38 protein-coding genes, 1 tRNA gene and 1 pseudogene are annotated in these 56042 nt (G+C 68.3%); 28 read left to right on the plus strand and 12 right to left on the minus strand.

Annotation, left to right across the window (positions count from 1 at the left end):
• Nucleotides 1-195: 195 nt before the first annotated feature.
• Both ACZ7HQ_RS39935 and ACZ7HQ_RS39940 read left to right on the plus strand, forming a co-directional pair.
• Nucleotides 196-1007: pseudogene (locus ACZ7HQ_RS39935) on the plus strand (IS5 family transposase); the annotation flags it as partial.
• Nucleotides 1008-1797: 790 nt separating this feature from the next.
• Entirely contained in the window at nucleotides 1798-1995 is a 198-nt protein-coding gene (locus tag ACZ7HQ_RS39940; RefSeq protein ID WP_471001027.1) for a chaplin, read from the plus strand.
• A gap of 564 nt (nucleotides 1996-2559) precedes the next feature.
• Here ACZ7HQ_RS39940 and ACZ7HQ_RS39945 read toward each other — a convergent pair.
• The 3 genes from ACZ7HQ_RS39945 to ACZ7HQ_RS39955 all read right to left on the minus strand — a co-directional run bounded on the left by ACZ7HQ_RS39945 (nucleotide 2560) and on the right by ACZ7HQ_RS39955 (nucleotide 6458).
• Nucleotides 2560-3066 (minus strand): hypothetical protein, encoded by a 507-nt coding sequence (locus ACZ7HQ_RS39945; RefSeq protein ID WP_471000924.1) that lies wholly within the window; start codon nucleotides 3064-3066, stop codon nucleotides 2560-2562.
• Nucleotides 3067-3441: 375 nt separating this feature from the next.
• The gene (locus ACZ7HQ_RS39950) at nucleotides 3442-4857 is read right to left on the minus strand and encodes an alkaline phosphatase family protein (RefSeq protein ID WP_471001030.1); all 1416 of its coding nucleotides are present in this window, start codon (nucleotides 4855-4857) and stop codon (nucleotides 3442-3444) included.
• Nucleotides 4858-5003: 146 nt separating this feature from the next.
• Complete coding sequence (locus ACZ7HQ_RS39955; protein ID WP_471000927.1) at nucleotides 5004-6458, minus strand: DUF5722 domain-containing protein; 1455 nt, start codon at nucleotides 6456-6458, stop codon at nucleotides 5004-5006.
• A gap of 1227 nt (nucleotides 6459-7685) precedes the next feature.
• Here ACZ7HQ_RS39955 and ACZ7HQ_RS39960 point away from each other — a divergent pair.
• The 4 genes from ACZ7HQ_RS39960 (at nucleotide 7686) to tpg (ending at nucleotide 11379) form a co-directional block, all read left to right on the plus strand.
• A complete protein-coding gene (locus ACZ7HQ_RS39960) occupies nucleotides 7686-7925 on the plus strand; it encodes a chaplin (RefSeq protein WP_471001033.1) in 240 nt (79 codons plus the stop codon).
• Between the two features lie 253 nt (nucleotides 7926-8178).
• Nucleotides 8179-8523 carry a hypothetical protein gene (locus tag ACZ7HQ_RS39965; protein WP_471000930.1) on the plus strand — a complete coding sequence of 115 codons (345 nt, stop codon included), beginning with the start codon at nucleotides 8179-8181 and terminating at the stop codon, nucleotides 8521-8523.
• An 87-nt stretch (nucleotides 8524-8610) separates the two neighbouring features.
• Nucleotides 8611-10815: a telomere-associated protein Tap gene (gene tap, locus ACZ7HQ_RS39970; protein WP_471000932.1), complete on the plus strand. Its 2205-nt coding sequence runs from the start codon at nucleotides 8611-8613 to the stop codon at nucleotides 10813-10815.
• Nucleotides 10816-10821: 6 nt separating this feature from the next.
• Complete coding sequence (gene tpg, locus ACZ7HQ_RS39975) at nucleotides 10822-11379, plus strand: telomere-protecting terminal protein Tpg (protein WP_471000935.1); 558 nt, start codon at nucleotides 10822-10824, stop codon at nucleotides 11377-11379.
• 227 nt (nucleotides 11380-11606) lie between these two features.
• Here tpg and ACZ7HQ_RS39980 read toward each other — a convergent pair whose 3' ends face one another.
• A complete protein-coding gene (locus tag ACZ7HQ_RS39980; protein WP_471000938.1) occupies nucleotides 11607-12476 on the minus strand; it encodes a transglycosylase family protein in 870 nt (289 codons plus the stop codon).
• Between the two features lie 548 nt (nucleotides 12477-13024).
• The gene (locus ACZ7HQ_RS39985) at nucleotides 13025-13375 is read right to left on the minus strand and encodes a WhiB family transcriptional regulator (protein ID WP_471000941.1); all 351 of its coding nucleotides are present in this window, start codon (nucleotides 13373-13375) and stop codon (nucleotides 13025-13027) included.
• Between the two features lie 377 nt (nucleotides 13376-13752).
• On the opposite strand from ACZ7HQ_RS39985, the gene ACZ7HQ_RS39990 reads away from it, so the two are divergent.
• A tRNA-Lys gene (locus ACZ7HQ_RS39990) sits at nucleotides 13753-13828 on the plus strand.
• A 444-nt stretch (nucleotides 13829-14272) separates the two neighbouring features.
• Nucleotides 14273-15121 (plus strand): hypothetical protein, encoded by an 849-nt coding sequence (locus ACZ7HQ_RS39995; protein ID WP_471000944.1) that lies wholly within the window; start codon nucleotides 14273-14275, stop codon nucleotides 15119-15121.
• A 424-nt stretch (nucleotides 15122-15545) separates the two neighbouring features.
• Here the strand turns inward: ACZ7HQ_RS39995 and ACZ7HQ_RS40000 are convergent, their stop codons facing one another.
• Nucleotides 15546-16811, minus strand: coding sequence for an alpha/beta hydrolase family protein (locus ACZ7HQ_RS40000; RefSeq protein WP_471000947.1), 1266 nt, complete (start codon nucleotides 16809-16811; stop codon nucleotides 15546-15548).
• Between the two features lie 343 nt (nucleotides 16812-17154).
• Here ACZ7HQ_RS40000 and ACZ7HQ_RS40005 point away from each other — a divergent pair, with 343 nt between their 5' ends.
• The 10 genes from ACZ7HQ_RS40005 (at nucleotide 17155) to ACZ7HQ_RS40050 (ending at nucleotide 29839) form a co-directional block, all read left to right on the plus strand.
• Nucleotides 17155-18099, plus strand: coding sequence for a CHRD domain-containing protein (locus tag ACZ7HQ_RS40005; RefSeq protein ID WP_471000950.1), 945 nt, complete (start codon nucleotides 17155-17157; stop codon nucleotides 18097-18099).
• A gap of 321 nt (nucleotides 18100-18420) precedes the next feature.
• Nucleotides 18421-20703, plus strand: coding sequence for a HAMP domain-containing protein (locus tag ACZ7HQ_RS40010; RefSeq protein WP_471000953.1), 2283 nt, complete (start codon nucleotides 18421-18423; stop codon nucleotides 20701-20703).
• 15 nt (nucleotides 20704-20718) lie between these two features.
• Entirely contained in the window at nucleotides 20719-22053 is a 1335-nt protein-coding gene (gene pgsB, locus ACZ7HQ_RS40015) for a poly-gamma-glutamate synthase PgsB (protein WP_471000956.1), read from the plus strand.
• On the plus strand, nucleotides 22050-22532 hold the full coding sequence (locus tag ACZ7HQ_RS40020) for a poly-gamma-glutamate biosynthesis protein PgsC/CapC (RefSeq protein WP_471000959.1): 483 nt from the start codon (nucleotides 22050-22052) through the stop codon (nucleotides 22530-22532). Before pgsB ends, ACZ7HQ_RS40020 begins: the two co-directional genes overlap by 4 nt.
• A gap of 743 nt (nucleotides 22533-23275) precedes the next feature.
• Nucleotides 23276-23629 (plus strand): NlpC/P60 family protein, encoded by a 354-nt coding sequence (locus ACZ7HQ_RS40025; RefSeq protein ID WP_471000962.1) that lies wholly within the window; start codon nucleotides 23276-23278, stop codon nucleotides 23627-23629.
• A gap of 47 nt (nucleotides 23630-23676) precedes the next feature.
• Entirely contained in the window at nucleotides 23677-25590 is a 1914-nt protein-coding gene (locus ACZ7HQ_RS40030; protein WP_471000965.1) for an ArnT family glycosyltransferase, read from the plus strand.
• Between the two features lie 921 nt (nucleotides 25591-26511).
• On the plus strand, nucleotides 26512-27309 hold the full coding sequence (locus ACZ7HQ_RS40035) for an SGNH hydrolase domain-containing protein (protein ID WP_471000968.1): 798 nt from the start codon (nucleotides 26512-26514) through the stop codon (nucleotides 27307-27309).
• Between the two features lie 52 nt (nucleotides 27310-27361).
• The gene (locus ACZ7HQ_RS40040) at nucleotides 27362-27667 is read left to right on the plus strand and encodes a hypothetical protein (RefSeq protein ID WP_471000972.1); all 306 of its coding nucleotides are present in this window, start codon (nucleotides 27362-27364) and stop codon (nucleotides 27665-27667) included.
• A gap of 850 nt (nucleotides 27668-28517) precedes the next feature.
• On the plus strand, nucleotides 28518-29030 hold the full coding sequence (locus ACZ7HQ_RS40045; protein WP_471000974.1) for a DUF2231 domain-containing protein: 513 nt from the start codon (nucleotides 28518-28520) through the stop codon (nucleotides 29028-29030).
• Nucleotides 29031-29545: 515 nt separating this feature from the next.
• Entirely contained in the window at nucleotides 29546-29839 is a 294-nt protein-coding gene (locus ACZ7HQ_RS40050; RefSeq protein ID WP_471000977.1) for a hypothetical protein, read from the plus strand.
• 94 nt (nucleotides 29840-29933) lie between these two features.
• On the opposite strand, the gene ACZ7HQ_RS40055 is transcribed toward ACZ7HQ_RS40050, so the two are convergent.
• The 6 genes from ACZ7HQ_RS40055 to ACZ7HQ_RS40080 all read right to left on the minus strand — a co-directional run bounded on the left by ACZ7HQ_RS40055 (nucleotide 29934) and on the right by ACZ7HQ_RS40080 (nucleotide 38584).
• Entirely contained in the window at nucleotides 29934-31022 is a 1089-nt protein-coding gene (locus ACZ7HQ_RS40055) for an ABC transporter substrate-binding protein (RefSeq protein WP_471000981.1), read from the minus strand.
• A 222-nt stretch (nucleotides 31023-31244) separates the two neighbouring features.
• Entirely contained in the window at nucleotides 31245-33965 is a 2721-nt protein-coding gene (locus ACZ7HQ_RS40060) for a SpoIIE family protein phosphatase (RefSeq protein WP_471000984.1), read from the minus strand.
• 1008 nt (nucleotides 33966-34973) lie between these two features.
• Complete coding sequence (locus ACZ7HQ_RS40065) at nucleotides 34974-35273, minus strand: GntR family transcriptional regulator (RefSeq protein ID WP_471000987.1); 300 nt, start codon at nucleotides 35271-35273, stop codon at nucleotides 34974-34976.
• 1282 nt (nucleotides 35274-36555) lie between these two features.
• On the minus strand, nucleotides 36556-37383 hold the full coding sequence (locus ACZ7HQ_RS40070) for an SAM-dependent methyltransferase (RefSeq protein WP_471000990.1): 828 nt from the start codon (nucleotides 37381-37383) through the stop codon (nucleotides 36556-36558).
• An 80-nt stretch (nucleotides 37384-37463) separates the two neighbouring features.
• Nucleotides 37464-37715 carry a DUF397 domain-containing protein gene (locus ACZ7HQ_RS40075; protein WP_471000992.1) on the minus strand — a complete coding sequence of 84 codons (252 nt, stop codon included), beginning with the start codon at nucleotides 37713-37715 and terminating at the stop codon, nucleotides 37464-37466.
• Entirely contained in the window at nucleotides 37712-38584 is an 873-nt protein-coding gene (locus ACZ7HQ_RS40080) for a DUF5753 domain-containing protein (RefSeq protein ID WP_471000995.1), read from the minus strand. The genes ACZ7HQ_RS40075 and ACZ7HQ_RS40080 overlap by 4 nt, the downstream gene beginning before the upstream one ends.
• 315 nt (nucleotides 38585-38899) lie before the next feature.
• Here ACZ7HQ_RS40080 and ACZ7HQ_RS40085 point away from each other — a divergent pair, with 315 nt between their 5' ends.
• From ACZ7HQ_RS40085 to ACZ7HQ_RS40130, 10 genes are all read left to right on the plus strand, one after another.
• Complete coding sequence (locus ACZ7HQ_RS40085; protein ID WP_471000998.1) at nucleotides 38900-39337, plus strand: ATP-binding protein; 438 nt, start codon at nucleotides 38900-38902, stop codon at nucleotides 39335-39337.
• Nucleotides 39338-39871: 534 nt separating this feature from the next.
• Nucleotides 39872-40162 (plus strand): phosphopantetheine-binding protein, encoded by a 291-nt coding sequence (locus ACZ7HQ_RS40090; RefSeq protein ID WP_471001001.1) that lies wholly within the window; start codon nucleotides 39872-39874, stop codon nucleotides 40160-40162.
• Nucleotides 40159-43422 (plus strand): non-ribosomal peptide synthetase, encoded by a 3264-nt coding sequence (locus ACZ7HQ_RS40095; protein WP_471001004.1) that lies wholly within the window; start codon nucleotides 40159-40161, stop codon nucleotides 43420-43422. Before ACZ7HQ_RS40090 ends, ACZ7HQ_RS40095 begins: the two co-directional genes overlap by 4 nt.
• On the plus strand, nucleotides 43419-45860 hold the full coding sequence (locus tag ACZ7HQ_RS40100; protein ID WP_471001008.1) for a beta-ketoacyl synthase N-terminal-like domain-containing protein: 2442 nt from the start codon (nucleotides 43419-43421) through the stop codon (nucleotides 45858-45860). The genes ACZ7HQ_RS40095 and ACZ7HQ_RS40100 overlap by 4 nt, the downstream gene beginning before the upstream one ends.
• A complete protein-coding gene (locus tag ACZ7HQ_RS40105; RefSeq protein WP_471001011.1) occupies nucleotides 45857-49036 on the plus strand; it encodes a non-ribosomal peptide synthetase in 3180 nt (1059 codons plus the stop codon). Before ACZ7HQ_RS40100 ends, ACZ7HQ_RS40105 begins: the two co-directional genes overlap by 4 nt.
• The gene (locus ACZ7HQ_RS40110; RefSeq protein WP_471001014.1) at nucleotides 49033-49800 is read left to right on the plus strand and encodes a thioesterase II family protein; all 768 of its coding nucleotides are present in this window, start codon (nucleotides 49033-49035) and stop codon (nucleotides 49798-49800) included. Before ACZ7HQ_RS40105 ends, ACZ7HQ_RS40110 begins: the two co-directional genes overlap by 4 nt.
• A gap of 50 nt (nucleotides 49801-49850) precedes the next feature.
• The gene (locus ACZ7HQ_RS40115) at nucleotides 49851-50039 is read left to right on the plus strand and encodes an MbtH family protein (protein WP_471001017.1); all 189 of its coding nucleotides are present in this window, start codon (nucleotides 49851-49853) and stop codon (nucleotides 50037-50039) included.
• Nucleotides 50039-51664, plus strand: coding sequence for an amino acid adenylation domain-containing protein (locus ACZ7HQ_RS40120; protein WP_471001020.1), 1626 nt, complete (start codon nucleotides 50039-50041; stop codon nucleotides 51662-51664). The genes ACZ7HQ_RS40115 and ACZ7HQ_RS40120 overlap by 1 nt, the downstream gene beginning before the upstream one ends.
• Before the next feature lie 6 nt (nucleotides 51665-51670).
• Nucleotides 51671-54667 carry a condensation domain-containing protein gene (locus ACZ7HQ_RS40125; protein ID WP_471001023.1) on the plus strand — a complete coding sequence of 999 codons (2997 nt, stop codon included), beginning with the start codon at nucleotides 51671-51673 and terminating at the stop codon, nucleotides 54665-54667.
• The gene (locus ACZ7HQ_RS40130) at nucleotides 54664-55551 is read left to right on the plus strand and encodes a TIGR03621 family F420-dependent LLM class oxidoreductase (protein WP_471001025.1); all 888 of its coding nucleotides are present in this window, start codon (nucleotides 54664-54666) and stop codon (nucleotides 55549-55551) included. The genes ACZ7HQ_RS40125 and ACZ7HQ_RS40130 overlap by 4 nt, the downstream gene beginning before the upstream one ends.
• The last annotated feature ends 491 nt before the right edge of the window (nucleotides 55552-56042 follow it).

Here is a 56042-nt window from a genome sequence, read left to right on the forward strand (position 1 = left end):
ACTCCTGGACGCTCTCCTGCCTCGTCCCCGAGCCATCCACGACCCGGTCACCCACGCACTGACATGGTCGGCCTGGAGAAGACAACGCCAGGCCAACGCCCGCCGCTGCCACTACAGAAAACGCAGCTCAGGACACGAACCGCTGCTGGAGTATTAGACCATGTCCTATGTGGCGATGGCTCGTTGTGTCACTGCATGGGGCGGGGTACGTGGAGTTGGATTGTTCCGGACGGGCTGTGGGAGATCGCGAAGCCGCTGATCCCACCGTCGAAGGTGCGGCCGCAGGGTGGCGCAAGCAGGACACACCTGATGAGACGCTGTTCGCGGCGATCATCTACGTGCTGGTCAGCGGCTGCGCCTGGCGGGCTTTGCCGCCGTGCTTCGGCATCTCGAAGTCCACTGCTCACCGCCGGTTCCTCATCTGGTTCAGGCCGGCGTATGGGGTCGCCTGCACGAGGCCGTGCTGCACCGCCTGGACGACGCAGGCCTGATTGACGTCACCCGCGTCGTTCTCGATTCCGCCCACGTGAGGGCTGAAAAGGGGCGAACACACAGGTCCGAGCCCCGTGGACCGAGGTAGGCCGGGTTCCAGGATGCACGTCCTGTCGGAGGCGAACGGACTGCCCCTACTCGTCGGCGTCTCAGCCGCCAATGTCCACGACAGCGAAGCGCTGAAGCCGATGGTGGCCGGTCACCAATCGGGACACGACCCCCACCGCGGCCGCCACTTCAAGCCCCAACGCCTCCACGCGGACAAGGCCTATGACGCCCCTCACCTGCGTAGATGACTGTGGGGCAAGCGCATCGGCGTGCGCATCGCCCGCAAAGGCATCGAGTCCAGCGAACGACTCGGCCGCCGTAGATGGGTCATCGAACGCACCATCTCCTGGCTGACCGGCTACCGACGACTCAACCACCCCTACGAGCGCCACCGCCGCAACTACCTTGCCTTCCTCGGACTCGCCGCAGCCATCTGCTGCTACAAGCGACTTCTCCGCCTCACCACATGGGACACGGTTTTAGCAGGCCCTGTTCTGCTGCGGAGCCGATGCCGTACATCGGTCTGGATCGGTCTTCTGACGTTCGGACACGCAGGATGCCGCGCCTCGACCACGACGACATCCCGCACACCGTCGGGTACCAGCCCTTGGCGCCCGGCCTTCCCCTGCCTCGCGTCACTCCGGCCGCCCGTGACATCTCTTCCACTCAGTCGTACATCTGATGAAACCCTCCGGCTTCCGTCCCGGCTGCCCATGGTGGGGGCAGTCCTTCATCATGTCGGTACCCTGGTCAAACAATTGGCCGGATTCTCCGGCCGTAACGTTTTTTCCGCCAGGGTCGTTTTCCTCGCGAGATCCTGCACAGGCCGGTTTGTGCACACCTGGGCTAGGGTCTCGGCTGCTTGACTGCACAGTCGGGGAGCCTCTTTGGATTCACGTCCGCTGTCACAGACGGCCCGCACCTACTTTCCCGGCGGGTGCGGGTCGTCGCCATAGCCCGTCACGCCTGGCTGGTCTGCCCAGCACTACGACCTCATCCGTACTGGGTACGGAAAGTGTCTCGGCGTCCACGCGAAGGCAGCAGTCAACGACCGCCGGGAGGCCCTGCGGGACGGCTCTGGCGTCGAGCAAGGAGGCCGCGACGTCAGTCGATGGGCGCACCTCTAACTGAATGAGTGGCTCTGCCGGCTTCCGAACCTACTGACGTTCATCTGGAATGCCGGGAGAGCAAACGAATGATCGCCCCCCACCGAAGGAGAACACGATGCGTGGACGTCCAGCTCTCGCTACCGCGGCCATGGCTGCGACTGCAGTCCTGGGATGCGCAAGTGCCGCAGCCGCCGACGGCAGCGCCGATGGCACAGCCAACAAGTCGCCCGGAATCGCGAGCGGAAACCTGGTTCAGGCGCCCGTACACGTGCCCGTCAACGCGTGTGGCACGACCGTTTCGGTCGTTGGGGTCCTCAACCCCTCCGCGGACAACGTGTGCCTCTAGGCACTGAGGCCTGTTCCGGCGGTGCACGTTTCGAACGGGGAACGGGGACAGGTAAATCCGGCCGTGATGCCGTAACGATTCTTCTGCCCCCGTCGTTCACCTCCCGAGATCCCGCACAGGCCTCTTGCGCACCTGACCGGGAAATCTCCGGCTGGTGACTGCACAGTTCGGGCGTTCTGGCCGCAGTCGCCGTCACAGACGGCCCGTACCCTACTCTCTCGGGCGGGGTGCGGGCCGTCGGCGTATTCCGGCCCAAGGCTGATGGCAAGGTGGCGGAGGACTGCGCTCTGTCCTCTCAGATTGAACTCGACGCCGATGGGGCCATGCCGGCAGGCTGAGGATCACCCCGCATCGGCGGGCCCCTGATGGTGGGCGAGAGCCATCTCGGCATGCGCATGCACGGTCAGGCGGCCCCATGGGCCGGCCGTGCCCGGTCTTGTCGTTGAGGCGCCGCAGGGACGGCAGCCGCAGGCCGTCCGCGTCCATCACCACGCGGGCCCCCGATGGTTCCAAGAGTCAAGCGGAGGCGGCCTCCGTCGGTTCGAGGACCGGAGATGCGGTCGTCTAGGGGCGAATGCTCAGCCGGGTCACTCCCGTGGCGTGGCCGGTTCCTCCGCCGATCGCACAGTCCGTCGGCAGGCTGCCCGCAACGGTCTGGATCACCTTCTCTGCAGCCGCCCCCCTGCCGCGGCCCGCGACGACGATTCCCTTGAGCCGCAGGGTGTTGGCTCCTGCCACCCGGGACGACATGCCTGCCTGATAGGCGATGACGGTGGTCTCACCGTCCGCGTAGCGCAGCATCTCCCGGGACTGGTTCTCGGCGAGCAGCAGGCAATTGCCCCCGGTTGTGCCCTCGGCGTGATAGATGGCCGTGGCGACGCGGCCCGAGGAATCGGTGCAGTGGTACACCCCGTCGCTGATGACCGTGATGGGTTCGGAAGACCGACCGAACTTGGGCCCGTAGGTGAGGTTCTCCTTTCCGGTGCAGTCCATGACATCACGCGCCTGTGCCTGTGCCTGTGCCTGTGTCGCCGACCCGCCGCCTACGGCGAGCAGGACGAGCGAGGACAAGACCATTCCTGGCCAACGCCTACCAATCACGGTGAACCCTTCCCTAGTCCGAACCATGTTGTACACAAAGCCATTTAGTCGTTGTCCCCGACACGTCGGCTGTACCGCCTGCCTGGCCTGTCAGGAGCATCGTTGCGTTCCCATGTCCTTGCACGCGCTCCCGCGCCTTGGCGCACGTCTTGCCCGGGGCAACGGACCAAGGCAGTGCAGGTTACGGGCGTCCGGTGAGCGTGTACGTGGCGACGCCGGCGCCAGGAGCACGTGCTGTCGAGGACTCAAAGGTGATCACAGCGGAGGGGAAGCGCCCTGTCGAGACCGCCTCGACGTGTGTGTCACATGCCCGCCTTGATGCGTGGATCGGCGGGCGTGTGATGTTCAGTGGTGCGGCGGTCGGGGAGTGATCGGACGGCGTCCTGGGGCTTGGGCCGGAGGGGTCTGACGGGATGTAGGGGCGACGGGCGCCGGCAGGTGCGCAACCTCGTAGCGGGCCAGCGCCAGGTCCTTGGCGGTGTCGCGCAGCACCGGCGGGGCGGCAGGTCTGTGGTGGAAGCGGAAAGCGGAGGTGAGGTCCCCGAAGGTTCTGCGGCGCCAGGCGCTGATGTTCGAGGCTCTCACCCCGGTGACCTTTTCCAGGAAGCGCAGGTTCGAGGTGTGGTCGAAGGGCTCGCTGCAGACCCAGCCACCGGCGGTCCATGGCGAGATGATGAGGCAGGGCACCCGGAAGCCGGCGCCGATCGGAAGGCCGCCGCCGTCGACGCCGCCCGGAGAGGTCAGGTGCACGAACTCTTCAGGAGTGCCGGCGGGTGGTGTGGGTGGCGGGACATGATCGAACATGCCGTCGTTCTCGTCATAGACGATGATGACCACGGACTTGGCCCACACCTCGGGGTTCGAGGCGATGGCGTCGAGAGTACTGGCGATGAACTGCGCACCCGCCGCCGGCATGGACTGGTTCGGGTGCTCGTTCTGGCCGGGTCCGGGAAAGAGCCAGCTCACAGTGGGCAGGCGATCGTGCGAGGCGTCGTATTCGAATTGGCCAGGCGCGCTTGCCTGTGCGTTTTTATATAAGGGTGATTTCGCGGGGGCCTCTCGGAAAGATTTGAAATGCGAGGTCTGGCTTCTCATGCCTCCCTTCACCCAGTAGAATTTCCAGCTCACGCCCGCGTCGGTGAGATTCTGGGCGTAGGGCCGCCATCTATTCACGTTCATGGTGTCGGTGAGAATGGGGCCGCCGGCCTTTCCGTCAGGGTCGATGGAACCGGTCTCCCAGATGACTCGGTTCGGTGTCGTGGGGCCAAGTACGGAGCAGTGATAGTGATCGCAGATGGTGAAGGCATCGGCGAGAGCGCGGTGGAACGGGATGTCCTGCTCCTCGAAGTACCCCATCACCAGGGGGACCCGGCTCTTGTCTCTGTCGTATCGGTAGTGGGATGTCAGCCAGGAGTCCATTTTTCCGTGGTTCCAGGCCCCGTGCAGGACTTTCCAGCTGTGGCCCGTTGACCGAACCCCTTGCGCTGCCGTGGTGCGACTGTTCAGGTGGAAGGGGAGCAGATAGCCGGCAGGATTCTTGTCCGTGGGCTGGTGGAACACGTTGCGGCCAGTGGGTAACTTGATGGCATGTGGGTCCGAGAATCCGGCCACCCCGGACATGGTCCCGAAGTAATGGTCGAACGATCGGTTCTCCTGCATCAGCAGCACGACGTGCTTGATGTCCCGCAACGAAGGCTGCTTACTCGGTGGCGGCGCGCTCAGCGCCTTGAGCACATTGGGTGGCAGTGCCATCATGCCCATCGAGGCCCCGGCTGTGCCCAGCAGCCTACGACGAGTAAACGTCGCATGCGGCAGAATGTGACTCGCGGTGGCTGCTGATCGTGCTTTATCTCGATTCGGGTGAATACCCATGGATTATTTTGTCCTTCTTCCAGCCGGTCTCTGTTTCAGTCGGGGAGTGCGTAGCCGAGGAGCTGTTCTCTGATGGGGAAGCCGTCGCAGCTTGGGGTGGACGTGATGATGTGATCGCGGGCGTGGGGGTCGTAGCAGCGGTAGAGGGGGACAGAGCCTGCGATTTTTGTGGTGTAGGCATATCCGACCGGCCCCATGGGGAAGCGTCCGCCGCAGTTCGGGTCCTTGTTCAGGAGCGTGCTGTTACCGGCCTTGCATTCGAAGAGTTCCACGGTGTGGGCTCGCGATGCGCGTAGCAATCGCCAGGCTTTGTCCTGGATGACGCCAGGTGGCAGCAGGCGTGTGGAGGCGAAGTGGCCGCGCCCTGGAGTAAAGCCGCGGACGAGTCTGGTGTAAGGCAGGATCTGGAAACCGCAGGACAGGCGAGCAGGATGGAGGTCGTTACGATTGGCTTGTGCCCATACGGTCCAGGCAGGTTTGGCGCTGCCGTTGGCGCGGTGCAGACCGGGCCCCCATCCCTTCTCCACCGCAGCAGAAACGTCAACTCCACGATGGTAAATATAGGCGCTGATTCCGGGAGTTCCGAGGGCATTGTGGAATGCCTGACAGAGCTGGATTGCTTGGTCGGCCTCCGTGGAGTTCGGAGGCAGCGAGTTGATGCCGCTTTCGGTGAGCTCTACATCCCAGGCCGAGGGGGTGTGGGGGAAGCGCTGCCGTAGCCAGCCGAGCAAGATGCCGATGTTGCCGTAGGTGACCTTGGGGTAGTCGTCCGCGGAGAACGCAGGCTCCGGCAGGTTTGGCGGGTAGGGATGGTACGCGACTTGCCACTGACGTTTCCCCGCCCGGGCAGCGAGGCCTTCGAGTACGGTCATCCCGGACAGCAACGGAGAGCGGTCGGCTGGGCGGTCATAGGCCTTCCCGAAATGGTGGTCCAGAGAGGTCATGACTTTGGCCGTGGACTGCTGGGCTTTGATGGCGTCGTAGGCGGCGTTGTAGTTCTGTGCGATCGCATCGAGCCAGGCTCTCTGGTTGCAGGGGATGCCCTGACCGCAGCCGATGTCGAAATATCTGTTGCTGTTGACTTCGTTCATGATGACGAAGTCGGCGATCCGCCCGCGTCCGTGCCGCCCGTCATAGCGCTGGGCGAGCATGCCGGCGAAGCGGCCGTAGTCGGAGGGGCGGTCGGGTACGCAGAAGATCTCGAACCCGTCCTCTTCGGGCGAACAGGGGCGTCCCTTGTGGGCCCACTCGGGCGTGCCCAGGACGATCGCGACGACGCTGACCCCGAGATCGGTCCACGCTTTGACACGCGCGTCGAACGCGGCATCGATATGGAAGCAGTGGCCCTTGAACTCCTGTTCCTTTTTCCCGCAGGGAGCAGTCTTAACGGTGGGCTCCCATCGTGCCCAGGACACATTCTGGGTCACAAGCCCGGCATTACTCGCGGCCACTGTGCGCATGGGGAGCTCGTCCGGCGTGATGCCCTTCATTCGGTAATCGGAACGGACCGGATAGGGCAGCCCAGTGGCAGCCGCCGTAGCCGGACTGGTCGCGCGCCGACCGGTATTCGCAGGGGGTGCCAACAACGGCACGGTGGTGGTGAACGAACCGCCGGTGGGACTGAGACCCGAACACACCAAAGCTGCGCAGTACAGAGCGGCGAAGCCGGCCAATAAGCGCGATCGTTGACTCCACTTGGGGCGCAATGCACTCACCTCTCACCGCGGCATGTGTCTCGTTGGGGCAGTCGCCGCCACACAATGGGCGCCAAACCGTCCTCATAGGATGACTCGGGCGTAACGCTTTCTGTTACTGGACGCAGGGCGTGTCCCTCACGGTGTTCGATCACAGGCCGGCGGGTCGGCCGTGACGACTGAGCAACGGGGCGCCGTGGCGCAAACCTCACCGTCAGCCATCCGCATTTCACGCCCGGGCTCAACGGCCCCTGAACTACTGCTGCCATGGCTGCTTACAGGCCTTCTTGCGGCGATGTGCCCGTACCCGGCATTTCGCCGAGCAGTAGAGGGCGTCGCATCTGCCGGTCGTGAGCGGCTTGCCGCAACTCCTGCACGACCGGCTGCCTTCACTGTCGCCATCGCGGCGACTGGAGATACGCGTCAAGCATGTATGTGAACACGTCACCCAACGTAATAAGGTCTCGGCATTGCGTACGACGAGCCGACCGCACGACGCGCAAGGCGTCGGGGGGAGCTCCGCCCCGCGGCCTACGAGTTTGAACCACTGAAACCCATTCACCCGGTGTGCGTCTGGCGGTCGTGTGATGCCGCGTCGGTAGCAGGAACCGCAGATCAGTTCTCGCACCTTCCGGTGGTGACCATGCTTCATGTGGATTCCGGTGACAAGGTAGGCGGGGCCGGTGATCCGGCGACGGCACATGGGGCAGGGCGCGGCAGATCGTCTGTTTCGCATAGCCATTACGCTATTGCCGCGCATTCCCCTTGGTAAGAAAGGGCATCACGGGCGTGCCGTGCCCGCTTGGCACCAGCAAGGAATGCGGACCCCGCTGGATCCGGATCCGCCGGCCGTGCGAGCTCGTCTTGCCGGGCGTGAAGTGCGCGCAGCCCAGACCAGTGGGCCACCAGTGGGCCGCACCTCCAACTGAACGAGTGGTTTCGCCCGGTCTCTCTCTGGAGCGGCGTTTTTCTGCCGAACGACGGGACAGCACACGGGTGATCAACACCCACGTGAAGGAGAACATGATGCGTGTACGTCTTTCTCTGGCGACCGCTGTTCTGGCTGCTACCGCGGTCCTCGGCTGCGCAAGTGTCGCGAGCGCCGACGCGGGCGCGCTGGGCGCAGCTCACAGGTCTCCGGGAGTCTTGAGCGGCAACGTGATCCAAATCCCCGTGCACGTGCCGGTCAACGCCTGTGGCAACTCCATCAGCATCATTGGGCTTCTGAATCCCACGTTCGGCAACGTCTGCCAGAACCTCTAGGCGAGGGGCTCGGCCCGGAAGACGGGTTGGCTGCGTCCGGTGGCAAGCTCCGCCATGATGCCGACACCGGCGGCCGTAACGTACGGCTGGTGTCGTCGTTCCCTTTCCGGGATCCCGCCCAGGCCTCTGGACACCTGACCGTGAGATCTCCGGCCGTTGATGGGGCAGTTGGGGAATTTCGGCTGCCATAGTCATCGGCCATGGACGGCCCGCACCTGCTTTCTCGGGGCAGGTGCGGGCCGTCGGTCCCTCCGTGCCCGGCCTCACGATGAATTCCGGCGCCCCGGTCGTCAACGATCCCGGCGGCAAGCCTCCGCCGGACGGAAAAGGCTGGAACGGCGCGGACTTCGACCGACCGAAGCGAAACTCGTTCGTCAGCGACATCCACCGCGAACCGATGAGCGTTACGGCACCCGGGATCGACGGCCTGATGATGGATGAAGGCGATCTGCCGCACTTACATACTCCACGTCCACGTCCCGGGGACGGCCATCCTCTATCGCTGTCACAGCCCAGGCTGCTGCGGGTGGCCTTGATTCAGAAGGGCCCCGCGACGGCGCTGCACGTACCGGCTGCGGCCTCGGGGTTCGTGACCTGACCATCACTACCGGTACGAGCGTTTCAAGCGAAATCCGTGAGGGGTTTACGAGCGATCGGATAGGGTGATCGTGGAGGTGAGCCCCCTGTGCCCAACAATGAGGAGACGCTCTTCGGAGCGGTCGACGCCCTGCTTGATCAGGTCGCCCAGGACCCCCTGCCGCCTCCTACGGAGCGCAAGCGCCTGAGGGAAGCCGCAGGGCTCAGCCAGGAGCAGGTCGCCAGGGCGCTGCAGACCCGCCGCGAGTCGATCGGGAACTGGGAGTCCGGCCGCAGCGAACCGCGATCCCCCAAACGCGCAGCGTACGCGAGGTTGCTCGAAGGCCTCGCCCTACGGTTCCCCGCTCCGGACAGCGAGACCGCTCGGGACAGCGAGACCGCTCCGGAATCCACGGCGCGGGCCGTGCCGCCCGTCACGGGTGCCGCGCGCGAGGCGCCGACGCAGCATGGCTCGGTGACGGCACCCCGCCGCCCGGCGGGCAGCACCGCGAGGCCGTCGACGTCGCGACGGCCGACGGTGAAGAAGGCGGCACGGAAGACCGCCCCGGCACCGGGCGCCGACCCGCGCTTCGTCAACGGTCCGCTGGCCGTCGTGGACGTCGACGACGACGGACAGGTCCTCGCCTACTGCGTCGGTGGCCTGATCCTGGACGTGCCCGCCAAGTCCCTGCCGGCACTGATCGAGTGGACGCTGGCCGAGGCCAGGCTCGGACAGGCCCGCCTGCACCGCAACGGTCGCGACGCCGACCCGGTCCTCGTTCTCACGGCGGCCGCGCTGGAGCGCTACGGTCTGCCCGCCGCCCTGTCGGAGCAGGAGCGGCGTGCCGGACGGCTCCCGGAGAGCCACAAGGTGGTCAAACAGCTGGCCAAGGGCGACTGGCGGTTGACCCAGCGGGGCTTCGGACCGTGGGCGCGGATCTACCGGCCCGCCGAGGGGTCGCAGCGTCACTGCGTCCAGTTGTGCATCCCGTCGTGGAACGCACTGGATGCCCGCGAGTGGGACCGGCGGGACGACCCGCAGCTGCCGACGATGCACCCCGCGGACCTCGCCCGCTATCTGGGCACATACGCGGAGCGAGTGACGACGCCGCGCGGTACTACGGCGGTCACCGGCCTGGAGCTGATGACCGCGCTGCGCCCGCCGACCCGCGCGGAGCGGGACGATGCCACCGGAGAGTTCAAGCAGGCATTCAACCTCGACGCCCTCACTGCGGTGTACGACGTGGTGGAGTGCGAGGTTCCGGACGAACACCCGCTGCTGAAGGGCAAGTTCGCCCGACACCACCTGCGCACTCCGGCCGAGATGTTGATGGAGGAGCCCTACGACTGGTGCCGACCGCTGACCGACGAGGAGTGCATGAACCCGTACCTGGTCGCCATCGACGTCAACATGGCGTTCGCGGCGGCCGCCAACGGGCTCACCGTCGGCCTGAACGGCCCGACCCACCTCACCGGCAATCCGGCCTTCGACCCGGCGCTGCCGGGCTCATGGCTGGTCGACCTCAGCCACGTCGACCTGTCCCGTGTGGATGTCGGTGGTCGCACCGTCGACGGCGACCGGCTCCCGAGCCCGTTCACGCCGAGGGGTGACCGGCCGACTGGCCCGGCCTGGTACGCCACCCCCACCGTGGCGTACGCGGTGGAGCTCGGCTTCCGGGTCGCGCCGATCGAGGCGTACGTCCGTACGCGGACCGGCCGCTACCTGGACGGCTGGTACAAGCGGCTGCGCGACGCGTACGTGGCGACGATGGCCGACCTCGGCGTCACCACCGACCTGAGCGGGAGTGAGTTCCTGGACGCGATGGCCCGCTCCAAGCAGGTCGATCCCACGATGGCGCTGCTGGTGGGCGCGATCAAGGCGACGGCGAAGGGCGGCATCGGCAAGCTGCGCCAGCGCAACCGGGGCCAGGTGCCGTACTACGAGCCGTGGCCGGCGCTCGCGAGGGAGACGTGGCGCCCCGACATCCGGGCCGCCGTCCTGGCGAATGTCCGGGTCGGCATGCACCGCAAGCTGATGAAGACCGCCGCCGCGGCCGACCTGTACCCGGTCGCGATCGGCACCGACGCCATCGTCTTTCCCTCCCCCGGCCCGTCCCCGCTGGACGTCCTGCCGCACACCCCGGATGGCAAACCCGTGCCGGGCACATTCCGGCTCGGGGTCTCGCCGGGGATGGTCAAGCACCAGGGCACACAGACCGTTCTGTGGGCCGAGGAGCGGTTCGAGGAGCACGGTGGCGTCTTCAACATCGCCAACCTCATCAAGACCGACCCGACGGCCGGAGAAGGGGAGTAGCCGACGATGGCGGACTCGGTCGCGGACGGTCTGGACCGCGCGCTGGAGGGGGCCTTCACCCGTCCGATCCCCAAGAGCGCCCAGGCGCAGATGAAGTACTTGGTCAAGCAACTCAAGGGCACCAAGCCCGTCGCACAGTTGCTGGGAGTGTCGCAGCGCACCGTCGAGCGATACGTGAAGGGCCAGCTCAAGCGGCCCCGGCGCGACCTCGCCGCCCGTATGGAGCGTGAGGTCAAGAAGCGATGGCAACCGCAGATCAGGGCGAAGGCCAGGCAGAAGGCGGCATCCACGGACGGCCTGGTCGTCTCCACCCGGGCCCGCTTCGGGTTCACCGCCGCGCCGGGCACCACCGACGACGCCCGGATTCGTGACATCACCCAGGCCCTGCCGCCCCGCTGGGCGGACGCCCTGTTCGCCGCCCGTGAGCAGGGCGCCACCGAGCAGCAGCTCCAGCGCATCGCGGCTGAGGGGCTGGCGGAGATGTATTTCCGCGCCGACAACACCCGCGCGCACGGCCTGGGAGTGGAGTTCACCGACGTGGAACAGATCGACATCTCACTGTAAGGGGAGCGTTCCGTCGTCGGACGGCCGGTCCGCCGCTCGTGAAAGGTGGACCGGCGCACCCGTTCGCCAGGTCTCCGTCGGCTCCCGGCTGTCATGACCGTGGCTGCCGGTGGGATCATCGCTCGTACCAAGGAGCAACGCGCATACAGGAGCCGCCTCACCGGATGGGAGGGGCTTCACGGCATGTGGGACATCGATGCGGTCAGCGCACGAGGCCGGATGAGGCCTCAGGCGGTCGGCATGGCCTTCAGATAGGTCCAGCCCGCGCGGTCGATGGCCTCGGGGTGACCGGTCGACACATGAGGATGGTCCCGGTGGAAAGCCCGGACGGCCGCCTGGGTCTTCGGGCCGTAATGGTCGGAGTACGCCACGTCGGCGCTGAGGTAGCCGGTCCGCTTCAACTCGTGCTGAAGCTGCTTGGCCGATGGTGAGGAGCAGTTCGGCTTCGGGAGAGCGGCAGCGGGCAGCTTCAGCTTTATGCCGGTGCGTAGTGTTCCCGGGTCCGCCCCGATGATCGATCTGTTCAGGTCGTACAAGGCTCTCCATCCGCCATCGATGCCCAGCGTGGAAGCGATTTTCTCGAGGTAGTCACCTGCCCGCACGGTATAGGTGTCGGTTTGCAGTTCCCCGGGAGTGGGGCGAGGCTCGGCGGTCGGTGTCGGTGCAGGCGCTCGGTGGGGCCTGGGCGGCCGACCGCTCAAGGCGCCAGAGGCGATTCCGTGGCCGGGGCCGTTGCATGCCCAGGCGCGGGGTCCCTGAGCGGAAAGGATCCGTTCAGCGACCGCGATCTGCTGAGCCTTGGTCGCCTGGTAGGCGTGCCGGGCCACGCGCAGTCCTCCGAAGTCCGCCCAGGTGCGGTCCTGAATCTGGAGGCCGCCTGTGGAGTCGGCGTCGCCGTACGACAGGTGCCAATGTCCGGACCCGGGAGTGTTCATGTCCCCGCTCTCGCAAGCGGCGATGCGGTCCCAAGGTCCGGGGGAGGTGGCTGCGGCGTGGGCCATGCCGGTTGCCGCGAGGGATGCGCCGAGCCCCAGGGTCATCCCCACGGATGCCTTCTTGACGATCGTAACCTTCGGCTTGCTGTGTCGCCCCGCCATGTCACCTTCCTTCCAGCGTTGGGTTCGCATTCGACCCTGTTGATGTCGCCCCTCGGTCCGAGAGGCCGGTACACCCCTAGGACCCGCCCGCGGCTCATTCCGCACGCGGGTTCGCGGTACTTTCCGTGTGGTGTCTGACACTTGGATCGGGCTGGAAGGCCGACGGTGCCCTGCTCAGGAGGGCGCTGATTGCGGTCGGTGCCGCCGCGGCCACTGTCCGCGTCGGTGTGGTGAACGAGGCTGCCGCCAAAGGCCTCCCGCCGCGTCACGCATGCTGGCGGGCGGCAGTGAGCAGCCCGCCAGGCAGAGGAGGATTCTCAACTCACCTCTCGCGACCGGAACTTACGTGAACCTCGGCGCCGCCCGCGCATCGGCGCCCAGCACCTTCAACGGGCGCCAAGGAGGGCGGCACCGCCGGAAGCATGGGCATGTCATGCCTCAGGGCGACTGCAACAGTCTGGTCTGGCGCCAGGCCGCTGCTCCAGGGCCCGCTCGCAAAAGCGCCGGCCGGAGGGCACTGGACGGGGCGGGGTCGTATCCATGCCGGATCATCCGGTCTCGGCCCAGCGACTGCTGTGTCCGGGCGCACGGTTCGTTTGCTGTGTGTGCTCGGCGCGTGCCGTCTCCAGCAGTCGCCGCCAGGACGTCACTGTGGGGCGGCGTCGCAGGAGAGCCCGCCGTCCGCGTTCCGTCATGCCACCCCAGATGCCGTGCTCGATGCGGTTGTCCAGAGCGGATGCCAGGCACTCGGTCCGTACGGTGCACCCGGTGCACACTGCCTTGGCTTTGTTCTGGGCGGCACCCTGCACAAACAGCGCGTCGGGATCAGTCGTCCTGCAGGCCGCGCGCTCGGCCCATGCGTCATCGTCCTCAATCACCCGTCGCCGTCCTCTCCCCATGACCGGCTGTCTCCCGACCTCGTGTGCAGGTCAGGCACGTGACGGTACGGCACTTTGGCATATGCTGTCACTATTGGTTGACGCGGCGTAACACGTTCGAGTGACTTCGCTTGCGGTTGTGCTGATATAGAGATTGCGGATAAGGCCTCTCAGGCCATGTACGCGGTGCCAGTCGATCGGTTGCTCGCCGAGGTGCGCCCGTCCAGGGCAGGCACTCGTCAGGCCCTGGACAGAGCGTCCTCAGAACCCCGGCCCCCCATATGCCCCTGGGCCCGGCAGGCGCAGGGTTCAGTTCGCGGAGACCGCGGCGACATCAGCCAAGTCCTCCGCTACCAGCTCTGCACTGCTGATGCCCGATAGAGTGGCGTGTGCGTTACGCGCCCGTAGCTCAGTTGGCAGAGCAGGGGACTTTTAATCCTCGGGTCGTCGGTTCGAGCCCGACCGGGCGCACCAGTGTCCGTCCGGTTTTTGCGCAGTGGCGATCTGCCAGTCCGCTGACCGGTCCCGCTGTATACGCATGACGAACACGCTCTCGCGCGCAGCTTTCGGCTGCCCCAGCCCGACCGTCCTGTTGCCCGGTCCTGTGCTGCGCCGGACCGCGTGCGAGCGCCTGGCGAGATGACATCACCGCCAGGCCCACAACGCCGAAGCTGTGCCGGCAGCGGCTTTCGAAGTACGAAGAAGAGAACGGCCCTCAATAAGCGGCACGCCGGATGCTGCCGGAGGCCGAGGAGAAGCCTAATGTCACCCACTGAGTCGATCTGGTCATCATATTGAGCGGTGCGTGACAGACATTCATATACGTCTATCTTTCCGCGATGGGCAATTTTCTGCATGATTTGATGGGAAGGTAATATGAGGAATGGTGTCTCGCGTAGGCTTACGGCCGTCACGCTCATGATCGGCGCCACTGTGGGAGAGGTGCTCGGACTGCTGGGTGTCCCCCAGGTCGCGGTAGCCGAGCCGGGTCCCGGCGTGTCCATCGCCAAGGCCGCCCCTGCCCTCGGGGCCAGCATGCCCAAGGCTCAGGCTTTTGATGGAAACAAGCGGCTGCCGTCGGTCGAGGAGGTGACAAATCTCTGCAGCCAAGGAAGGCGATGCACGTTCACCCCCGAGGCGGAGTCGGAATACCGAAGTGGTGTTATTTCGGTGGGAAATTCTTTCCTGAACTGCTCCGACCACGATGTCACTATTTCACGAAATATCACCCTGCATCCGGCAATCACGGACAATATCGGAGGGCAAATCCAAGGTAACTCGACCACGACGGGAACCATCGGGGTCACTCCGCAGGTCACTCTCACCGGTCAGGCTGAAACGACGGGAACAGTCAAAGGGACAACCCAGACCTGGGATCCCAACAGTGGCGCCGCGACCGCATCGTCCACCAGTGAGAGTGATACAGAGGGCAAGCTCACCGGCTCCATTTCCGGCCAGATCCAGGGCAACCAATCGTCTCAGCTGGCATATGGCATGCAGGGCCAGCGTAACTACGGCAGGACATGGCAAACCACGATCGACAGCGGTTTCACAGCCAACGTAGTCGCCCCTGCAGGGGATGTGCTCACCTTGGGATACACGAATGTGGGAAAGCGCGTGCGCGGCACCTTGAATGTCCCCGGCACCAGCAAGTATGTCAAAGACGTTGTGATCGACGAGCCGTCGATCCTGGAATCAAGCTCCTTCGTGGTGCAAACGTACACTGCTCCCAAAGGAGCTTGCCTCAATAACCGTCCCACCGCATAGGTCAGGCATCCCGCCCTGTCTTCGCCTCGTCTCCGCACGGCGAAGACAGCGTGCGCGACGGGCAGATCCCGTCGCGCCGGCCATCCGTTCTGCATGTGCGGTGCCGACTCCCCGATCCCGGGGAAGCCGACCGAGCCGCGTCCTCCCGGGCAAGACCTGACAGCGGAGGGCGGGCCGGGACGGCGCGGTGGGTCCTGCGTGGGGCGGGACACCGGTCCCGGCGGCTGGGCCGAGGCGACGACCTACGGCATGCCGGGTGGATCCCATCGACCGACCAGGTCCCCCGCGGTCCTGGAGGCCACTGGCCGCCCACGGCCGGTGATCGAAGCGAACACTCCGATCAGGCGCGTGCCACACCGGCCGTCGACTTCTGGATGCCGCCGTGCGTGCGGATCAGGCGTGCTGCGCACGCACGGCCGGTTTCTCAGCGTACGAAGGACACCTCCGGGTAGTGCCGGGAGGGCCCGTTGAGCAGGGGTTCGTGGTGGTGGCGCAGTTCCTTGTCGAAAAATGCCGCGAGGTAGACGCGTTGGATCTGGAAAGCGCGATCGGGGGCGATCGTGCCGATCGATTGGGCCAGCTGGGCGGGCGACTGCCCGAAGGCGCCGGGTGCCTGAGAGAAGAAGGCCTCGTAGTCCAGGAATGTGAGGTGCTGGGCGCCACCCAGTTTGAGGTCGAACTTGTCGCCGTGCAGGTGTTTCCAGAGGGTTGCCCAGCTTGAGTCGGTGTTGCGGTTGTGGTTTTGCCGGCTGAACAGCAGGAAGGGGCGGTCGAGGTCCCGGTGGGTCTCGGGGCCGAAGAATTGTCCGTCCAGATCCGCACCAGCACGGATCCTGCGGTCCGCCTGCATGGCAGCCGGTACCACGGCTCCCCCGAGGGAGGGACCGAACATCCCGATCCGGGTCATGTCTATCGCATGGGACAGCCCGTGCGGCACATGTGCGTGCTCCACGTCCGGGTTGTGGCCGTGGGCGATGGCGTTCAGCTGGTCGATGACGAAGCGGGTGTCGGCGACCCGGGCGGCGATCACGCGGGATGCGGTGGTCGTCGGCGGCATGGTGTTCAGTTCCAGCCGACCGTCGGGGAACTGCACTTCGCTGTCGTCGTGGGTGTCGTCGAGGGTGACGACCAGGTAGCCGCGACTGGCCAGGTCTTCGGCCAGTGCGGTGCCCGTCGCACGGTCCGAACCCCGCCCCGTCGAGTAGAGCACTACGGGTAACTTGCCTGCCTTGCGGTCGACCGGGGCGCCGATGTGTCCGGCGGTGGTGGGCAGGGTCACGGTGTTCGGGGCGATCTGGTGGCTGGCCAGGAAGTGCGCGGCGGCGGCGGGCTGGAGCCAGGAGGCGGCGGGATGGTGGGTGGTGTGTGTGGCTGGATACCACAGGGTGACCATGAGCTCGCGCGGCCGGGGGGTCGGCAGCCAGGGGTCCGTGCGTTTCGCGTCGCGCAGGTGGAGGTCGACCGTTCCGACTCGATAGCGCCCGGTCGGGGCGGGGAGGGTCAGGTGGCCCGGGGCTCCCGCCGTAGCCTGCGGCGCGGTGTTCGGGGTGGGCGTACTGGAAGTGTTCGCGGCGGCCGAGGCGGGCACGGCCCCGGCACCGAGGACGACGGCCACCGCTCCTGTGGTGCCGGCGATCCGGGCGCGTAACGGGCTGTTCTTTCTCCGCGCGTGCTTTGGTGCGTGCTTCATGGGTCCCTCTCAGACAACGACCGTCACACGTTCGACGGCCGGGTGCCGCGCATCGTACCGATGTTCGCCCGGCTGCCTTCGCCCCCCGATGCATGGGGGACACCGGATGTGGGGTGCCTCCACCCTTTCGTGAACCAGCCCTTCGACTCGTGGAATTGCCGCAGGCCATGGCACGTGTCACACGGTGATGTGACGTTCCGTCACCACGCCTGGAAGATACTGCCGGACATAGGAATGTGACATGCATCACGGCGTTCGTCCGGATCAAGTCCGAGGTTCCTTCCGTACCCCTGTTCGCGGCCGGTGCAGGTAGCACGGCTGGGATACGCAGAAGGGCAGAACCATGGGCCTGAACGGAACACTCTCCTCGCGCCGCAAGAGCGCGATCGTCGCCACCGCCGCTGTGGCCGCCGCGGCCGGCGGGCTCGCCGCCACGGCGGTTCCTGCCGCAGCGACCGGACACCACACACCGAGGCCTGCGCGGGCGACCGTGCTCGTGGCCGGCCTCCGGGGGGTCAACGAGGTGCGCGTGAAGGGCGGTCCCACCGTCGGGGACAAGAACGGCGCAGCCCTGGAATTCATCAAGGTCGAGGGCAACACGGTGAGTGTCTCCGCAACCTGGCGCGGTGCCGGCCGGCCGACCATGCTCCACATCCACCAAGGTGCCAAGGGCACCAACGGCGACGTCAAGATCGACTTAACCAAGACCCTCGCCCACATCGAGGGGCACAGCGTCGTCGGTAGCGTCAAGGTCAACGACCCCGCGCTGCTGAAGCATCTCGCCCACAACCCCGGGGCGTTCTATGCCAACCTGCACACCCGCGCCTTCCCTGGCGGAGCCCTGCGCGGTCAGCTTCACAAGGTCACCACCTCGGTCGGGGAGAGGCTCGTCGGATGGCAGGTCTCTGTCGTCACGGGCAAGCAGATCTACCAGTGCAAGCGCACTTCCGCCGGCTATGCCTTCGTCCAGCGGGATGTCAGCGCCCTGCTCGGCGACGGGATCCGGCACTCGTTCGTGAGCCCGAACTCCGGCATCCCGCAGTGGGTCGCGCGCGACCACAGCGCTGTCACGGGGAAACTCCTTTCCCGGACCCCCAACGGGGCCGGCAACATCCCGGAACTCGACCTCAGGGCGACCCGCTCGGGCAGGGCCCACGGACTTCTCGCTCGCACCGAGGAAGTCCTGCGATTGAACACTGCCGGTGGCGTCGCCCCGGCCGGTTCCTGTGTCCCGGGCACAATCAACGCCGTGCCATATCACGCGGATTATGTGTTCATTCAACACTGACCCACACCCGCGCAGCCCTTTCCCGCAGAGCCATTCATCGAGGTATGCGCGCCTGCAGCCGGGCGCGGGGTGCAGGCGTACCGGCTGCGCTCCTGACGTCTGTGCGGGGCGCGAGCATCGCGGAACGCGCGAGCGCCTATCCGCACACCCAGGGGACGTGGCACAGTGTCCCCGCAATGCTCCTGCTATCTTCACATGAAATCACTTGACGGGCTTGACTGGTCGCTGTGTCGCCAGCGTCTGGCGCTGTACTGAGAGGATGCTCCACTGCCTACGGTCGCCACCGCGCCGCGACGACATCGCGCCCGTCGCCGGGCCGACATGCCTTTACTCGGGGGCGTCCGTCCGCCGATCGCCGCGCTTTTAAGTTTATTACTGGCAATTGCCGCCTTCACCGGGCTCGGAATCGGCACGATTCATGACGAGAGGGTGCCGTCAGCGGTACGTGAGGCGGAACGCCAGATCGCTGCGGACGCCGCCGCCTCGATCGGTACCTCCATCCGCGTCAGAGCCGCCGCCCTGCGCCACTTGACGGCAGGAGCCAAACCTGCGGCCGGCAGCACTCCGGAAACGGCGCTGAAAGCCCTGCTGCCGACAGGGCACTACGTGCGAGGTGCCGCACTGATCAACCCGAAAACCGGCGGCACGGTCGCAGCCATCGGTGAGCACGTGCCGCTGTTCGGAGTGGCCGTACAGGCCATGGCGGGCCCGGGCAGCGGCACTGCCATCGCTCCCCGGCTGGTGGTCGCGAGGAACATCGGCCCCCGGCTGCTCCTGTTCGCACGGGTGACCGTGCCTGCTGACGCCCTTCGGCAACACTCCGGTGACCGGCACGACCAACACTCCGGCGGCAGGCAGTTCGTGGTGGCCGTATCCGAAACCCTCGCCGCTCCCGCGACGCACGGCGGCGGGCGCACCACCCAGCTCGTGGACAGAGACGGTACGGTACTGGCTCGCACCGCCGGTGCCGGAACGTCCTCAGGCACCAGAACCGGGGACCGTGCTCTGCCCCTCGCCGCTGCGAACAAGGCCGACGCCACCCCGCACACTCCCGACGCCAGCGGCAGCCTGCTGGCCGACCACGGCAGTAGGCCGCTCACACTGGCCGGCTGGGCTTCCGTCGCCGGAGCGGACGGCACGGCGGACACAGCCGACCTCGGCCTGACTGTCCTCACATCCACGGAATTCGCGGCTTCGAAGAGTTCCGCCGACCACACCAGGTTCGCCACCGAAGCCGCCGGCGCACTCGTCGTCATCGCCTTCCTGACCACGGTACTTCTGCGGATGGGCATGCAGCGTCCGCTGTTACGCCTCCATCTGTCCGCCGCCCGGCTGGTCAGAGGTGTGTGCGACACCTCCGGAAGAAGCGAAGAACTCGATCGCCCGGTGCCCGCCTCCTTATGCGGCGAGGCGGCCCGGGCCGTGCGCGCGTTGGAGTCCATACGCCGTCAACTTCACGGCGATCCACCGCTGCAGACTTCTCCGCTCACATGGTGGCGTGCCTTCGGCACACGAACTCTGCTCTTGTGCTGTGCGCTGCTGATCGCCACCTGGTCGCTCCCCATGCTGTTCCTCGCCAACCGCGTGGACCCCGCGAAAGCCGTACCGGCTACCGTCATCGCCGACCAGCGGGCACGTACAGAAGCCGCCGCGGACCGGGTGGGACAGTTACTCGGTCAGAGCTACATCGATGTGGTCGCGACGGCTTCGGAGATCGCCGGCGAGCCGGCCGCCCGACAGACGGACATCCTCCGGCACACGCTCGCCGACCACCGTCAGTACCGATCGATGTACATGCTGCACCGCACCGGAACCATCGTGCTGAGGGAGGGCAAGCAGCCCCTGCGTACCCTCGTGCACACACCGACCGGGAGCGGAGTCACCCGGATCAACACCTCCGGCAAGGTGCCCGCGATCGCCGCCTACGCCCAGATCCCGGCCGCGAGGCACACCAAGACCTCCGACGCCGTCGTGCTCTTCGGCGAGATCGACGTGAACGCGCTGAACCGCCTGCTGTCCCGGCCGGGGCTCGGAACGGTCTGGCTCAGCGACGAGCGCCGCAGGGTGCTCGCGGCGACTGTCGGCTTCCGTGCCTTCCAGCCGCTGCCCGGCCGCGGTCTCGGCCGCCTTGCGGCCAAGGCCGAGAACACGCCGAAGGCCGGCGGCAGCGCGGCCGCAGCCCTCCTGGGAGCGGGCACCTCCTCCTCGGTCGCCGCCGCGGCGCCCTTGCCCCAGACGGGACCGTACGCCGGACTCGGGTGGCGAGTGATCTCCGACGTACCTGCCTCCACTCTCAAACTGACCGCGTATCAGGTCCAGAGCTACACCGTCCTGGCCGGGCTGCTCGCCCTGGTCGTGGGCGCGGCCTGCCTCGGCTGGCTGTACATCATGGTGGTTCAGCCTCTCCGCACGCTGGCCGGGTGCGCGGAGCGCGTAGCCGATGGTGACCAGCACACCGTGCTGTATCCGGTGCACCACGACGAGTGCGGCTCGGTGATCCGCAGCCTGGAACTGCTGCGCCAGGTGCTGGCGCAGCGCCACCGCGGATCGCACCGCGCGCCCGTCCCCGCTCAGTCGTCCTGGCGCAGCGCGCCGGAGTTGTAGAAAGACCGACCTGACGTGCTCTTCCTCTATCTCGTGCTGCTGGCGGGCTGCTCCGGGCTGCTGGTGGCCGGCGTGCTGGAGCAGCGGCGCCACTACGCCTCGCTGGAACAGATCCCCGTCCGGGTGCTGGTCAACGGCATCCGGGGAAAGAGTTCGATCACCCGGCTGTGCGCGGGCGCGATGCGGGGTGGCGGGTTGGCCACGGTCGCCAAGACCACCGGTACCGCTGCCCGGTTCATTCACCCCGATGCCACGGAGGAGCCCGTGCACCGGAAGTTCGGCATGGTCAACGTCGTAGAGCAGATAGGCATCGTCCGGCGCGCGGCGGCGTACTGGCCGGACGCCCTGGTGATCGAGTGCATGGCGGTGATGCCCGCGCTGCAGGAGATCAACCAGGACAAGCTGATCCGGTCCACCATCGGCGTACTGTGCAACGTCCGTGAGGACCACCTCGCCGAAATGGGCCCGACGCTGGACGACGTGGCCCGCTCGCTGTGCCGGTCGATGCCGGTCGGCGGGATCTGTGTCACTGCCGAGCGTGAGCGGTTGCACATCCTCGAGGAGGAGGCCGCCAAGCGCGACTGCACCTTGATCGTGGTCGACCCCGACTCGGTGACCGACGACGAGCTGCGCGGCTTCAGCTGGTTCACCTTCAAGGAGAACGTCGCCATCGCACTGGCGGTGGCCGAACTGCTCGGCATCGACCGGCACACCGCGATGCGCGGCATGTGGCAGGCGCCGCCGGACCCCGGTGTGCTCACCGTGGAGCGCTACCGCACACCCGACGGCAAGCGGCTGCGCTTCGCCAATGTCTTCGCGGCCAACGATCCGGAGTCGACGCTGATGAACGTCCGTCAGCTTGAACAGCTCGGCGCGATCCACCGCCCGCTGAACGTGGTCATCAACTGTCGCCCGGACCGGGTGGAACGCAACGGCCAGATGGGCGCGATCGTCCCCGACCTCGACCCGGACACGGTCTTCCTCATCGGACACCCAACCAAGAGCGCGTGGGACGGCATTCCCGCGCACTGGACCTCGGGACGCGTAGCGGACCTGGGCGGCGACCGGCGCGATCCGCAGGCTCTGACTAGCGCCATCCTGGACGAACTGCCCCCTGATTCCTCCCTCGTGGCCGTCGGTAACATCCATGGACAGGGCGAGCTGTTCCTCGACCGTCTGGCCCGACTGCCTGCCGACGACACCGAGCAGCCCCCGGTGAACGCGGACCTGCCCGAGACAGAGCCACACCGCCGGGCGCCGGCACCGCCCCTCCCCGAGCCCGCTCCGCCTGTGCCCCACCCCGCCTCAGCCGGACACGAAAGCCCGTTACACCCGAGGAAATCGCTGTGATTCCCGTGAACATCGCTTTACAGACAGCCGCGCTGGGAATCGCCGTCGGACTCGTCTTCTCACTGATCTGCTATCTGATCACCGACCTATCGCCCGGCGGCATGATCACCCCCAGCTGGCTGGCACTGTCCCTGGTCACCGACGCGGCCCAGCCCGCGTTGATGATCGGCATCGCAGCAGTCGTCTTCTTCGCGGTGAAGGTCCTCCAGCGCCACGTGATCCTGTACGGCAAGCGGCTGTTCGCCGCGGTGGTGCTGTGCGCAGTGCTGCTCCAGGCCACGGTGATGCTTGGCCTCCAGCAGGCGTTCCCGCTGCTCTACACCACCCAGACCCTCAGTTTCATCGTGCCCGGCCTGATCGCCTACCAGCTGATCCGCCAGCCCGTGGCGGCGACCGCCATCGCCACCACCGCGGTGACCCTGGCCACATATGTGGTCCTCACCGCCGGGCTTCTGCTGGGGGTGCTGCCCACCGGCTGACCGTGCCGCCCGTCCGTGCCCGCCGCCTACACCGACATGCCCAGGAGGCCACCATGCCCACAGCCCCCACGCCGGGCCGTGGTACCAGCCGCCGACGCATTCTGGGCACCGCCGCCGGGCTGGCCTGCGCCGCGGCAGCCGGAGGATACGCCCTGCGCCACTTCGGACACACCGGCCGCGACAACCGGTACGGCGACTTCGCCGTACCGACCGGCGGCTATCGCTTCGAGCGCCGCCGAACGCCCGACCGTACGGTGCTCCGCACGGCCGACGGCCGAGTGCTGGCCACCTTCACCGACGGCGCGCGCACCGCAGTGCTGACCGGTCCGACCCGTACCTGGCGAGAGCCTCGGACCACCAGCGCCATCGTGCGCGGCGACGCCTGGGCGCGGCTGATGCCGGGGGTTGGAGGCCGGGCCGGCAACAGACATGGTGGTTCCAGGAGTGGTTTCCCAAGGTCCTCGCCGACCGAAGCCCGGACGCCATCAGTCTGGCGTTCGAGTACGGCGACGGGGCACCCGACCGTCGCACGGCATCAGGCTTGCGCTACGCCGGCAATGCCCACTTCGGACCGCAGATTGCCGGCAGATCGCCGTTGTCATTCCATTACCGCGATGAGAAGTCGGACTTCTACGACTACCTCGGCATCCCCTGGACCTTCGCTGACGGCACCCGCAAGGAGCCTGAGAAGGCGCGCTACGGCGACGTGGACTGCTCCGGCTTCATGCGTCTGGGGATACCGCATGGGATACCCCATGCATGCCACCAACACCTCAGGGATCGGGCTGCCCCGCAGGGCCTACTCCATCGCCGGCCGGGCCCCGGGCGTGCTGTTGATCGCGAGCACCGGCCGGCGGCCCGCCGCCATCAGCATGCTGCAGCCCGGAGACCTGCTCTTCTTCTCGATCGACATCGGCAGGCCGCACGGCATCGACCACTGCGGCATGTACCTGGGACCGGACGACGACGGACATCCGCGTTTCTACTCCAGCCGCTCGCAGGCCGACGGACGCATCATGGGCGACCTGGCCGGCCGCGCGACGCTCGACGGCGACGGCTTCTACGCCATGGGGTTGCGCATGGCCCGCCGCCTGTGAACCCGCCGAACCTCATCGCCACCCGCCCGACACCCTGAGAGACCTCCATGGCCACCACCTCCGCCGCCCGGAACTCCGCGGGGCGCCTTCCCCTCACGATCCGTTTGCTGCGCGCCGCGCTTCGCCAACCGGGCTCCCCCTCCTGGGAGTTGCCAGCTCTGCTGATGACCCTTGCCATGGCCGCGGGACTCTACTCGTGGGGCATCGGGCACGCGGGAGTGCACCCCTACTACGGCGCGGCAGTGCGGTCGATGGCGGCGAACTGGCATGCCTTCGTCTTCGGCGGACTGGATCCGAGCGGCTCGATCACCGTGGACAAGGTTCCCGGCGCCCTGTGGCCGCAGGCCCTGTCGATGAGACTCTTCGGGCCCCACGATTGGGCGGCCGCGCTGCCTCAGGCGCTGGAGGGCACAGTGGCGGTCTGGGCGTTGCACAGGATTGTGCGTGCCTGGGCAGGCCCACTGGCCGGGCTGCTCGCCGCGCTGGCACTCACCCTCACCCCGATCACCGTCGCCTTGAACCGGCACACCATCCCGGACACCCTGCTTGTCCTCCTGCTGATCCTCGCGGCGGGATCGCTGCAGAAGGCGATCAGTACCGGGCGGCTGCTGCCCCTGCTCGCCTGCGCGTCATGGGTGGGGCTCGCCTTCCAGGCCAAGATGCTGCAGGCCTGGCTGGTCCTGCCGGTCTTCGCGGCCGTGTATCAACTGGCCGCGCCCGGTTCGCGGCTGGCCCGAACCTGCAGACTGCTGGTCGCCGGAGGCACCGCGCTGACGGTCTCCTGCTCATGGCTGCTGCTGGTCTGGGCGACTCCCTCCTCGAACCGTCCCTACGTCGACGGGACCACCAACAACAACCCCTTCACCCTCGTCTTCGGTTACAACGGGCTGAGCCGGTTCGGGCATGACGCACACGCGCTGGGCGCCGTCGCCGGCACCACGGCCAGCCGCACCCGGGGCAATACCGGCTGGACCATGCTGGTCAACCACAGCGTCGGGCCGCAGATCACCTGGCTCCTGCCGCTCTCCGTCCTGGCGGTGGTCCTCGGTCTGTCGTGGCGCGCGAGGCAGCCACGCACCGACCAGGCGCGTGCGGGGTTCCTCCTCTGGGGCGGCTGGCTGGCCGTGCACATCGTGGTGTTCAGCACCTCCAACGGCAATCATGGCTACTACACGGCCGCACTCGCCCCGGCCTCGGCCGCGCTGACCGGTGCCGGCATGGCCCTCTTCTGGGCCGAACAGCACGCCGGCGGCTCGCGGCGGGCAGCGCTGCCCGCCGCGGTCGGGCTGACCACGCTGTGGGCCGCGGTCATCGACGGTCCGCACAGCGGCTTCGCCCCGTGGCTGCTGCCCGTGGTGCTGATGCTCGGCCTGTGCGCGACCCTGGGGCTGTGGTCCTGTGGGCCGCGCAGCACGCGAAGGGCCATGCACGGCGCGCTGGCGGCCGGCCTGGCGTCGATGTTGCTGGCCCCGGCTGTCTGGGCCACTTCATGCCTGGACCCACGGTACGCCGGTGCCTCGACGTCACCGCTGGCGGGACCGGTCGGCCCCGGCTATCTCGACATGAGCCGTCACCGGCACACCACGCCTCAGCGCTACGCCTTGAACAACCCATCCGCGCGGGACACGGCGCTGCTGAACTACCTCATCGCGCACCGTTCCGGGCAGAAGTACCTGCTCGCCGCCCAAGCCGCCTATGGCGCCGAACCCCTGCTGCGTGCCACCCCCGAACCCGTCCTGGTGATGGGAGGCTTCACAGGCCTGACGCCCTTCCCTACCGCCCAGCAGCTGTCAACGCTGACCTCCACCCGCCGGCTCCGCTACGCCCTGCTCACCACACGGCGTCCGCCGACACCGGCCACGGTCTGGGTGAAGAGACACTGCGCTCGCATTCCGCCGAAAGCCTACGATCGCACCTCGGACGGAAGCTTCACCCTCTACGACTGCGCCCCGAAGCACTGAGAACCTTCCCACACACGGATGTGGCGCCCCGTCTCACAGGCACCGAGTTCGGATCCGGACATTCGCGTACCGGGATCCGGTTACAGAACCCTTGCACCACCGCGAGATCGCCCACTTCCAATTCCGGCAGGAACGTCGAGCTGCACCTCACCACGCGGGTGATCCGGCGGTTTGAAGAGCACCTCTCGCAAGCAACCGCCATCCAGTCGGTCCCGGGGTCGCCATGGCTGACTTTGCACATCGATGTCGCGACAGACGTCGACCTGCTGACCACTCTGGTCAGCCTCGCCCTACAGGCGCATCAGACATGGCCGGTTCCCCGTGATGGCCTTCCGTCCGCGTGCAATGGCCACACCATCCCGGACGCGGTACCTCAACCGCCTCGGCGCAGACGGAGACGCGCCCCATGCTGGTGGCACGGTGACTGACAGGTTCGGGCGCGGTCTTGGACGCGGAACGCCCGTGGCCGGGACGCGTCCGCGGCGGATCATTCCGTCACACGGTGGGCCCGCCGCTACGAGGCAAGCGACGGGCCCAACGAGGTTCCGACAGCGAGGGGGCATCCCGCCGCCAGAGGTCCAGGGGACCGGGACGGCGCAGCTTCCACCTGACCATTGCCGTTCGGTTCCTCTCAACCTGCATATAAGAGTGAAAGCATCGCTGATTATGACGGACCCAGTCTCACGCCGCGACACCCGCACCGATGGAAGGTCGGCCATCCGGGTGCCGTTCGCTTTCTCGGCGCGCACGCCATGACAGTCGCCCGATAGTCTTATGGTGTGATCATGAATTGCCTTCAGGCGTGCCGATTGAAACGGCCAACTGTCGTCCGTGGGACAGCGGCTCGTCGAAGGCCGATCGGGGGCCTTCGATCCATTGCCGTACAACCTTGATTCGGTTTGGTGCCACAGAGGTAACTCGATGAATCTGACGACGCTCAGGCGGGAAGTATCGCTGGCTTCCTTAGGGCTGGCACTTTGTCTAGCGCTCGCTCCGGCCGCATCGGCTTCACCCATAAAGGTGTTCACACCCGAAGCTCACTCGGAGCGCTCTCATGCCCGAGCTCTGCCGCCCTTCGGTAATGATTCCACAACCCCCTTTGCCGCGGGTAAGAGGGTGCTTTCAGTGGGCGACTCCTGGGCCGTCCACATGGAGGCCGGTATGCGGGCGGCATCCCCGGGGACGGTCGTGTACGGGGCGGGACACTATGGTTGCGGAATCCTTCTGCCCGTCGATCCTCCGACTCCACTCTGCAACCAATGGCCCACTTTGTGGCCGCAGTTGATGGACGAGTTCCACCCTGACGCAGTATTCATGATGGTCGCGCAGTGGGACACCATGCCGCAGCGAACAGATCCGAACGCTCCGCCTCGCGACCTGAGTGATCCCGCTCTCCAGCAACGGTTCGCACAAAATCTGGACCGTGCGCTGGACATTCTCACGGTACGGAACACGCCGGTCTACCTCATGAATTCGATGCGCGTGTACGAAGGCGGCTTCGGTCAGGAGATGAACAAACTTCTTGAGGACGCCGCCCTCCGCCACGCGAATGTACACATCCTCGATGTCCGCGATCAGCTGTGCGAAGCCGGCAACTGCCCGACATCGATCGACGGCACCACGGTGTACGACGTGACCTGGCACACCACACCTGCAGCAGAGAAGCGGATCGGTGCCTGGATTCTCAACGAGATGTTCCAGCCCGGCGCTCATCAGTGAGCATGATCCACGTGACCCCCTCCATTATGTTTCGTGATCGAGAGGTACCGACATGACACCCAAGTCTCTTGCCGTGGCCGCCATGGTTGGCTTGGCCGCCCTCTTGCCCACCGGTGCCCAGGCTGCCACCGGCGGTTTCTACTGGAGTCCGGACGGCAGCGGGATCCAGTCCGCTTCCTTGCACAATCCGCAATCCGGTCGTTGCTACGCCCTGCGGGGAAGCCAGTCCCCCTTCTACGCGATCAACAACACGAACCGCACGGTGCACTACTACCGTTCCGCCGACTGCTCCGGCCGCAGTGGTTCCATCACCCCGGGCATGTCCGGGAATGTCACCCGGTACGTGAAGTTCGGCTGACCCGCCAACCTGCGCCACGCTGGACGAAGGGTTTGAACGGAGGCGCGGCGGACGCTGCGCGGGGCCGTTGCCGGCCACAGCACTTCGATGGGCTCTCACACGGTGCTGGTTACGGCGCGGTCGCAGGCGCGTCCATGGACCATCCACGTCTCCTCTCGATGAGCGTGTCGCTGCCCTCGAAGGGTCTAGCCCCCGGTGGATCGCTGATCACCGGGGGCTGCCCGGTTCAGGGTGGGCTCTTGACCCGCAGCCCTGCGAGGCGGCAGGAAACGTCGAGGTCGAAGACCCCTTGGAGGGGGGCGGCCGCGGTAAGGGAGGTGCGAGGCCGGGGACGGCACGGGTCTTCAGATTCGGGTGAGGATCAGGGGCGCTTGCGGATAGTCCTCGCCAAGTACGCAAACCACCTGCGTCAGATGTTCATGGCAGGCATACCACGGTTCGCCCGGAAGTCCGTCAGGCGCGGGCCGGATACGCCAGAACGCCTCGGCGTCGCATGGTTCTCGGTCTGGCTGGGAGATGGAGGCTTCCCATGCGAAGCGCACTCCGTAGCAGCTAGGCATGGTGACCGCCTAAGCGGATCGGTGGATACGCCCACCAGAAGAAGCGCCAGCGGGGTGTGCAGGCCCTGGGCATGATCGTCACCTTTCGTCATGCTATTAGTTGGTTTGTTTATATTTAAGGGAATCCTGCGGATGATCAGGGGCAAGAGTCAACGTTGTCCTTGCGCCGTCGCCGCCCGGGAGGTTCTTCCGGCGGGATTTCACAGGCCCCTCGGCTGGACCGCCTGAGGAGCACCCATGCGATGCCGGTGCCACGTTGGCGCCCTTCCCTACCACTGAGGAGCGCTTCCATGAGCTTGATCAACGGTCTGCCCGTTCATGTCCTGCTGGTGCATGTGGTCGTCGTGTGGGTTCCTCTCACCGCGCTGGCCCTGGTCGCGGCAGCGCTGTGGCCGCGCGCCGCCCGGCGGCTGGGCCCACTGTTACCGCTGCTGGCCCTCGTCGCCCTGGTCAGCGTGCCGTTGACCACGCAGGCCGGCGAGTGGTTGGAGAAGCACGTTGACGACGACGCCCTGGTCCGTCGGCACACCGAACTGGGTGACGGCCTGCTGCCGTGGGTTGTGGGGCTGTTCGTACTGGCGGCGGTCGTGTGGTGGGCGCAGCGACGTGCCGGCGCACAGCCTGATCAAGACGCAGAACTGCGCTGGTCCGCTCTGCCCGTACGGGTCGTCATGGGAGTCCTGTCCCTGGCGGTTGCCGTGGGGGCGGTGGTGGACGTCTACCGGATCGGTGATTCCGGGGCGCAGGCCGCCTGGCACGACGCATTCTCGAAGACGGCGACGGGGACGAAGGACGACTCCTGATCCCGTGGATCGTCGATGGGCAGGAGGGCGGCCGGCTTCCCCGCGCTGGATCCGCACAGGCAAAAAGCTGATCGAAGTTGGGGGCGTAACGTTTTTGCCGCTCTGGTCGTTCTCCTCACGAGATCCTCTACAGACTGGCTTCCTCACCTGATGTAGGGGGCTCGGCTGCTTGACTGCACAGTCGAGGAGTCTGTCTGGATTCATGTCCGCTGTCACAGGCGGCCCGCACCCACCCTCCCTGGGCGCGGGCCGTCGGCAGGCGGACGGGACTCTCAACGTTGCCGCGGAGACTGCGGCTCCGGCGGAGATGGCCGTTTCGGCCCGCTGGTCCGAGCCGCTGATGCGCCGGCAGTGATCGGTAAATTCGTCGACGATGGTCCTCTCCCTTGGGCGGTGTCGAGCCAGGGGACGATATGAACGTGCGATAGCGCGCATAGATGGCTCATCCGGGTGATCCAGAAGCCGTCAACTTTCGAGGAGTCAAAACGAAATGAATCATCTCCTCAGGTAATGCCGTGAACGAAAGGCAGGCCATGCTCGTGCACGCTCTCAGGAAACGCGATCCGAAGAAGACGTCCCCGAGGTGGGCTGCCCCGAACAAGAGCGTTCTGAGGGCGATGGTCAAACCGGCCGTCGTGGCCGGTACAGCCTTGACGCTGGTCATGGCGTTGGCCGCCCTCATCAACAGGCTCTACGGCCGGATGACGGACCAGGCCGGCGTCGACGGCGACGTCAATGCCGAGAACCTGCAGGGCGGTGTGACCTACGTCGACAGCCAGAGCATCTACAAGAGCATCAAGTTCGAGTGACGCGCAAGGACTGGGACGTCGCGCTGTACGACTCGGCGGCCGGATGCCGCGGCTACTCACGGCGAGGCGGGAAAGCGCGGTTCTACGACGGGCCCTAGCGCGAGACAGTCATCGCCCATTCTCGGGCGATCGTTTCCTTTGCCTTCCGCAGCTGGGCGTCCGCCGGGAACTGCGGCGTTCCCTCCACCGTCGGCAGCCGTGAGGCAGCGGACTCGTCGAGGGTGCGGTCGTTCTTCATGGCGTCCATGAGCACTGGGCGGGCGTAGGCGCCCAGTCGCAGGTTCTGGCCCTCCGGGCTGAAGAGGTATTCCTGCCAAAGACGGGCAGCCGCCGGGTGCGGGGCGTTCTTGTTGATCGCCAACGCGTAGTACTGGGCGAAGCTCCCTGCGAAGGGGATCCCGACCTGCCAGTTCACCCCCCTGTCGCGCAGTTCATCGGCGTAGCCGAGGTTGACGTAGTCCCAGTTGATACTGATGGGCGTCCGGCCTGCCTCGATCGTTGCCGACGTGGCGGGGATCGGGCTGAAGTTTCCGGTCTTCTTGAGTTTGGTGAAGATATCGATACCGGGCTGGATGTCGTCGAACGATCCGCCGTTCGCCAGTGCCGCCGCATAGACGCTGGCGAAGGCGGTTCCCGACCGGGTCGGGTTTCCCTCAAGCGCGACCTTGCCCCTGTAGCCGGGCTTCAGCAGATCGGCGAAGGTCTTCGGGCAGGACTTGACCCGGTGGGCGTCGCAGCCGATGGAGATGTAGCCCCCATAGTTGTTGTACCAACGGGCCTTGGAGTCCTTCTGACTGCCAGGGATGGAGTCGTACGCCGCGACTCTGTACGGAGCGAGCAGGTCCTGTGCCACGGCTGCGCGCGCGAACGTATCGCCCACGTCGATCACGTCGGGGGCAGTTGACCCGTTCCCGTGCTTTCTCAGGGCGTCGATCTCGTCCTCGCTGTGGCCCTGCGGATCGTCGTCGACGACCTTGATGCCGTACTTCTTCTCGAAACTTCCCATCAGAGCACCGTAGTTGGCCCAGTCGAATGGCAGAGCGACCGCACTGAGCGTGCCTTCCTGTTTCGCTGCGGCGATCAGCGCGTCCATGCCGCCCGCGCTCTTGGCGGAGGTGGCCACCGACGGATCTTCAGGCCCGCCGTTCGGGGTGGTGTCGCAAGCGCTCAGGCTCAGTGCCACGAGCGCCAAGCAGCCTGAGACAGCCGCTGCTCGGAGGCGGGGAGTGATCACTTGCGTCTCCACATGAGGAAGAACGAGGGGGCAGAACAAGCCACCCCTTACGGGTCGTCAGGTCCGGGAGTGTACGGCCGGTGACGCCGGGCTGCGTCGCACCGAGACCGAGTCGCGATCCGCTGTTGCCGTAGAACGGATCACGGCCACCGTGCCGTGGGGCGTGACGCTTCAGAACGCCTCGTCGTCCCATTGGTCGAAAAGGAGTTCGCCGAGCCCTTCCATGGTGGGTGTGGCGCCACTGTGGAGGGACTGTTCGGCCCAGATGGCTTTGCCGGTGGTCGTGTAGCGGGTGCCCCAGTGTTCGGCGAACTGCGCGACCAGGAAGAGGCCACGGCCGCCCTCGTCGGTGACGTGCGCGCGGCGCAGCCGGGGGGAGGTGCTGCTGCCGTCGGAGACTTCCAGAATCAGTGTGCCCGCGGGGGAGTCGCTGATCGGCTCGGTCCGGAGCAGCCGGACGCCAATGGGATCGGTGCCGTAGCGGACGGCGTTGGTGATCAGCTCGCTGAGGATGAGTTCGGCGGTGAAGACGACCTGCTCCAGGCCCCACTCCGTCAGCTGGTGAGCGCAGGCGCTGCGCACCGGGGCCACAGCCGCCGGGTCGCGGGGCACGTCCCACTCGGCGACCTGCGCAGCGCCCAGCCGGCGGGTGCGGGCCACCAACAGCGCGACGTCATCCCTGGGCCGCTCTGGCAGCATGGCTGCCATCACCGCCTCGCAGGTGGCCTCCGGCGTGCGAGCAGGGGCCGTCAGCGCGTCGCGCAGTGCCTCCAGGCCGACGTCCAGGTCGCGGTCGCGGTCCTCGATCAGCCCGTCACTGAAGAGCACTATTCCGGACCCCTCCGGCACGGTCAGCTCGGCGCACTCGACGGGCAGGCCGGCACCCAGGCCCAATGGCGGGGAGACAGGCACCTCGGGGAAGTCCACTGCCCCGTCGGGCTGGACCACGGCCGGTCCCGGATGGCCCGCGGTGGCGAGGACCAGCCGCCCGGAGGTCGGGTCGTATACGGCGTACAGACAAGTGGCTCCGGTGACCATGGCATGCCCCTCCTCCTCTCCCGCGTCCGCCTCCTCGGCGTCGATCTGGGCCACCAGCTCGTCCAGCCGGCTCAACAGCTCCTCCGGGGACATGTCCAGGCTCGCCAAGTTGAGAACGGCGGTGCGCAGCCGGCCCATGGTCGCCGCCGCGTGCAGACCGTGGCCGACCACATCACCGACCACCATGGCCACGCGTGTGCCGGACAGCCGGATGACGTCGAACCAGTCCCCACCCACCCCGGCTTGGGCCGGCAGATAGCGGTAAGCAACGTCGAGGGCGGACTGCTCGGGCAGCTCCCGCGGCAGCAGGCTCTTCTGAAGCGTCACGGCCATGGCGTGTTCGCGGGTGTAGCGGCGGGCGTTGTCGATGCACACCGCGGCCCTGGCCGCCAGTTCCTCGGCGAAGGACACGTCCTCGCCCTGGAACGAGGCGGAGCTGTCGGATCGCCAGAACTCCACCATTCCCAACAGCACACCGCGAGCCCGCAGCGGGACCACGAGCAGGTGGCGGATGCCGTGGTCGAGGACCCGCTGGGCATGCTCGCGTTCTGCCCACCAGCCGTCGGAAGTGGACGTGCTCAGTTCCCGCACATGGGCCGACCTGCCACTCGTCATCGCCGCGGAGACGGGGTGGTCGGGGCCGAAGCGGATCAGTTCGCCGACGGGATGGAGGAGATGGGCGGCGTCCCGGCCGGCAACCGCGGTTCGGCGCATCTCGGCGATCCCGGCGGGCGTATGGGAGGACTCTTCGCCATGGAGGACCGGGTCCAGCAGTTCGACCGTGACGATGTCGGCGAAACGCGGCACGGCCACCTCCGCCAGCTCCTCGGCGGTGCGGGTCACATCGAGCGTGGTACCGATCCGCAGCCCGGCGTCGTACAGCAGATTGAGCCGCTCGCGGGCCGCCTCGGCCCGGCCGGAGAGAGCCTGCAGTTCGGTGGTGTCCCGCAGGGTCACCACGCTGCCGGCCGGTCCGTGAGGCGCGGTGAGCCGCTTGTTGACCGCGAGCAGCCGGTCGGCCGCCAGACACACCTCGTCGGTGGCGAGGCGGTCGGAGGCCAGTAGATCGGCGAGGTCTTCCTCCAGTCCCAGATCGGTGATGAAGCGCCGCTCCGCGTCGGCCGGTAGATCAAGCAGCCGCCGCGCCTCGTCATTGGCCAGCATCAGCTGGCCGTCATCGCCGAGGATCAGTACTCCTTCCCGTACGGCGTGCAGGACCGCGTCGTGGTGCTCGTACATCCGGGTCATCTCGGCCGGCCCCAAGCCATGGGTCTGGTGCCGTAACCAGCGGCTCACCAGGCCCGACCCGCTTGCGGCGATGATGAGTGCCGCGGCGGCACCGCCGAACAGGACCGGCAGCTGCCGGTTGACCATGTACTGCACCTTCTCGACCGTGACGGGGACGGAGACGATGGCGACGACCGAGCCGTCCGCCGCCCGGACGGGGACTGCCGAGATCACGGAGAGCCCCAGTGGGCCCTCGAAGGTTTTGGTGAACGGCTTGCCGGTCGCAGCCTCTGCGTAGGGCCCGATCACACGTTTCCCGATCTGATGCGGGTCGCTGTGGGTGAGCGTGATGCCGTCAAGCCGGTACACGATGACCGCGTCGACGCCCGCTGCCTTCCGGGCCGCTTCGGCGTGCGGCTGCAGCACCTCGGACGGATTCGGGCTGTTCAGTGCCGCCGCGGTCCCTGGGGAGTTCGCGAACGTCTGCGCGGTGATGAGTGTCCGGTTCCGGGCATTCGCCATACTGTCGCGTCGATCCTGTGCGACGAGAGCCACCAGCGTCGCGGCGACGAGCAGCAGCACCACCTCCAATTGCAGGAGGAGCACCTGGCCGGCGAGGCTACGCACACTCAGCAGCGAGTAGAGCCGCTGCCGCAGCTGCCGGGGCTCTTCCCTGCGACCAGGTGCGCTGGGCTGCTCTCGCCCAGGGTGCCCTTGTTCCGAGCGGGAGTCCAGGCCGGGCTCAGATGTCCTCCCGGGCACATCGGACGTGTTATGTCCGTGACGACCTAAAAATCCTCTCATATCACCTTTCTATCTTTTTAGGTCGATGTTCACGAAAGGATCAGGAGGATGGGCCCGGACTCGGCGCCAGGTGCCGCACGCTCCACGGCCGGAGAGCGAACCGGGATGCAGTCCGTTCCGGCGGAGCCAGGTGGAGACCGTGCGGGCGGGCTCGAGTCCTGGGATGTGTCGGGCGCGGCCGCCGCTGTACGTCGGTGGCGTCCGCGTCCGCTGGTGCTACCGGAGCCAGGGGCACCCGCACTCCCTCGTGGTCGGGGCGCGCCGAGTGCTGCAGGACGCGAGCTGTTCCCGTTGTGAAGCACGCTTACCGAAAGGAACGCCGGCCCGCCGCACCTCCGCCAAGAAGCCGTCGGGCCGGCGTCAACAAATAGCCCGCCAGTCGCTTTTGAAAGTAATTCAACTCTGGGCGCCTGTTCGGTTATTGGCCTGCAGGAGGAAAGGCGGGCGCCGTGCCAGGGGAGAGAAATACCCTGTCAGGTGACAAGGTACCCGAATGGCCGGGAATTCAGTAAGCTTGTTAGTCGATTCGTAACCTGGTCCGCGCCATTTCTCCATGAATACATGAGGGTGCGCGGTCTGCTTCGGCGGCTTCCGTGGAATCCGCGGACCAATATGCCCCGAGAGGAAGAGTGTCATGCCTCGCCATGCGCGAATGATCTCGCGACCGGTCTCGGGGGAGTGGTTTATGCTTCCGGTACCAGGGTGGCGGCTTAATGTTCAGCGGCAAGAAACCCCGGCCCGGTTTACCTTTGGACACCCCCAGAACCGTGACCTCGACACGGTGGTGAAGGCGCGGCCGGGTACGTTCCATGGAGAGGGGTAAGTCGGAACTCAGGAAAAGGTTCGCACATGATTCCAGAGCCCAGGTCCGTCGGCGGTCCGGGACTCGGGCGTCTGCGCCAGGATCGTAACAAAGCTGCCTAACCCCACCTCGGTACGGATTAACCCCTGTGCCTTCAGATGGGCGAGTACCTTCTGCGCGGTGCTCGCGGCCACTTCGAACTCGGTGCTGATCTCCACCACTGAAGGGACCCGGGTCCCGACCGGGTATGTGCCGTCTTCCATGCGGCTCACCACGATGGCGGCGATCTGCCTCCACAGGGGCCGGGTCCGGTCGAGATCCACGCTCACACAGCTGACCGTAGACACCCGCGGTACCCTGCGCGACCGCAGTACAGTGCAGTAGACCGCGGTAGACCGTTCAAGATGCCGCGGCCGGCAGCTGCGAAGGCGGCCGGCGATCACAGCGTCGGCGTGACCAACCCACGGAATTCAGCGGACGACGAACAGGCTGCCCCGACTCAGTTTCTCCGGGGGAGCGGCAGGCAGCCATGTTGTGGGCCTGTCCTGCGCGCACGCGGGCGGCGGCGCCGGTGGTTCCGTGCCTGTGCAGGGGACGGCGAGGATGTGCGGGTCGGCAGGCATACCACCGGAGCGGGATGACGGCCGTGCCGCGCCCCATCGATCGCATCTTCATTGCGGCGCAACTCTGAGGCCCCCGACGGAAGTTGGGGGTTCCATGCGAAAGAAGTCCAGCCCCGTCGAGGGCGCTGGGAAGATCCTGTACCGGGCCGTCTCCGATGTCGAGCGGCACCCCGACCTGGTCTGCGGTTCACCTGCGGTGACCTGAGGAAGATTCGCTTTCATACGTACAAGCTCGCGCACGGCCGGATCGCACTGCGCAATCGTGCGGCCCGCCGACATGCGGCCAGCGACTTTCCGGCACGCTGGGGGGCAACGACGTCACCTCGGCCGACGACCGCCGCAGGCTGCTCGCAAATCGAGCAGCCGTCAGTCCATGCCCCGCGCCGGATCACACTCTCGAAAAGATCGCCTGGAAGGGTGATGTCACCTGCCGTGTCCGGCGGTGCGAGCGGGACCGTGGGGGAGCTGATCCGCCGCGGCATGTCGTCAACGGGATGAGTGAGGTGAAGAGGTGGACGGTAGGGACTGCACCGTTGATCCGTGCGGCGTATGTTCGTCCTGAGAGTCGGACGTCGCGGCCCGGCAGGGTAAATCTGGTCATCCGACCGTCACAGCGGTCGGCGTGTCGCGTCTGATGAGTAGAGTTGAACTCGTCCGGGAGGAGCCTGGGCGAGCCGGGAGGCCACTGTCCTGCAGCCCATGGGCCGGACTACCCGAGGACAACCCGACCGGCACAGTCGCCGAACTCGCAGGCGTGATGCCGTGCGGTGCAAGAAGATCACCATGCGGACGGCAAAGGACCCGGCGAGGCCGAGAGCGTAGGTGGTGCGGGCAAGGGCGCTCTTGTCGTGGACGTGGTTCCCTTGGTCTGCCCGCGCCGCTGCCGGACCAGGACGGGCGGATCGCGGGGCCCCGATGCGTCCCTGCGCTGGGACTTTCACCAGGGGCCCTTCAATCCGGCACCCTTCATGGCCTTTCCACGCCTTCGCTAGGGCTTGATGCCCACACCCGTCCACAGGCTGACCTGGGCGTCCGTGAGCGGCTCCGCTTCGTCGGCGTCGTCGCTCGCAGGGGCGGGGCGCCAGCGGTGGCCCACCGTGATGCCAGGGTCGAGCAGTTCCAGACCGTCGAAGAAGCGGGCGACGTCGGCGCGGGAGCGGAACCGTACGGGCGTTCCCGCATCGGTGTAGATGTCGGTGACCTTCTGCCAGGTGGCTGGATCGAAGTCGGGCGTGCAGTGGCTGAGGGCCAGGGCGCTGCCGGAGGGCAGGGCGTCGAGCAGACGGTTGACGATCCGGTACGGGTCCTGCTCGTCGGTGACGAAGTGCATCAGGGCATTGAGGGACAGCGCCACCGGCTCGTTCAGGTTAAGAACCTCGGAGAGCATGGGGGCGTTCAGCAGAGACTCGGGGTGATGGACGTCGGCCTCGATGTACGTGGTGCGGCCCTGGGGCGTGCTGCGCATCAGGCGCTCGGCGTACTTCAGGACGAGAGGGTCGTTGTCGGCGTAGACGACCCGGGCGTCGGGGACGACGGACTGGGCCACCTGGTGCAGGTTCGGCTCGGTGGGAATGCCGGTGCCGATGTCCAGCCACTGGCGGATCCCGTGCTCTTGTGCGAGGACTCGAGTCGCCCGGTGCATGAACGACCGGTTCTCACGGGCGCACACGAAGATACCGGGATAGGCGGCCGCGACAGTCTCGGCTGCCTGCTTGTCGACCTCGAAATGATCCTTGCCGCCAAGGTAATAGTCGTACATGCGTGCGGAATGGGGCCTGCTGGTGTCGATGTCCCGCGAGGCCGGCGTGCTGCTCATCCTGTTTCCCTTCAGTAGGTGCGTGGCGTACAGGGCGGGGCGCGTCCCCGGCGGCGCCATTCCTTCGCTCGTGCTGAGGTTCAGCCGGCCGTCAGATGATCGGCCAGGCCCCTTTTCACTCCGTCGACGAATGCGCTGATCTCCTCGAAGGTGTAGATCAGCGCGGGACCCGTGGGATCGGTCGACTGGCGCACCGCCACGCGACCGTCGGCGAGTTGCTTCGTCTCCACGCACTGGCCTCCGTTGGGGCCACTCCACGGGCACTCCCAGCCCTGCTCGCCGAGGTCAGATGCCGGCATCCCGTTGTAGACACGGTCGTGGGCGATCGTCATGAGTACTCCTTGCGCATGCGTTGCAGCAGCGCCCTGCTGTCCGCGGACGAGGTCAGCAGCGACATCCGGTTGTGCGCCTCCAGGTGGGCGGCCACATCCGAGCGCTGGTCCAGGTACATGGAGGCGGTGAGGATCTCGCTGGAGACGACGTCCGGCAGCTCCGGTTCCTCGAACCGGAAGTACGTGAAGGGGGCGCACGCGCCGACATGGGCGCCTGCGGAGAAGGGGACGATGTCGATGCTGACGTGGTCCAGCTCCGAGGCTTCGAGAAGCCGGTCGATCTGCGCCCGCATCACCTCAGGACCGCCGACAACGCGGTGCAGGACGGCCTCCTCCATCACCACCCACAGCGTGGGGGCGTCCTTCCTCTCCAGCAGTTCCTGACGGCGCAGCCGCAGCTGGATGCGTCGCTCCACGTTTTCCTCTGTGTCATTCGGGAAACCGTCACGCAGGACGGCGCGCGCGTAGAGGTATGTCTGGAGCAGCCCGGTAACGTAGTGCGGCTCGTAGGTCCGCAGAGTCCTGGCACTGGTCTCCAGGCTGACATAGGCGGAGAACCAGCTGGGCAGCACATCACGGTAGTCATGCCACCAGCCGGGTTCGTTCGCCCGCTCCGCCAGGGCGATGAACTCGTCGATCTCCTGCCGGACGGTCCCGTAGGTCTCCAGCAGCCTCTCCACGTACAGGGGTTTGAGAGCGACCTCCGCCTTCTCCAGGCGGCGGATGGTCAGCGGCTTCACCCGCAGAGCCCTGGCGGCGTCTTCCAGCGACACGTTGGCGCTCTCCCGCCTCTCCCGTAGTCGCCGGCCGAGGATCATGCGAAGAACGGTTGGCGCACTGCTCCCCGCCGCCGAACGTCCCTCGTTCACCGAAAACCCACTCCCTGACGAAACATCAATTCGGTTGTGCTGACGGCGACTTGCCGATAGAGCCAGTCGGGATACTGCTTCGCTGAAATTATCAGGGAAGCAGTTGCAGCGTGAAGTCGGCTGCGAGCATAGTTACATGCGTGCACGATCCGCAGCCGAACGCTCACTCTCGCGATCAACGACCGGCGCCTCGCGCGAAGTTGATGCCGCAGAGCGTTCAACACACGCAGGCCTCTTCGAGCACCCCCCTGTCGGCAACGCCATAGCCGCCGCCGCGCATGCTCGCGGCCTGTCCTCGGATGGAAGGCGATCACCATGTCCCCCCGCACTCAGCAGCTCCCGGACCGCGTCAACCCGGATCGGGCCCACTGGCTCGATCTGCCGGCCGGACGGGCCAGCGTGGGAACGGCCCGCCGCAGCGTCGGCGAACGACTGGGTACGTGGCGCCTGCCCACGGACCTGTGCGTGGACGCCGGTCTGCTGGTGTCCGAGCTGGCGGCGAATGCCGTGCTGCACACGCTCAGCGCACGAATCCTGTGCGGCGTGGGACTCGTGGCCGACGGAGTCCTCCGCATCGAGGTTCATGACGACGATCCCGCCGTTCGCCGCCTGTCCTGGGGTCGGCCGGGGCTCGACGACGAGAGCGGTCGCGGGCTGCTCATCGTGCAGGAGATCGCGGACGGATGGGGAGTCGAGCGGTCGACGCGCACCAGGGGAAACGCGGTGTGGGCGACCCTGCGGACCGTGTGCTGATGGCTCCCGGGTACGAGGGTAGGCCGGTGAGGCAGCGCTACCGGCCCGGGACAACGCGGGTCCGCGCCTGACTGCGGTGGTTCACCGCCGCGAACGCGCCACGCTCCGGGCCTCACCGCGTAGGAGGGCATCCGGTCACTGGTCAAGCGCGCGATCGGCAAACTCGCCGTCAGCCCACTCTCACCGACCCAGCCCTGTGCGGGCCGGGAGGTCAGCGGAGGTCGACACCGGCCGACGCCGGATGGCTGGTCACACCTCGCTCCACGAGCCGCTTACCAGGTTCCTGACGTACCCGTCCCGGCACGGCCGCGCCGATGGCGGCGGGGCCCCTCGCCCGTCCCCGAACACCCGCAACGCCTCCGCCACCGCGGCCGCCGTCCCGTTCACGGAGGACGACCACCAAGTGACTTCTCGCCGCTGGCACTTGTACCTTCGCGATCAAGATTTGGCAATTCCTGTGACTGAATGGTTATCTCTGTTCGCCCGCCGGACGACGGCGGTTCACATCGATACGCGAAAAGAGGAACCCACCTGATGGCTGAGAGCGGCTCTTTAGTCGCGGACGGCGTCGCGCCGTCCGAGCCGTCCGTACAGGAGGAGATAGCCCAGATCTTCCACGAGGTGCTCCGACTCGACGACATCGCACCCGATGACGATTTCTTCGCTCTCGGCGGGCACTCCCTGACGGCCTCGCAGGTCAGCTCCCGGATCCGCCGGGCCCTGGACGTCGAGGTACCCCTGTCCGTGTTCTTCGAACGGCCCACCGTCCATGGGCTGGCCCAGTACGTCATGGCCTCCGGCGCCGCACCGGAGGCGGCGACGTGACCGCGGGGAACGACACCGCCGCGGTACCGTTATCGCTTTCCTCGGCCCAGGAACGGCTGTGGTTCCTCTGGCAGTTACGGCCGGACGGTGACGAGTACAACGTGCCGGCGATCACCCGCTTACGCGGTCCGCTGGACGTCGCCGCACTGCGCCACGCCATCGGCCGTCTCGTCGAACGGCACCAGGTGCTGCGCGCGGTGTTCCCGACGGTGGACGGCGCTCCCACGATGGGCATCAGCGACCGCACCGTCGAGACCGTGGTCGTCGACCTGAGCAAGACGCCACAGGAGGAGCGCGAGGCGGAGCTGCGGGTTCTGGTGTCCGCCACGGCGCTGGCCCCCTTCGACCTGGTGAACGGTCCGGTGTTCCGGCCGGCCCTGATCCGGGTCGCGCCCGACGACCACGTGCTTGTACTGGCGATCCATCACATCGTCGTCGACGGCTGGTCTTTGGGCATCATCGACCAGGAGCTGGCGGCGTTCTACAACGCCGCTCTGCATGGGGAGCCCGACCCGGCTCTCGAGCCGCCCGTGCAGTACGAGGAACACATCCGGGCCGAGCGCGACATGCTCGACGGTCCCAAAGTCCGCGAAGCGCTGGAGTTCTGGCGCGGTCAGCTGGACGGTGCCCCGCCGTACTCGTCTCTCACCGGCGACCGGCCGCACCGAGTGGTCGACTACACGGGCGGGCTGCGCGGCGTCGACCTCGACGCGTCGCTGTGCTCGGACGTCCAGGCCCTCGGCCGTACCCACCGGGTGACGCGGTTCCTCACGTTCCTGGCCGCGTACGCCGCGCTGCTGCACCGGATCACCGGCGACACCGACGTCGTGATCGGCGTCCCCGTCAGCGGCCGCACCTCGCTTCAGGTCGAGCGGGTCGTGGGGCTCTTCGTCAATATGCTGCCGATCCGCGTGCGCGTCGACGCGACGACGACATTCGCCCAGCTGCTCGACCGGGTACGCGATGCCTTCCTGGCCGCGCACGCATATCAGGACCTGCCCATTCAGCAGGTGGTGGAGCTGCTGCAGCCCGAGCGCGTGGGCGGACGGCACCCGGTCTTCCAGAACGTCTTCGCCTATGAGGAGCCCGCCCCGCTCGGAGCCGGTCTTTCCGGGCTGGTCGCGTCGCACGTCAGCCTGCCGATGGACTTGGCGAAGTTCGAACTCACGCTGCACGTGGAGTGGTTCGGTGAGCGGGCGCGCAGCGCGTTCGGCTACCAGACGGCCGTGTTCGACGACGCGACCGCCCAGCGTCTGGCCGAGCGCTACCGCACCCTGCTGACGGATGCCGTCGCGACACCGGCGGCGCTCGTCTCACAGCTGCGTCTTCTCGGCCCCGCCGAGGAGCGCACCCTGCTGGCCGAGTGGCCCGCGGGCGGACCCGGAACCACCGGCCGGGTGGACCGCTCATTCGAACTGCAGGCCACCGCGCGCCCCGACGCGCCGGCCGTGCGCGCGGGTACCCGATCCCTCAGTTACGGCGAACTCAGGCGGGACACCGATCTTGTCGCGAGCGCACTGCGGTCGCTGCGGATACCGCGGCAGGCCGTGGTGGCCACCTGCCTGCCCCGTGGCCTGGACCTGATCACCGCACAGTTGGGCATCCTCAAGGCGCAGGCGGCCTATCTGCCGCTCGATCCGGCGCACCCGGCGGACCGACTGGTCGCCGTCGTGAGCGAGGCCCGCGCTGCGCTCGTGGTCACCGACCCGGGGCACGCCGAGGCCTTCGCCGACAGCGGTGCGACCGTGCGCACGCTCGACGATCTCCTGGCGCGGGGCGTCCCGGACGAACTGCCGGTGCCGGGGAGCGACCCGACCGATCCGGCCTATGTGATCTATACATCGGGTTCCACCGGACGCCCGAAGGGCGTGATGGTCGAGCACGGTTCACTGAGCGGGGCGCTCGACTGGTATCGCACCGAATTCGGCCTCGCACCCGGCGATCGCACGGCCTTGGTGGCCGCGCCGGGCTTCGACGCCACCGTGCTGGACACGTGGGCCGCCCTGACCACCGGCGCCACGCTCGAGATTCCCCCGGCGTCGGCCCTGCTCGACCCGGTGGAACTGCGGGACTGGCTCCTGGAGAGCGAGGTCACCGGCGCGGTGCTGCCCACCCCGCTGCTCACCGAGCTCGCGCAGCTCGACTGGCCGGCCGAGGTGCCGCTGCGTTTCGTGATGGCCGGCGGTGACCGGCTCCATCCGGTCACCGCGTCGCTGCCGTTCCGCCTGGTGAACGGTTACGGCCCGACCGAGTGCACGGTGTGCGCGACCGCGGGCACGGTGCCCACCGGCCCGCACGCGTCGGACATGCCGTCGATCGGACGGCCGGTCAATGGCGTTACCGCTTATGTCCTCGACCCGGAGATGCGGCCGAGTCCGGCAGGCGTGCCGGGCGAGCTCTACCTCGGTGGGCCGTGTGTGGCACGAGGCTATCTCGGCCGGCCGGATCTGACGGCGGAGCGGTTCGTCCCGGACCCCTACGGCGCCGAGCCGGGGGGGCGGCTGTACCGCACCGGTGACCGCGTCCGCTGGCGTTCGGACGGCACGCTGGACTTCCTCGGCCGCGTCGACCGGCAGGTGAAGATCCGCGGATTCAGGATCGAGCCGGGCGAGATCGAGCAGGCCGTCCTCGACCTGCCGGGGATCGCCGAGGTCCTGGTCGAGCCGGTCACGGCCGCGGGCGCCGATCCGGAGCTGGTGGCCTACGTCGTACCGGCCGAGTCGGACACCTCGGCCGGCCTGCCCGACACGGTGGCGCTGCGTGAACTGCTCGGGCGGCGGCTGCCGAAGTACATGGTGCCGCAGCGGTTCGTGGTGCTGGATTCCTTCGAACGAACCGTGAACGGCAAGATCGACCGCGCTGCGCTGCCGGCGAGCGCGCCGGCCCCGGTGGGCCGGCCGCCCCGGACTCCCATGGAACGCACGGTCGCCGAGATCTGGGCCGACGTGCTCGGTCACGCGGCGATCGGCAGCGACGACAACTTCTTCGACGTCGGCGGACACTCCATGCGGCTGGTGGCCGTGCAGAAGCGGCTCGCCGCCCGTCTGGAGCGCGCGGTACGGATCGTCGACCTCTATGAACACCCGACCATAGCTTCACTCGCCCGGCACCTGGACGGCACGGCCGCCGACGACGGTGCGGCGTCGGCCCCGCCACCCGGACAAGGGACGGCAGAGGCGGCCGAGAAGCGCATACAAGGCACAACACGGCTCCGGGCGCTGCGCGCCAGGAACCGTCAGGCGGAGAAGACACCACGATGAACGACTTAGACATCGATATCGACACCCACATCGCAGTGATCGGCATGGCGTGCCGACTGCCCGGGGCCAACAGCCCCGAAGAGTTCTGGGAGAACCTGGTCGGCGGTGTCGACTCGGTCCGGCCGATCCCGGCCGAGGAGCGCCGGTCCTGGGGCGAGGACACGACATGGTCCGCGGACGCGCGCTACGTGGCGATGCACGGCCTGGTGGACGGCGTCGGCGACTTCGACGCCGAGTTCTTCGGCTACACGCCCCGGGACGCCGCCGTACTCAATCCACAGCACCAGATGTTCCTGGAATGCGCCTGGGAGGCCCTGGAGCGGGCCGGTTACCACCCGGGCGACGTCCCGGGCCCGGTGGGCGTGTACGCGGGCGCCGGCCGCAACGGCTACGGCCGGATCGTGCTCGAACGTCCGGACCTGCTGCCCGGCGTGGATGTCATGGCTGCGACCATCGCCAACGAGCCCGAGCACCTGTGCACCCAGGTCGCCTATCGGCTCGGCCTCACCGGCCCCGGCATCACCGTGCAGACGGCCTGCTCGTCGTCGCTGGTCGCGGTGCACGAGGCGGCCCGGGCGCTGCTCGCGGGGGACTGCGACATGGCGCTCGCCGGCGGGATCACCATCCGGCTGCCCCGGACCGGCTACCGCTACCAGGAAGGCGGCACCATGTCGCCGGATGGCCGCTGCCGTACCTTCTCCGCCGACGCGGAAGGCATCGTCGCGGGAGACGGCGCCGGCATCGTGGTGCTGCGACGCCTCCAGGACGCGCTCGACGACGGCGACACCGTGCACGCGGTGCTGATCGGCTCCGCGGTGAACAACGACGGCCGTGAGCGCGCCGGGTACACCGCCCCCGGGATGCGCGGCCAGACGGAGGTGATCCGCCTGGCGCACGCAGCCGCGGGTGTCACTCCGGAGAGCATCGGCTACATCGAGGCGCACGGCACCGGCACCCCCGTCGGCGATCCGATCGAGGTGGCCGCACTGACCAAGGCCTTCGCCTCTCCCGCCATCCGCCCCGGCAGCGTCCTCCTCGGTGCCGCGAAGACCAACATCGGCCATACGGACACCGCAGCCGGCGTGGCGGGCCTGATCAAGGCGACGCTGGCGCTGGAGAACCGGTTCGTGCCGGGCAACTTGAACTTCAAGGAGCCCAACCCGCGCATCGACTTCGCGTCGAGCCCGTTCACCGTGCCGACGGCCGGAGCCGAGTGGACCGTGGCCGGCGACCGGCCGCGCCGAGCCGGCGTGAGCTCGTTCGGCATCGGCGGCACCAACGCCCACGCCGTGCTGCAGGAGGCACCGCGTCGCCCCGCGGAGTCCGACACATGGCCCGTCCACATCCTTCCCCTGGCGGCGCGCACGCCGACGGCGCTCAAGTCGATGGCCGAGCGGCTCGCCGCGCACCTCGCCGACCACCCCGACCAGCCGCTGGCCGACGTCGCCCACACGCTGCAGACGGGCCGTCAGGCGTTCCCGTACCGGCACTTCGTCGTGTGCGCCGACCATGAGTCCGCGCGTGCGGCGCTGGCGAGCGCTCGACCGGCCGGCCGGGACGCGGCCGCCGCGGCGGAACCGTCGGTGGTCTTCCGCCTGCCCGCCTCGGATGCGCCGGCTCGGGCGTCGATCGAGGAACTGGCGGCCGTGTTCCCCGCCTTCCGGACGGCGGCGGACGAGTGCGCCGCGGCGCTGGGCGGTCACCACACCGAGCCCGCCGCGCTGTTCACGTTGCAGTACGCGCTGGTACAGCTGTGGCAGGACTGGGGTGTGCGGCCCGACTCGTGGCAGTCCGGTGGTGTCGGCGAGCTGGTCGTCGCCTGCCGGTCCGGCGCAATCGATCTCGCGACTGCCGCACGCCTGCTCCATGGGCAGGACGGCCGGGAGAAGGCGGCCGAGGTGCCGTGCCGTACGGAGACGACCGACGCTGTGGTGGTGAGCCTGCCCGAGACCGGCCCCGACGGTGCGGTGGCGGCCCTGCTGGCAGCGGCCGGGCGGCTGTGGCAGGCCGGGCTGGCGGTGGACTGGCGGGCCATGGCGCGAGGCACGCGCCGCCGCCGGGTGCCCCTGCCGACGTATCCGTTCGAGCGTCGGCACTTCGCGATCCGGCCGGCGGCTCCGGCCGCTGCCGCGACGACGGTCACGGTCGACGACGAGCAGGCCGATCCGTCCGGGACCTCGGCCTGCGCGGAACAGCCGAAGTCCGTCGCGGAGCGGCTGAGCGTGCTGTTCCAGCAGGTGCTCGGGGCCGGCGACGAGACCGCGGACTTCTTCGAGCTCGGCGGGGACTCGCTGGCCGCGGTGCAGCTCGTCGCCCTGATTGAAGAGACCTTCGGGGTGACTCCCGCGGTCGACGTGGTGTTCGACGCTCCGGCCGTGCCGGAACTGTCCCTGGTCATCGAGGGCCTGATCGCCGATGCCGCGTCGGAGGCATCGTGACGACGCGCTGGCCCACGTCGTTCGCCCAGCGCAGGCTGTGGCTGCTCGACCGGCTCAACAACGGAAACGGCGCGTACAACCTCTACGCCGCGATGCGCCTGCGCGGCGAACTGGACCGGGCCGCGCTCGAGGCGGCGCTGCACGGGATCGGGACCCGCCACGACGCGCTGCGCACCACGTTCCTCGCCGTGGACGGCGAGCCCTTCCAAGTGGTCGACGACGAGTTCATCTGCCGGCTGGGATTCCACGACCTGTCCGGGCTTCCCGCCGCGGATCGTGCGGCGCGCACGGAGGAATTCCTCCGGGAGACGACGCGTGCGGGCTTCGATCTGGCGCGCGGCCCGCTCGTGCGCTTCGACCTGCTCCGCTGCGCGCACGATGAACACATTCTCAGCGTCGTGGCCCACCACAGCGTGTGGGACGGCTGGTCGGCCGGCGAGTTCCTGCGTGAACTCTCGGCCCGCTACGCGGCACACCGTGACGGCCGGCCGGTCGAGCTGGAGCCGCTCCCCCTACGGCTCGGCGAGCACGCTGGCCGTCAGCGGCGAGAGGCGCACGACCCGGCGCGGAAGACCGGGCTCGCACGGTGGACCCAGCGGCTGGCCGGTGCGCCGAACCTGCTCACCCTGCCGACGGCGTTCCCGCGGCCGGCGACTCAGGGATATGACGCGGCGGCCGTCGACCGCCCGCTGGATCCTGAGCTGTGGGACCGGGTCGCGCGGCTTGCCCGGCGGCACCGGGCGACGCCGTTCATGGTGCTGCTGGCCGGGTTCTCCGTGCTGATGGCACGGCTGGCCGGAACCGACGATGTGGTGATCGGCAGCCCCAGTGCCGGCCGCACCCGCGCGGACCTCAGGCACCTGATCGGCATGTTCGTCAACACGCTGCCACTGCGGGTGGACCTGTCCGAGGATCCGACGTTCGAGACCGTGCTGAACCGGGTGCGCCGCACCGTCCTGGACGCCTTCCGCGACCAGGAGGTGCCGCTGGAACTGATCGTGGCCGAATCCGGTCTCGAACGCGCCGCCGGACACGACCCGCTGTTCCAGGTGATGTTCTCGCTTCAGCAGCCGCTCACCCTGCCCGAACTTCCCGGCCTGTCGGCCGAGTTGGTCCCCGTGCCCGCGACGACGACCTTCACCGACCTGTGGCTCGACGTGCGCCCGGCCGACGGTGGAGGCACCCACGTGACGTTCCGGTACCGCACCGAGTTGTTCGACGCGGCGAGCGTCGAGCGGATGGCCGACGCGTTCGACACGCTTCTGCGGGCTGCCCTTGACACACCGGACGCACTCATCAAGGCACTGCCGCTTTTGGACGCCCGGCAGCGGGCCGTGGTGCTGAGCGACTGGTCGCGCACCGCCCCGGCACATCCCTGGGACGTTCCCGTGCAGGAGCAGATCCGCTTGCAGGCCCGGCGAACCCCAGACGCCGTCGCCGTCGCGTCCGGCGACACGCGGCTGACGTACGCCGAGCTCGTCCAGCGGGCGGAAGGCGTGGCCGAGCGGTTGCGTGCGGTCGGCGGCGTCGGCCCGGACGCGGTCGTCGGGATCTGTCTGCCGCGTGGCTGCTCGCTCGTGGTGGCTGTCCTGGCGGTGCTGGCCACCGGCTCGGCCTATCTGCCGCTGTCGCCCGACGACCCGGCCGCGCGACGTGACGGCATGCTGCGCGACGCCGGTGCCACCCATCTCCTCGTGGCTGCCGGACGTGACCTGTCCGAGACGGATGACCCGGCGCTGACCGTTCTCACGGTCGATGACGACGCTCTCGCCGACGCCGTGCCCGACCGGCCCTGGACGGCCGGTCCGGAGGACCTGGCCTACGTCATCTACACCTCCGGGTCGACCGGCAGGCCCAAGGCCGTCGCGGTCGCGCACCACGGTCTCGCGAACCGGGTCGCGTGCATGCAGGGCACACAGCAGCTGACCGCTGAGGACCGGGTCCTGTACAAGACCCCGTACACCTTCGACGTCTCGGTCTGCGAACTGCTGTGGCCGCTCACGGTCGGAGCCCGCCTCGTCATCGCCAAGCCGGGCGGACATCGCGACCCGGCCTACCTGGTCGACGTGATCGAGCGGGAGTCGGTCACCTCGGTGCACTTCGTTCCCCCGATGCTCGAGGTCCTCCTCGACCGGCCCGACCTGCATCGGTGCACATCGCTGCGGCGTGTCCTGTGCAGCGGTCAGGTGCTCACCGCGGCGGTCCGTGACCGTTGTCTCGAACGTCTGCCGAGCGCGCGCCTGGTCAACATGTACGGGCCGACGGAGGCCTCGATCGAGGTCACCGAGTGGGACTGCGGCACAGGGCACGACGGGCCCGGCGAGACCGGTGCCGCGCACGAGATCGGTGTCCCGATCGGCCGGCCACTGGCGGGAGTCGAGGTGTATGTCCTCGACAGGCAGCTCAACCCCTGTCCGATCGGCGTTCCCGGCGAGCTCTACCTCGGTGGTGTCGCGTTGGCACGCGGCTACCTGGGCCGGCCGGACCTGACCGCGGATCGATTCGTTCCGCACCCCTATGCCGAGTGGCCGGGCGAGCGGCTGTATCGCACGGGCGACCTGGTCGCCTGGCGGGCGGACGCGGCCCTGGACTACCTCGGCCGGACCGACCAGCAGCTCAAGATCCGTGGCTTCCGGATCGAACCGGGCGAGATCGAGAACCTGGCCCGGACCCACGCGCGGGTCGCCGCCGCCGCGGTGAACGCGGTAGGCATGGACGGAACCGAGGCCCAGCTGGCGCTCTACCTCGTGCCGGCCGACGGGCACACGGACACGGAACACCTGATGGAGGAGGTCCGGGCGCTGCTGCGGGACAGGCTGCCGGACTACATGGTCCCGCGGCACGTCATGATGCTGCCCCGGCTGCCGCTGACCACCAGCGGGAAGGTGGACCGGGGCGCCCTGCCGAAGCCCGCGCCGGCCGTGGACCGCGGTGACCGGGCGGCCCCGGCCGACGACACGGAACGGCTGCTCGCAGGGATATGGGCCGGCGTGCTCGGTCTCGCCGAGATCGGCGTCACCGACGACCTCTTCGAGCTGGGCGGTGATTCGCTGCAGTGCGCGCGAATCGCCCAGCGCGCCACCGAAGCGGGGATGCCGATCGGTCTCGCCGATGTGTTCCGGTACCCGAGCGTGCGCGAGCTGGCCGGGCATCTGCGGCGCGAGACCGGCCGATGACCGGCACCGCCGCAGTCGACGGCCGGTGGCTGCTGCGCTTCCCGGCGCGGTCCACGCCCGCGGCCCGGCTGCTGTGCGTACCGGGGGCGGGATGTACCGCCGCCATGTTCCATCCATGGACCGCATGGGTGCCGGACGACGTCGCGGTCTCGGCCGTGCAACTGCCCGGCCGCGGGGCGCGGTTCCGGGAGACGCCGGTGGAGCGAATGAATGTGCTGGCCGACGCGGTCGCCGCGGCCCTGCGCGCGGAACCCGCACTGCCGACGGTCCTGTTCGGGCACAGCCTCGGCGCACTGGTCGCGTTCGAGGTGACCCGCCGCCTCGTGGCCGAGCCCGGGAACAGCAACCTGATCGCCCTCGGTGTGGCCGCGCACAAGGCTCCGCAGCTGGGCACGGCGGGCATCGACCCCGAGGAGGCCACGCCGGAGCGGCTGCTGGCCTTTGTCGAATCGCTCGGCGGTACCCCCGAAGCCGCGTTGCGGGACTCGGAGATCCGGCGCATGCTCCTGCCCGTCTTGCGCGCGGACCTCGAAGTGGACCGCACCTACCGCTACCTCGCGGGCCCGCCGCTCCCGCTGCCCCTGCACGTGTTCGGCGGCCGGACCGACCCACTGGTGAGCGAGCCGGAGATCGAGGCATGGCGCGAGCAGGCCGCGGACACATTCCGACTGCGCTGGTTCCCCGGCGACCACTTCTTCCTGACCGGCGCCGACGCGGCCGCGCTCGTGGCCGACCTGGTCGGCCTGCTGCGCCTGCCGCACTGAGCATCCGAGCTGCCAAGCAGCCGAACTTCCAAGTGAGAGAACCAAGACCCATGTTCGACGACGAGCCCAGCTTCGCCGTGGTGCGCAATGACCGCGGCCAATACTCGATCTGGCCGGCAAACCTGACCGCCCCGGCCGGCTGGCGGCCGGCCGAGTTCACCGGTTCGCGCTCCGACTGCCTCGCCCATATCGCCCAGGTCTGGATCGACCTGCGCCCGACGCCCGAGGAGCACGCCTGATGGCGACGGCCACCACCCGCCACAACGGCGCCCCCGCTCAGGCACAGCCCGCGGCACCCTGCCTGCACGACCTCTTCACCGCCCAGGCCGTCCGTGAGCCGGACGCGCCGGCCCTCATCGACGTCGAGGGCGCCGGCCGGATCGTGTCGTATCGCGAACTGGCCCTGATGTCGGACCGGCTGGCCGCGGCGATCCGCGAGCGCATGCCGGACGGGGGTGGCCGCGTCGGCCTGTACCTGCGGCGCGGGCCGTACGTCGTGGCCGCGATCCTCGCGGTCTTCAAGGCCGGCTGCTCCTATGTGCCACTGGACCCCGGATACCCCGCGGACCGCGTGCGGTTCATGGCCGAGGACAGCGGGCTCGGCCTGGTGCTGACGGACCCCGGCGCCGACGCCGACCTGGTCGCGCCCGGGGTGCCGGCACTCGAAATGACCGGCACATTGCTCGATGGGCCGGCGACCGTGACAGCGGCGGAGCCGGCGACGCCTGCGACGGCGCTCACGCCGGAGGACCCCGCGTACGTCATCTACACCTCCGGCTCGAGCGGTCGGCCCAAGGGCGTCGAGGTGTCGCACCGCGCGGTGACGACGCTGCTCAGCGCCTGTGATGAGGTCTTCGATCTGACGTCCGACGACGTCTGGACGATGTTCCATTCGTATTGCTTCGACTTCTCGGTGTGGGAGATGTGGGGCGCACTGAGCCACGGCGCCGCCCTGATCGTCGTGCCGACGGGCGTGGCCCGGTCACCGGAGGCGACCCTTGAACTCATCGTCGAGCAGGGCGTCACGGTGCTCAACCAGGTGCCCTCGGTCTTCCGCTACCTGTCCCGCGCCGCTCTCTCGGCCGAGGAGCCGGCGCCCGAGCTGCGCTATGTGATTTTCGGCGGCGAGAGCGTCGACACGCAGGCTGTGCGCGACTGGAAGGCGGTCAACAGCGGGACCACGGCCTTCGTGAACATGTACGGCGTCACCGAGGCCACGGTCTTCTCGACATACCACCACCTGACGGAGGCCGACCTCGCCCGTGAGGGCGGCTCGCCGGATCCGGCCCGTACGATCGGCCGGCCCCTCGCAGGCACGGCGGCCCTGCTGGTGACCGAGGAGGGCAGGGCCGCCGCGCCCGGTGAGATCGGCGAGCTCTGCCTCGCGGGCGACCAGCTGGCGATCGGCTATGTCGGGCGGCCCGATCTGACCGCGCAGCGCTATCCGGTGTGGACCTGCGATGACGGCGTGCCGCGCCGCCACTACCGCAGCGGCGACCTGGCGGTGCTGCACCCGGACGGAACCCTGGAGTTCGCCGGCCGCGTGGACGACCAGGTCAAGATCAACGGCTATCGGATCGAGGCGGGCGAGGTCGAGACCGTGCTGCGGGCCGCCGAGGGCGTCGGCGAGCTTGTGGTCGTGCCGGTCGACAGCCGGATCGGGGAGCGGATTCTCGTAGCCTGCTACACCACCGCGCAGGGAGTGCAGCCGGAGGAACTCACCGAGCGCCTCGTCAGCCGGGCGAGGACGCAGCTGCCCTCGTTCATGGTGCCCGCCCGCTTTGTGCACCTGCCGACGCTGCCGCTGAACGCCTCAGGGAAGACCGACCGCCGCGCGGTCGCCGAGCAACTGAGCGGGGCGTGAGAGTCAATGGCTGAAGTGCCGCTGAACACCTGGATGCCGGACAGCATCCCGCTGTCGGTCAACCAGGAGGCCATGTGGGTCGCCTGGCAGGTCGACCCGGCCGCGTCGACGCATGTGCTGCCGCTCGCGTTCGCCGTAACCGGCGAGCCGGCGATGCCGCGCCTGCGCCAGGCCGTCGCCGCGCTCGGCGCCCGGCACCCGATGCTGCGCGGCCGCGTCGTCACCGACGCCACCGGCGTCCGCCTGACCTGGCGCGACGCCGAGTCGATCCCAGTGGTCGAGCGTGCCGTCACCGGCAGCCGCGAGCAGTCCGTGCTCGCAGCCGCCCACGGCACGCCGTTCGATCTCGCCCACGGACCGCTGGCGCGGTTCGAGGTCCTGCGCGGCCCGCAGTACACGGTGCTGCTGTTCGTCGTGCACCACATCGTCTTCGACGGCACGTCCGTGGTGCCGTTCATGCTCGACCTGCAGCATGCCTACGCCGGCGGTGAGCTCGGCGCGGTGGACGACCTGACACCCCTGGAGGCGGCGGCACGCCGGGGCCGGGAGTTGTCCGACGGATCCGCGGGCGCGGACCACCGGGCCTTCTGGCGCGAACTGCTCGCCGAGCCGATCGGCCGGCAGACCCTGCTGCGCCACCAGGCCGCCGAGAGCGAGTTCCGGGCGTGGTCCCTCGCCATCGACCCCCAACTGGAAGCACAGCTGCGCGACCTGGCACGTCAGGTAAGGTCGTCGTACTTCACCCTGATGTTCGCGGCGTACTTCCTTGTGCTGCGCCACCACATCGGCCACGACGACCCGATCGCCGCCGCGCCGCACCACGGACGAACCGGTCCGGGTTCGACACACCACGTCGGGTACTTCGTCAACGTGCTGCCGTACAGGCCGAGGCCCAGCGGATCCCAGACGTACCGGGACTACCTGCTCGGCTTCCGGGCCCATGTGCGCGAGGTGCTGGCCCACCGCGCGCTCCCGCTTCCCGCTCTGCTGCGGGCCGCGTCACTGACCGGCCCGAAGGCGCACGAGCGCACTCACGAGACGGTGTTCCAGTACTGGAACGCGAACGCTGACGACCGCCTGGACGTGCGGCACATCGAACTCTCCGCTCCGGACGGCGCCTGCCGGCTGGAGATGATCGACATGCTCGACGTCGCCGACTACGCGCTGACCGTCATGCTCCGCGAGGACAAAGCCGGCAGCACGATGGTGTGGAAGGACCCGGAAGGCCGGTTCGGCGACGAGATGCTGCGGCGTCTGTCCGAGGACTACCTCGCCACGCTGCGCGACATGGTCGCGCGCCCGGACGGCACGGTCGCGGACGGCGCGGTTCGTATGTCCCCGTCGCTGGCGCTCAGTGAGCCGCCGCCGTCGCCCGCCGAGCCCCCTCCGGCGCCGGAGGCGACGCCGGAGTCCGGACCGGACTCGGACCCCCGGATCCTGAACGCGATCGCCGCCGTGTGGCAGGACGTGCTCGGCCTGCCGTCCGTCGCGGCAACCGACTCGTTCTTCGAACTGGGCGGTCACTCGCTGCTGGCCACCACGCTCGTCGACCGGATCGCACGACGGTTGAACGTCGACCTGGCGCTGGCCGACCTGTTCGGCAACCCCCGGCTGGGCGACCTTGCGAGCATCGTTCAGCGACGCATGTCCGAGCGCGGCGAGAGACACGACGCGCCCAGTGAGCACACCGGCCCGGTGCCCGCCTCCCCGTTCCAGCAGGGCCTCTGGCTGGCCCAGCGCATGGACCCGGAGCACGCGCGCTATCACATCCCGCTGTCCTGGGCGGTGGACGGCACGATCGACGTCGCGGCGCTGCGCGCCGCCCTCACCAACCTCGTCGCCCGGCACGACCTGTTGCGCAGCGGCTTTGTCGAGCAGGACGGCACGCCCCACCTGAAGGTGATGCCGGCGTGGACGCCCGACCTGGACGAGATCGACCTCCCGGACGCCGATGAGACCGAGTTCGACCGCGCCGTCGCCGCGTGGGGCGAGACCACCGCCCAGACCTTCTCGGTCACGCACGGCCGACTGCTCCGGGCCGCCGTACACACGGGCCCGCGCGGCCGGTGCACGTTCTCGCTGTGTGTCCACCACCTGGTCCTGGACGGCGGGTCGGTACCGGTATTGCTGCGGGAGTTGCGCAAGTGCTACCGGGCAGCGACCGATGCCGCCCCGCCCCTGCCCGCCCTGCGCCGTCAATACCACGACCTGGTCGCTTTCTGGGCGGAGCAACGGCCGGACGACGCCGAATTCTGGCAACAGCGCCTCCACGGCGCGCCCACCACACTGAACCTGCGTGCGCCGCGGCGATCGGCGCCGCACGACCACTTCGCCCTCGCGCTGCCGGCCGACCTCACGGCGCGTCTCGCGTCGGTCCGGGCCGAGCACCAGGTCTCCGATTTCATGATCACGGCCTGCGCGGTTGCCGTGGCCCTTCACCGGCAGACCGGCTTGGCGGACCTGACACTGGGCTACCCGGTCGCGGGCGGCCGTCCCCCGGTATTCCGCGAGGTGATCGGCCCGAGCATGAACACACTGCTGCTCCGGACACGATGCACACCGCGGACCACGGTGGCCGAGCTGCTGCGGCAGGTGCGTGACGAGGTCGTCGCGGGGATGGCGCACCAGGACGTGCCGTTCGAAAACGTCGTACGCCGGATGCGGCCGCCCCGCACACCGGGCCGCACGCCGTATCTGGATGTCCTGGTCAACAGCATCGACCAGTCCGGCTGGTCGATGGACCTGGGCGGGGCGCGGCTGACGCCGCTCGCGATCGGCGATCGCATCGACGCCGACAGCAAGGTGCCCGTAACGATCACGACGGCCGTCGCCGGCGACGGCACCATGCGCGCGAGCCTGGCCTACCGGGGGGACCAGGTCGACCGGGCCGCAGCGGCCGACCTGGCGCTGCAGGTGACCGCACTGTTGTCCGACGAGTTGCCCGCCGCCCTGAAGCGGCCCGCACGTGTACTGCGCGAGACCGAGATCGAGGTAACGGCATGACGACCACCACCGGCCCCCGCCCGTTCCGCTTCGGCATCAACCTCACGGCCGCCTCCACGCGCCAGGCATGGCTGGACAAGTGCCGTCGAGCCGAGGAACTGGGCTACGACCTGATCGTCGTGCCCGATCACCTGGGCGTGCTCGCTCCGTTCCCCGCCCTGGTCGCCGCCGCCGCAGTGACCGAGCGGCCGCGTCTGGCCACGTACGTACTCAACACCGCCTTCCACAATCCGGTGCTCCTCGCGCGCGAGGTGCTCACGACGCAGCTGGTCACCGGCGGTCGGCTGGAACTGGGCCTCGGCGCGGGACACGCGAAGGACGAGTTCGACACGGCCGGCATCCCGTGGACGAGCGGCGGAGCGCGCGTGCGTCGTCTGACGGAGACGGTCGCCGAACTTCGCCGGATGCTCGACGACCCGAGCCTCCTCGGCTGGACCCGTGCGGTTGAACCGCCGCCACTGATCATCGGCGGGCACGGAGACAAGGTACTGCGACTGGCCGCCGCCGCCGCCGACATCGTCGCCTTCGCGGGAGCCACCGCGGGCACCGCGGACCTCGCGGGCGCGGACGCCATGGCCGAGCGGGTTGCGTTCTTCGAGGCGGCGGCGGGAGACCGGTCGGCGTCGATCGAACGCAATATCCTGGTGCAGGTCGTCCTCGTCGCGGCGGACCGGCAACGGGCCATCGACATGCTGCGGCGACGCACCCCACACCTCGACGGAGCCCACCTGGCGGACCTTCCCACGGTGCTCCTCGGATCCCCGGAGGAGATCGCGGCCACGCTGATCGCCCGCCGGGAGCGGTACGGCATTTCCTCGATCTGCGTGCACGAACCTGCAATGGCCGCCTTCGCGCCCGTGATCCGGCTGCTCACGGATCAGTGAGCCTCTTCAGCGGAGACGCCCTGGAGTGAACAGCCGCCAGACGTCGACTTCGGCCTCTGCCTGCTGCGGAGGCCGCCAACTTCTGCGGAGCAGCCGTCACCCCATCGGCGGCCACTCCGAAGAAGCTCAGTGACTCACGGGCCGATGACACATGGGCCGGTAACCATGGGTAGTTGAGCGGCGAGCGCTCGCACCGGCGTAGTCCCCGCGGATGCGATGTGGCCGGCCGCCCTGGTTCCGGACGGCGCGGATGACACGGTGCACGCCGTCGGGGAGAAGGCCGGGCCGAGGCGTTGCCGGGGATGCGTCGAAGGATGCCGTCGGCCGCCGGGGCGTCGGCATCGTCCCGGCCGGCCTGGCGGGGTGATCGGCATCAATCGGCGCCCGCGCCGCGGTGGGGGGGGGGGGGGGGGGGGGGGGGGGGGGGGGGGGGGGGGGGGGGGGGGGGGGGGGGGGGGGGGGGGGGGGGGGGGGGGGGGGGGGGGGGTGGG

It is taken from the genome of Streptomyces sp. NPDC037290, assembly GCF_055603245.1.

Excerpts from the sequence above, each read along its gene's own strand:
- ACZ7HQ_RS39960 (WP_471001033.1), top strand. The coding sequence starts at position 7,686 with ATGATGCGTGTACGTCTTTCTCTGGCGACCGCTGTTCTGGCTGCTACC.
- ACZ7HQ_RS40085 (WP_471000998.1), top strand. The coding sequence starts at position 38,900 with ATGTCCCCCCGCACTCAGCAGCTCCCGGACCGCGTCAACCCGGATCGG.
- ACZ7HQ_RS39950 (WP_471001030.1), bottom strand. The coding sequence starts at position 4,857 with ATGGGCATGATGGCACTGCCACCCAATGTGCTCAAGGCGCTGAGCGCG.
- ACZ7HQ_RS40035 (WP_471000968.1), top strand. The coding sequence starts at position 26,512 with ATGAATCTGACGACGCTCAGGCGGGAAGTATCGCTGGCTTCCTTAGGG.
- ACZ7HQ_RS39995 (WP_471000944.1), top strand. The coding sequence starts at position 14,273 with ATGATCGGCGCCACTGTGGGAGAGGTGCTCGGACTGCTGGGTGTCCCC.
- ACZ7HQ_RS40090 (WP_471001001.1), top strand. The coding sequence starts at position 39,872 with ATGGCTGAGAGCGGCTCTTTAGTCGCGGACGGCGTCGCGCCGTCCGAG.
- ACZ7HQ_RS40120 (WP_471001020.1), top strand. The coding sequence starts at position 50,039 with ATGGCGACGGCCACCACCCGCCACAACGGCGCCCCCGCTCAGGCACAG.
- ACZ7HQ_RS39955 (WP_471000927.1), bottom strand. The coding sequence starts at position 6,458 with ATGAAGGGCATCACGCCGGACGAGCTCCCCATGCGCACAGTGGCCGCG.
- ACZ7HQ_RS40110 (WP_471001014.1), top strand. The coding sequence starts at position 49,033 with ATGACCGGCACCGCCGCAGTCGACGGCCGGTGGCTGCTGCGCTTCCCG.
- ACZ7HQ_RS39980 (WP_471000938.1), bottom strand. The coding sequence starts at position 12,476 with ATGGCGGGGCGACACAGCAAGCCGAAGGTTACGATCGTCAAGAAGGCA.
- ACZ7HQ_RS40075 (WP_471000992.1), bottom strand. The coding sequence starts at position 37,715 with ATGACGATCGCCCACGACCGTGTCTACAACGGGATGCCGGCATCTGAC.
- ACZ7HQ_RS40030 (WP_471000965.1), top strand. The coding sequence starts at position 23,677 with ATGGCCACCACCTCCGCCGCCCGGAACTCCGCGGGGCGCCTTCCCCTC.
- ACZ7HQ_RS40000 (WP_471000947.1), bottom strand. The coding sequence starts at position 16,811 with ATGAAGCACGCACCAAAGCACGCGCGGAGAAAGAACAGCCCGTTACGC.
- ACZ7HQ_RS40010 (WP_471000953.1), top strand. The coding sequence starts at position 18,421 with ATGCCTTTACTCGGGGGCGTCCGTCCGCCGATCGCCGCGCTTTTAAGT.
- tpg (WP_471000935.1), top strand. The coding sequence starts at position 10,822 with ATGGCGGACTCGGTCGCGGACGGTCTGGACCGCGCGCTGGAGGGGGCC.
- ACZ7HQ_RS40125 (WP_471001023.1), top strand. The coding sequence starts at position 51,671 with ATGGCTGAAGTGCCGCTGAACACCTGGATGCCGGACAGCATCCCGCTG.
- ACZ7HQ_RS40100 (WP_471001008.1), top strand. The coding sequence starts at position 43,419 with ATGAACGACTTAGACATCGATATCGACACCCACATCGCAGTGATCGGC.
- ACZ7HQ_RS40070 (WP_471000990.1), bottom strand. The coding sequence starts at position 37,383 with ATGAGCAGCACGCCGGCCTCGCGGGACATCGACACCAGCAGGCCCCAT.
- ACZ7HQ_RS40045 (WP_471000974.1), top strand. The coding sequence starts at position 28,518 with ATGAGCTTGATCAACGGTCTGCCCGTTCATGTCCTGCTGGTGCATGTG.
- ACZ7HQ_RS40005 (WP_471000950.1), top strand. The coding sequence starts at position 17,155 with ATGGGCCTGAACGGAACACTCTCCTCGCGCCGCAAGAGCGCGATCGTC.
- ACZ7HQ_RS40115 (WP_471001017.1), top strand. The coding sequence starts at position 49,851 with ATGTTCGACGACGAGCCCAGCTTCGCCGTGGTGCGCAATGACCGCGGC.
- ACZ7HQ_RS39940 (WP_471001027.1), top strand. The coding sequence starts at position 1,798 with ATGGCTGCGACTGCAGTCCTGGGATGCGCAAGTGCCGCAGCCGCCGAC.
- ACZ7HQ_RS40025 (WP_471000962.1), top strand. The coding sequence starts at position 23,276 with ATGGGATACCCCATGCATGCCACCAACACCTCAGGGATCGGGCTGCCC.
- ACZ7HQ_RS40130 (WP_471001025.1), top strand. The coding sequence starts at position 54,664 with ATGACGACCACCACCGGCCCCCGCCCGTTCCGCTTCGGCATCAACCTC.
- ACZ7HQ_RS40040 (WP_471000972.1), top strand. The coding sequence starts at position 27,362 with ATGACACCCAAGTCTCTTGCCGTGGCCGCCATGGTTGGCTTGGCCGCC.
- ACZ7HQ_RS39985 (WP_471000941.1), bottom strand. The coding sequence starts at position 13,375 with ATGGGGAGAGGACGGCGACGGGTGATTGAGGACGATGACGCATGGGCC.